The 55,879-nt window shown below is 68.0% G+C and carries 55 protein-coding genes, 2 tRNA genes and 1 other RNA gene (1 of these 58 cut by a window edge); 36 read left to right on the forward strand and 22 right to left on the reverse strand.

Annotated features, from left to right (window positions below):
- Window positions 1-182 precede the first annotated feature (182 nt).
- The gene (locus B0293_RS16595) at window positions 183-629 is read right to left on the reverse strand and encodes an Lrp/AsnC family transcriptional regulator (RefSeq protein ID WP_005167535.1); all 447 of its coding nucleotides are present in this window, start codon (window positions 627-629) and stop codon (window positions 183-185) included.
- Window positions 630-736: 107 nt separating this feature from the next.
- Between B0293_RS16595 and B0293_RS16600 the strand changes: the two genes are divergently transcribed.
- The 5 genes from B0293_RS16600 (at window position 737) to B0293_RS16620 (ending at window position 6,900) form a co-directional block, all read left to right on the forward strand.
- On the forward strand, window positions 737-1,189 hold the full coding sequence (locus B0293_RS16600) for a rhodanese-like domain-containing protein (protein ID WP_005167533.1): 453 nt from the start codon (window positions 737-739) through the stop codon (window positions 1,187-1,189).
- A gap of 85 nt (window positions 1,190-1,274) precedes the next feature.
- Window positions 1,275-2,030 (forward strand): type 1 glutamine amidotransferase, encoded by a 756-nt coding sequence (locus B0293_RS16605; protein WP_039919864.1) that lies wholly within the window; start codon window positions 1,275-1,277, stop codon window positions 2,028-2,030.
- 105 nt (window positions 2,031-2,135) lie between these two features.
- Entirely contained in the window at window positions 2,136-3,254 is a 1,119-nt protein-coding gene (locus tag B0293_RS16610) for an inorganic phosphate transporter (protein ID WP_005167530.1), read from the forward strand.
- Window positions 3,255-3,363: 109 nt separating this feature from the next.
- Window positions 3,364-6,336 (forward strand): bifunctional [glutamine synthetase] adenylyltransferase/[glutamine synthetase]-adenylyl-L-tyrosine phosphorylase, encoded by a 2,973-nt coding sequence (locus B0293_RS16615; protein WP_005167528.1) that lies wholly within the window; start codon window positions 3,364-3,366, stop codon window positions 6,334-6,336.
- Window positions 6,337-6,465: 129 nt separating this feature from the next.
- Entirely contained in the window at window positions 6,466-6,900 is a 435-nt protein-coding gene (locus B0293_RS16620) for an acyl-CoA thioesterase (RefSeq protein WP_020633826.1), read from the forward strand.
- An 87-nt stretch (window positions 6,901-6,987) separates the two neighbouring features.
- Here the strand turns inward: B0293_RS16620 and glnA are convergent, their stop codons facing one another.
- Entirely contained in the window at window positions 6,988-8,412 is a 1,425-nt protein-coding gene (glnA, locus tag B0293_RS16625; protein WP_005167524.1) for a type I glutamate--ammonia ligase, read from the reverse strand.
- Between the two features lie 172 nt (window positions 8,413-8,584).
- Here glnA and B0293_RS16630 point away from each other — a divergent pair, with 172 nt between their 5' ends.
- Window positions 8,585-9,070 carry an RDD family protein gene (locus B0293_RS16630; RefSeq protein WP_245192166.1) on the forward strand — a complete coding sequence of 162 codons (486 nt, stop codon included), beginning with the start codon at window positions 8,585-8,587 and terminating at the stop codon, window positions 9,068-9,070.
- Between the two features lie 64 nt (window positions 9,071-9,134).
- Here the strand turns inward: B0293_RS16630 and B0293_RS44300 are convergent, their stop codons facing one another.
- Together B0293_RS44300 and B0293_RS16640 are read right to left on the reverse strand one after the other, a co-directional pair.
- On the reverse strand, window positions 9,135-9,719 hold the full coding sequence (locus B0293_RS44300; protein ID WP_245192164.1) for a hypothetical protein: 585 nt from the start codon (window positions 9,717-9,719) through the stop codon (window positions 9,135-9,137).
- Between the two features lie 474 nt (window positions 9,720-10,193).
- Window positions 10,194-10,922, reverse strand: coding sequence for a DUF4191 domain-containing protein (locus tag B0293_RS16640; protein WP_005167517.1), 729 nt, complete (start codon window positions 10,920-10,922; stop codon window positions 10,194-10,196).
- Window positions 10,923-10,985: 63 nt separating this feature from the next.
- Here B0293_RS16640 and B0293_RS16645 point away from each other — a divergent pair, with 63 nt between their 5' ends.
- The 6 genes from B0293_RS16645 to B0293_RS16670 all read left to right on the forward strand — a co-directional run bounded on the left by B0293_RS16645 (window position 10,986) and on the right by B0293_RS16670 (window position 15,509).
- Window positions 10,986-13,073, forward strand: a complete 2,088-nt coding sequence (locus tag B0293_RS16645; protein ID WP_005167514.1) for an ATP-dependent DNA helicase UvrD2 — start codon at window positions 10,986-10,988, stop codon at window positions 13,071-13,073.
- Window positions 13,074-13,289: 216 nt separating this feature from the next.
- Entirely contained in the window at window positions 13,290-13,556 is a 267-nt protein-coding gene (locus tag B0293_RS16650) for a hypothetical protein (protein ID WP_039919858.1), read from the forward strand.
- A gap of 166 nt (window positions 13,557-13,722) precedes the next feature.
- On the forward strand, window positions 13,723-14,106 hold the full coding sequence (locus B0293_RS16655; RefSeq protein ID WP_005167509.1) for a WhiB family transcriptional regulator: 384 nt from the start codon (window positions 13,723-13,725) through the stop codon (window positions 14,104-14,106).
- Window positions 14,103-14,360 carry a hypothetical protein gene (locus B0293_RS16660; protein WP_039919857.1) on the forward strand — a complete coding sequence of 86 codons (258 nt, stop codon included), beginning with the start codon at window positions 14,103-14,105 and terminating at the stop codon, window positions 14,358-14,360. Before B0293_RS16655 ends, B0293_RS16660 begins: the two co-directional genes overlap by 4 nt.
- A 103-nt stretch (window positions 14,361-14,463) precedes the next feature.
- Window positions 14,464-15,333 carry a class I SAM-dependent methyltransferase gene (locus B0293_RS16665; RefSeq protein ID WP_005167507.1) on the forward strand — a complete coding sequence of 290 codons (870 nt, stop codon included), beginning with the start codon at window positions 14,464-14,466 and terminating at the stop codon, window positions 15,331-15,333.
- Entirely contained in the window at window positions 15,330-15,509 is a 180-nt protein-coding gene (locus B0293_RS16670) for a hypothetical protein (protein ID WP_005167506.1), read from the forward strand. Before B0293_RS16665 ends, B0293_RS16670 begins: the two co-directional genes overlap by 4 nt.
- Before the next feature lie 5 nt (window positions 15,510-15,514).
- On the opposite strand, the gene B0293_RS16675 is transcribed toward B0293_RS16670, so the two are convergent.
- From B0293_RS16675 to B0293_RS16685, 3 genes are all read right to left on the reverse strand, one after another.
- Complete coding sequence (locus B0293_RS16675; protein ID WP_005167504.1) at window positions 15,515-16,426, reverse strand: hypothetical protein; 912 nt, start codon at window positions 16,424-16,426, stop codon at window positions 15,515-15,517.
- Between the two features lie 142 nt (window positions 16,427-16,568).
- Entirely contained in the window at window positions 16,569-17,909 is a 1,341-nt protein-coding gene (locus B0293_RS16680) for an ABC1 kinase family protein (RefSeq protein ID WP_005167501.1), read from the reverse strand.
- 75 nt (window positions 17,910-17,984) lie between these two features.
- Complete coding sequence (locus tag B0293_RS16685) at window positions 17,985-19,019, reverse strand: hypothetical protein (RefSeq protein ID WP_039919863.1); 1,035 nt, start codon at window positions 19,017-19,019, stop codon at window positions 17,985-17,987.
- 163 nt (window positions 19,020-19,182) lie between these two features.
- On the opposite strand from B0293_RS16685, the gene B0293_RS16690 reads away from it, so the two are divergent.
- Entirely contained in the window at window positions 19,183-19,746 is a 564-nt protein-coding gene (locus tag B0293_RS16690) for a M48 metallopeptidase family protein (RefSeq protein ID WP_005167498.1), read from the forward strand.
- A gap of 6 nt (window positions 19,747-19,752) precedes the next feature.
- Here B0293_RS16690 and B0293_RS16695 read toward each other — a convergent pair whose 3' ends face one another.
- A complete protein-coding gene (locus tag B0293_RS16695) occupies window positions 19,753-21,102 on the reverse strand; it encodes a zinc-dependent metalloprotease (protein WP_005167496.1) in 1,350 nt (449 codons plus the stop codon).
- A gap of 203 nt (window positions 21,103-21,305) precedes the next feature.
- Between B0293_RS16695 and B0293_RS16700 the strand changes: the two genes are divergently transcribed.
- Complete coding sequence (locus tag B0293_RS16700) at window positions 21,306-22,310, forward strand: YlbL family protein (protein WP_005167493.1); 1,005 nt, start codon at window positions 21,306-21,308, stop codon at window positions 22,308-22,310.
- Between the two features lie 131 nt (window positions 22,311-22,441).
- Here B0293_RS16700 and B0293_RS16705 read toward each other — a convergent pair whose 3' ends face one another.
- A complete protein-coding gene (locus tag B0293_RS16705) occupies window positions 22,442-22,990 on the reverse strand; it encodes a PPA1309 family protein (protein ID WP_005167490.1) in 549 nt (182 codons plus the stop codon).
- A 156-nt stretch (window positions 22,991-23,146) separates the two neighbouring features.
- Here B0293_RS16705 and B0293_RS16710 point away from each other — a divergent pair, with 156 nt between their 5' ends.
- Both B0293_RS16710 and B0293_RS16715 read left to right on the forward strand, forming a co-directional pair.
- A complete protein-coding gene (locus B0293_RS16710; RefSeq protein ID WP_039919855.1) occupies window positions 23,147-26,137 on the forward strand; it encodes a UPF0182 family protein in 2,991 nt (996 codons plus the stop codon).
- Between the two features lie 67 nt (window positions 26,138-26,204).
- Window positions 26,205-26,278, forward strand: a tRNA-Met gene (locus B0293_RS16715).
- 234 nt (window positions 26,279-26,512) lie between these two features.
- Here the strand turns inward: B0293_RS16715 and B0293_RS16720 are convergent.
- A complete protein-coding gene (locus tag B0293_RS16720) occupies window positions 26,513-27,976 on the reverse strand; it encodes an FAD-dependent monooxygenase (protein WP_005168524.1) in 1,464 nt (487 codons plus the stop codon).
- 92 nt (window positions 27,977-28,068) lie between these two features.
- Between B0293_RS16720 and B0293_RS16725 the strand changes: the two genes are divergently transcribed.
- The 8 genes from B0293_RS16725 (at window position 28,069) to B0293_RS16760 (ending at window position 33,964) form a co-directional block, all read left to right on the forward strand.
- A complete protein-coding gene (locus tag B0293_RS16725; protein ID WP_005168526.1) occupies window positions 28,069-28,662 on the forward strand; it encodes a TetR/AcrR family transcriptional regulator C-terminal domain-containing protein in 594 nt (197 codons plus the stop codon).
- An 83-nt stretch (window positions 28,663-28,745) separates the two neighbouring features.
- Window positions 28,746-28,819: transfer RNA gene (locus tag B0293_RS16730), tRNA-Met, on the forward strand.
- A 277-nt stretch (window positions 28,820-29,096) separates the two neighbouring features.
- The gene (locus B0293_RS16735) at window positions 29,097-29,597 is read left to right on the forward strand and encodes a PadR family transcriptional regulator (RefSeq protein WP_039920095.1); all 501 of its coding nucleotides are present in this window, start codon (window positions 29,097-29,099) and stop codon (window positions 29,595-29,597) included.
- 66 nt (window positions 29,598-29,663) lie between these two features.
- Window positions 29,664-30,767 carry a peptide chain release factor 2 gene (gene prfB / locus B0293_RS16740; RefSeq protein ID WP_039920096.1) on the forward strand — a complete coding sequence of 368 codons (1,104 nt, stop codon included), beginning with the start codon at window positions 29,664-29,666 and terminating at the stop codon, window positions 30,765-30,767.
- 135 nt (window positions 30,768-30,902) lie between these two features.
- Window positions 30,903-31,592 (forward strand): cell division ATP-binding protein FtsE, encoded by a 690-nt coding sequence (ftsE, locus tag B0293_RS16745; protein WP_005168409.1) that lies wholly within the window; start codon window positions 30,903-30,905, stop codon window positions 31,590-31,592.
- Between the two features lie 51 nt (window positions 31,593-31,643).
- Window positions 31,644-32,537, forward strand: coding sequence for a permease-like cell division protein FtsX (ftsX, locus tag B0293_RS16750; RefSeq protein ID WP_005168411.1), 894 nt, complete (start codon window positions 31,644-31,646; stop codon window positions 32,535-32,537).
- A 51-nt stretch (window positions 32,538-32,588) separates the two neighbouring features.
- Window positions 32,589-33,071, forward strand: a complete 483-nt coding sequence (gene smpB / locus B0293_RS16755; protein ID WP_034322147.1) for an SsrA-binding protein SmpB — start codon at window positions 32,589-32,591, stop codon at window positions 33,069-33,071.
- Window positions 33,068-33,964: an amidohydrolase family protein gene (locus B0293_RS16760; protein WP_005168414.1), complete on the forward strand. Its 897-nt coding sequence runs from the start codon at window positions 33,068-33,070 to the stop codon at window positions 33,962-33,964. The genes smpB and B0293_RS16760 overlap by 4 nt, the downstream gene beginning before the upstream one ends.
- Here B0293_RS16760 and B0293_RS16765 read toward each other — a convergent pair.
- The 5 genes from B0293_RS16765 to B0293_RS16785 form a co-directional block, all read right to left on the reverse strand.
- Window positions 33,954-35,279 carry an acyltransferase family protein gene (locus B0293_RS16765; RefSeq protein ID WP_005168416.1) on the reverse strand — a complete coding sequence of 442 codons (1,326 nt, stop codon included), beginning with the start codon at window positions 35,277-35,279 and terminating at the stop codon, window positions 33,954-33,956. The genes B0293_RS16760 and B0293_RS16765 overlap by 11 nt on opposite strands.
- Window positions 35,280-35,372: 93 nt before the next feature.
- Window positions 35,373-35,624, reverse strand: coding sequence for a hypothetical protein (locus B0293_RS16770; protein WP_005168418.1), 252 nt, complete (start codon window positions 35,622-35,624; stop codon window positions 35,373-35,375).
- A gap of 81 nt (window positions 35,625-35,705) precedes the next feature.
- Window positions 35,706-36,347: a response regulator transcription factor gene (locus tag B0293_RS16775; RefSeq protein ID WP_005168420.1), complete on the reverse strand. Its 642-nt coding sequence runs from the start codon at window positions 36,345-36,347 to the stop codon at window positions 35,706-35,708.
- A 52-nt stretch (window positions 36,348-36,399) separates the two neighbouring features.
- Window positions 36,400-37,539: a sensor histidine kinase gene (locus tag B0293_RS16780; protein WP_005168422.1), complete on the reverse strand. Its 1,140-nt coding sequence runs from the start codon at window positions 37,537-37,539 to the stop codon at window positions 36,400-36,402.
- Complete coding sequence (locus B0293_RS16785; RefSeq protein WP_005168424.1) at window positions 37,536-38,231, reverse strand: sensor domain-containing protein; 696 nt, start codon at window positions 38,229-38,231, stop codon at window positions 37,536-37,538. Before B0293_RS16785 ends, B0293_RS16780 begins: the two co-directional genes overlap by 4 nt.
- A gap of 155 nt (window positions 38,232-38,386) precedes the next feature.
- Between B0293_RS16785 and ssrA the strand changes: the two genes are divergently transcribed.
- The 3 genes from ssrA to B0293_RS43085 all read left to right on the forward strand — a co-directional run bounded on the left by ssrA (window position 38,387) and on the right by B0293_RS43085 (window position 39,591).
- Window positions 38,387-38,759: a transfer-messenger RNA gene (gene ssrA / locus B0293_RS16790) on the forward strand.
- Window positions 38,760-38,829: 70 nt separating this feature from the next.
- Window positions 38,830-39,033: an alpha/beta fold hydrolase gene (locus B0293_RS16795; RefSeq protein ID WP_005168426.1), complete on the forward strand. Its 204-nt coding sequence runs from the start codon at window positions 38,830-38,832 to the stop codon at window positions 39,031-39,033.
- Between the two features lie 342 nt (window positions 39,034-39,375).
- Window positions 39,376-39,591, forward strand: a complete 216-nt coding sequence (locus tag B0293_RS43085; RefSeq protein ID WP_143254587.1) for a hypothetical protein — start codon at window positions 39,376-39,378, stop codon at window positions 39,589-39,591.
- On the opposite strand, the gene B0293_RS16800 is transcribed toward B0293_RS43085, so the two are convergent.
- Window positions 39,579-40,364, reverse strand: a complete 786-nt coding sequence (locus tag B0293_RS16800; RefSeq protein WP_005168428.1) for an IclR family transcriptional regulator — start codon at window positions 40,362-40,364, stop codon at window positions 39,579-39,581. The genes B0293_RS43085 and B0293_RS16800 overlap by 13 nt on opposite strands.
- Before the next feature lie 334 nt (window positions 40,365-40,698).
- Here B0293_RS16800 and hutH point away from each other — a divergent pair, with 334 nt between their 5' ends.
- Genes hutH through hutI form a run of 5 tightly spaced genes read left to right on the forward strand, consistent with a single transcriptional unit; the run spans window position 40,699 to window position 47,522 of the window.
- A complete protein-coding gene (gene hutH, locus B0293_RS16805; RefSeq protein WP_005168429.1) occupies window positions 40,699-42,225 on the forward strand; it encodes a histidine ammonia-lyase in 1,527 nt (508 codons plus the stop codon).
- A 5-nt stretch (window positions 42,226-42,230) separates the two neighbouring features.
- A complete protein-coding gene (gene hutU / locus B0293_RS16810; protein ID WP_005168430.1) occupies window positions 42,231-43,883 on the forward strand; it encodes a urocanate hydratase in 1,653 nt (550 codons plus the stop codon).
- Window positions 43,880-45,076, forward strand: coding sequence for an allantoate amidohydrolase (locus B0293_RS16815; protein WP_005168431.1), 1,197 nt, complete (start codon window positions 43,880-43,882; stop codon window positions 45,074-45,076). The genes hutU and B0293_RS16815 overlap by 4 nt, the downstream gene beginning before the upstream one ends.
- Window positions 45,073-46,368 carry a formimidoylglutamate deiminase gene (locus B0293_RS16820; RefSeq protein ID WP_005168435.1) on the forward strand — a complete coding sequence of 432 codons (1,296 nt, stop codon included), beginning with the start codon at window positions 45,073-45,075 and terminating at the stop codon, window positions 46,366-46,368. The genes B0293_RS16815 and B0293_RS16820 overlap by 4 nt, the downstream gene beginning before the upstream one ends.
- Window positions 46,356-47,522 (forward strand): imidazolonepropionase, encoded by a 1,167-nt coding sequence (hutI, locus tag B0293_RS16825; RefSeq protein WP_005168437.1) that lies wholly within the window; start codon window positions 46,356-46,358, stop codon window positions 47,520-47,522. Before B0293_RS16820 ends, hutI begins: the two co-directional genes overlap by 13 nt.
- 25 nt (window positions 47,523-47,547) lie before the next feature.
- On the opposite strand, the gene B0293_RS16830 is transcribed toward hutI, so the two are convergent.
- Window positions 47,548-48,306 carry a hypothetical protein gene (locus tag B0293_RS16830; protein WP_005168439.1) on the reverse strand — a complete coding sequence of 253 codons (759 nt, stop codon included), beginning with the start codon at window positions 48,304-48,306 and terminating at the stop codon, window positions 47,548-47,550.
- On the reverse strand, window positions 48,303-48,512 hold the full coding sequence (locus B0293_RS16835; RefSeq protein WP_005168441.1) for a hypothetical protein: 210 nt from the start codon (window positions 48,510-48,512) through the stop codon (window positions 48,303-48,305). Before B0293_RS16835 ends, B0293_RS16830 begins: the two co-directional genes overlap by 4 nt.
- A gap of 125 nt (window positions 48,513-48,637) precedes the next feature.
- Between B0293_RS16835 and B0293_RS16840 the strand changes: the two genes are divergently transcribed.
- Together B0293_RS16840 and B0293_RS16845 are read left to right on the forward strand one after the other, a co-directional pair.
- Window positions 48,638-50,242, forward strand: a complete 1,605-nt coding sequence (locus B0293_RS16840; protein ID WP_039920105.1) for a sensor histidine kinase — start codon at window positions 48,638-48,640, stop codon at window positions 50,240-50,242.
- Window positions 50,217-50,891 carry a response regulator transcription factor gene (locus B0293_RS16845; RefSeq protein ID WP_039920100.1) on the forward strand — a complete coding sequence of 225 codons (675 nt, stop codon included), beginning with the start codon at window positions 50,217-50,219 and terminating at the stop codon, window positions 50,889-50,891. Before B0293_RS16840 ends, B0293_RS16845 begins: the two co-directional genes overlap by 26 nt.
- On the opposite strand, the gene B0293_RS16850 is transcribed toward B0293_RS16845, so the two are convergent.
- Complete coding sequence (locus B0293_RS16850; protein WP_005168444.1) at window positions 50,836-51,957, reverse strand: FAD-dependent monooxygenase; 1,122 nt, start codon at window positions 51,955-51,957, stop codon at window positions 50,836-50,838. The two genes, B0293_RS16845 and B0293_RS16850, sit on opposite strands and share 56 nt — an antisense overlap.
- Window positions 51,958-52,000: 43 nt before the next feature.
- On the opposite strand from B0293_RS16850, the gene B0293_RS16855 reads away from it, so the two are divergent.
- Window positions 52,001-52,546, forward strand: coding sequence for a TetR/AcrR family transcriptional regulator (locus B0293_RS16855; protein WP_005168447.1), 546 nt, complete (start codon window positions 52,001-52,003; stop codon window positions 52,544-52,546).
- Between the two features lie 282 nt (window positions 52,547-52,828).
- On the opposite strand, the gene B0293_RS16860 is transcribed toward B0293_RS16855, so the two are convergent.
- Genes B0293_RS16860 through B0293_RS16870 form a run of 3 tightly spaced genes read right to left on the reverse strand, consistent with a single transcriptional unit; the run spans window position 52,829 to window position 55,520 of the window.
- Window positions 52,829-53,575, reverse strand: coding sequence for an ABC transporter integral membrane protein (locus tag B0293_RS16860; RefSeq protein ID WP_005168449.1), 747 nt, complete (start codon window positions 53,573-53,575; stop codon window positions 52,829-52,831).
- Complete coding sequence (locus tag B0293_RS16865) at window positions 53,572-54,606, reverse strand: alpha/beta hydrolase family protein (protein ID WP_039920102.1); 1,035 nt, start codon at window positions 54,604-54,606, stop codon at window positions 53,572-53,574. Before B0293_RS16865 ends, B0293_RS16860 begins: the two co-directional genes overlap by 4 nt.
- The gene (locus B0293_RS16870) at window positions 54,603-55,520 is read right to left on the reverse strand and encodes an ABC transporter ATP-binding protein (protein ID WP_005168451.1); all 918 of its coding nucleotides are present in this window, start codon (window positions 55,518-55,520) and stop codon (window positions 54,603-54,605) included. The genes B0293_RS16865 and B0293_RS16870 overlap by 4 nt, the downstream gene beginning before the upstream one ends.
- Window positions 55,521-55,655: 135 nt before the next feature.
- On the opposite strand from B0293_RS16870, the gene B0293_RS16875 reads away from it, so the two are divergent.
- On the forward strand, window positions 55,656-55,879 hold the 5' portion of the coding sequence (locus tag B0293_RS16875; protein WP_005168452.1) for an ion transporter. Its footprint extends 565 nt past the window's final position; 224 of the gene's 789 nt are visible here — the first part of the coding sequence; the start codon lies at window positions 55,656-55,658; the stop codon falls past the right edge of the window.

Genomic DNA, 55,879 nt, shown 5'->3' on the forward strand with positions numbered 1-55,879 from the left:
CCGCCGGACTAACATTAGAAAAAGAGGGCCGAGGGCCTGGTCGAGAACCGAGAGTTCTCCCAGGCCCTCGGCCCTTTTTTCATACCCACACACCCCGGCCGCAACTAGTCACCTACTTGCGCCGATAGCCGGCCCCGCGCGAGCGCGATAGCAAAGGTCCCTTGCTCGCCCCGCGGCGTCGCTCAGCAGCTCTGCCGACCGACCGCGCGCCGGCGGACAGGTGACGAGAAGACCAGCGAAGTCGTCGTCTCCCCATAGCGCTGCATCCGCTCTACGAGCTCTTCCAGCTCCGCTGTGTTCCGGCAGGCGACCCTCACCAGCCAGCACTCGTCTCCCGTGACGTGATCGGCGTCGAGCACCTGGGGAAGCGCGAGGATGGTTTCGCGGAAGCGAGGCGTGTCGAGGCTTCGCACCTTTGCCCGGACCATCGCCTCGATCGGGAGCCCGAGCTTGGTGAGATCGACGCTGGCCGAGTATCCGGTGATGATCCCCTTCTCCTCGAGCCGACGAACCCGCTCGGTCACAGCCGGCGCCGACAGCGATACCCGGCGGCCGAGCTCGGAGAAAGTCAGCCGGCCGTCTGACTGGAGTAGTTCGAGCAGCTGCCAGTCGAGATCATCGAGGTTCACAGAACTCCAGGTCGATCGTCATCTCCGCCAGGAATCTCCAGGCTAGTCGTCAGCGAGACCTGGAATCTCCGATGTTGTGGATGATCACCGATCAGCAGGATTGAGGCATGACGACCGAATCCCGCGTACTGACGTTCCCGGCCTTGGACAGCTTGACCGCGGCTGCGCTCCTGCGCGCCGAGCTCGCCCTCGACGTCGACCCCGATGATCTCGTTCGCGACCTCGACTCCGGTTCTCAGCAGGGCTACATGATCGTCGAGACCAGGGCGCCCGAGGCCTTCGCGACGGCCCGCATCCCCGGCGCGATCAATCTCCCGTACCGGGACATGACTCCCGAGTCGGTCAGCGAACTCGACCGCGATCTCGTCTACGTCTGCTACTGCGAGAGCATCCACTGCAACGCCGCGACCAAGGGCGCCCTGAAACTCGCGGAACTCGGCTTCAAGGTCAAGCGCCTGTCCGGCGGCATCACCGCCTGGCAAGCAGCCGGCTATCCCGTTGACCGGGACCTCCTCACTCCCGCCCTCACCTCCGCACCCTCCCCACGCTGCGCCTGCTGACCAAGGGAGCAAGGGACCTTTGCTGTCACCGCCCCCGAGCGATAGCAAAGGTCCCTTGCTCTCCTGGCGGTCGTAGGCTGGGGTGGTGACCGCTCCCAAGTTGCTCGTCATCCAGCCAGATGAATCAGATCCGATCGGCCCCCTCGGCGACTGGCTCACCGAGGCGGGAGCCGAGCTCGACATCAGGTTGCCACCCGAACAGGGCCTACCCGCCGATCTTGATGGGTACGCGGGCGTCGTCTGCCTCGGCGGAGGGATGGGCGCCAACGACGATGTCGCGCACCCGTGGCTCGCGGACGTGCGGAAGCTTCTTTCGAAGGCCGCGAGCGCGCGCATCCCAACACTCGCCATCTGCCTCGGTGGGCAGCTCCTGGCGGTGGCGCTGGGAGGTGGCGTCGCCACCGGCGATCAGGGACCTGAGGTCGGCCCAGGGCTTGTGTCCAAGAAGGACGCTGCCTGGACCGATCCGCTCTTCGCGGACCTGCCACTCATGCAGGACGTCCTCCAGTTCCACAACGACGCGATCACCAGGCTGCCCGCAGGTGCCGAGCTTCTCGCTTCCTCGCCGAGGTACGCCAACCAAGCTTTCCGATTCGACCGTTGTGCCTACGGTGTCCAGTTCCATATCGAGACGACGCCGGACGTGGTCCTCGACTGGGCGCGGCAGTCGCCGGAAATGGCGGAACTCACCCGGCCGGAGGTACTGACCCAGGAAAACCTCGCTCGGGTGCACGCCGATATCACCGAAACCTGGCGACCGTTCGCGCACCGCTTCGTCCGACTGGTGTCCGGCGACCTCGCTCCGGCTGCGGACCGTCAACGCACATTGCCGATGGCTTAACGACTTATGTCTCAAATGTGTATGGGTTATTAACACTCCGTCCTGACTGTCAGGTACCTTGCGAAGGGAGTTTCGAAGGGTTCGGAGGTCGGGGTGGAGCCCTCAGTGTTGGTCGTGCTCGTCGTCGTCACGGCCCTAATTTTCGATTTCACAAACGGTTTCCACGACACGGCCAACTCGATGGCGACGTCGATCGCCACCGGGGCGTTGCGACCCAAGGTCGCGGTGACGATCTCCGCGGTCCTGAACCTGGTCGGAGCCTTCCTGTCGGTCGAAGTGGCCAAGACCATCTCGAATGGACTGGTCGACGACACCAAGATCGGACCGGCGATCGTGTTCGGTGGTCTGGTCGGGGCGATCATGTGGAACCTGGTGACCTGGTTCGTCGGACTGCCTTCCAGCTCGTCCCACGCGTTGTTCGGCGGCCTGATCGGCGCCACATGGGTGTCCGCCGGAACGGACTCTGTCCATTTCGGAAAGATCGTCGAGAAGGTCCTGGTTCCGGCAGCGCTGTCGCCAGTCCTGGCTGGCCTCGTCGCGATGATCGTGACCTACTTCGTCTACCGGATCTTCGTCCGTCGCGGCCGCACCGCAGGCTTCCGGGTTGGACAGATCATCTCGGCTTCGCTGGTCTCGCTTGCCCATGGCACGAACGACGCGCAGAAGACGATGGGCATCATCACGCTGACGATGATCACCGCTGGAACCCTCCCCGCCGGGTCCGGCCCGCCGCTCTGGGTGATCGTCAGCGCGGCGTTGGCGTTGGCGCTCGGCACCTACCTGGGCGGCTGGCGTATCACCTACACGCTGGGTAAGGGCCTGACGGACATCGATGGCCCGCAAGGCTTCGCCGCTCAGACCAGTTCGGCGGCGGTCATCCTCGCTTCGACGAACTTCGGCTTTCCGCTCTCGACGACCCATGTCTGTTCCGGAGGCATCGTGGGCTCTGGCGTGGGCAGAAACGAGTCCCCGGTGCGCTGGCGCACAGCCGGTCGCATGGTGATCGCCTGGTTGTTCACGCTTCCGGCGGCGGCCATCGTCGGTGCTGCGGCCGGTCTCGTGACCTCGACGGGCACGGTGGGCACCATCGCCGTCGGCGTAGTCGGCCTGGCAGTCGGCATCGGGATCTACCTGCTTTCACGACGAAGCCCTGTCAACGCGGGCAGTTTCGCCGACCCCACCTCGACCGTTCCTGAACAGGAAGTCGGCAGGATCGCCGCCTAGAGAAGCAAGGGACCTTTGGTATCGCCGGGTGCCCGGCGATACCAAAGGTCCCTTGCTCCCTTGCGCGTCCGGCTGGTGCCTGGAGCAAGGGCGACTACGGTGGAAGCCGATGGTTGAGCGCGCCAGGCCGACCGCTTCCGTGGCGAGATACGGCTTCACCGACCCCCGTGCCGACGGGCAGCTGCGTGCTGCCGGTTGGTGGACCGAATCCGGCCCGGACGGCTCCGCCGCCGACGTCTTGTCAGCACTTTCCCGCGCGGCGGATCCCGATCTCGCCTTGAGCGGGCTCGACCGAATCAGGGAAGCGGACCCTGCCGCGTGGGATGAGCTCGACCAGGCACTTCGCACCAACCGCACCTTCCGCGGCCGGATGCTCGGTGTCCTGGGCACGTCGAGCGCGCTCGCCGACTTCCTGGTCGCGAACACCGACTGCTGGAAGACCCTCCAAGGCGACAAGAACACCGAGCCGGATCAGTATGTGAGCCGTCTCCTCGACCATTTGCGGTCAGAAGGCGAATTGCTCACCGGTCTCGAGTCGGAGCAGGCGCTTCGCGTCGGGTACAGAGAGCTGCTGCTCGGAATCGCAGCGGCCGACCTCGGCCACCTGGTCGAACCCGGCCTCCACCAGCCGCCTTATGCCGAGATCGGGGCCCAGCTCACCAAACTGGCCGAAGCCGCGCTGACCGCGGGACTTCTGGTCGCGGAGTCTGAGGTAGGTGCCGGCGTCGAAGGTCGGCTGGCCGTGATCGCCATGGGCAAGTGCGGCGGCCGAGAGCTGAACTACGTGAGCGACGTCGATGTCATCTTCGTCGGCGATGGGGATCTTTCGATCTCGACGCGGCTTGCCAGCACGATGATGCGCGTGGTCGGCAAGGCCTGCTTCGAGGTCGACGCGGCGTTGCGCCCGGAGGGCAAGGCGGGCGCTTTGGTCCGGACACTCGACGGGCACGCCGCCTACTACCAAAAGTGGGCCAAGACCTGGGAGTTCCAGGCTCTGCTCAAAGCGCGGCCGGTCGCGGGCGACGCGGAACTCGGGCGCCAGTACGCGGAGATGGTCGCACCCAAGGTGTGGGCGGCGGCCGATCGGGAGAATTTCGTCCCCGAGGTACAAAAGATGCGGCGCCGCGTCGAAGGCCACGTGCCCTCGGCGCACGCCGAGCGGGAGCTGAAGCTGGGACGCGGCGGCCTTCGCGATGTCGAGTTCGCTGTGCAGTTGCTGCAGCTGGTCCACGGTCGGATCGACGCTGAGTTGCGTTCTCCGTCCACCATGGACGCACTCGCCGCGCTGGGGGAAGGCGGGTACGTCGGTCGCAAGGATGCTGCGGAGCTCGGAGCTTCCTACGAGTTCCTCCGGACGATCGAGCACCGGCTCCAGCTCCGCCGACTCCGGCGCACGCACCTGTTCCCTGCCGCTTCGGACGCCGGCGAGCTGCGAACGATCGCCAGGGCCAGTGGAGTACGGCCCGCCCGGGGCAAAAGCGAAGGGGACGTGCTGCTGGCGGAGTTTCGCCGCCACCTGCAGAGCATCCGGCGTCTTCACGAGAAACTCTTCTACCGGCCTCTGTTGCAGTCGGTCGCGAATGTGCCGACCGAGGCGCTACGGCTGACGACGAAGCAAGCAGAGAGCCGCCTCGCCGCGCTTGGCTATGCCGCGCCGGACGGTGCCCTCCAGCACATCAAGGCGCTGACCGCGGGAATGTCACGCCGGGCGGCCATCCAGCAGGCTCTGCTGCCGGTCTTGCTGGATCTGCTCGCCGACACCCCGGACCCGGACCGTGGTCTTCTGTCCTACCGGAAGGTCTCGGAAGCACTCGAAGAAACGCCTTGGTACCTCAGGGTTCTTCGGGACGAGGGTGCCGTTGTCGAGCGGCTCGCCTTCTTGCTGGGCACGTCGCGGCTGGTGCCTGACCTGCTGGCGAGAGCGCCGGAAGTGCTGCAGCTGCTCGGTGATCCCACACGCTTGGCCGGTCGCACTCCAGCAGAAGTAGCCACCTCGCTGCGAGCCGCAGTGCGGCGTCAGCCGGGGTTGAACGCCGCGGTCGCGGCCGCGAGGTCGCTCCGTCGGCACGAGATGCTGCGGGTCGCCTCGGCGGACCTTCTGGGGTTGCTTGACGTCCCAGCGGTCTGCGAGGCGTTGTCGAGCGTGTGGGTCGCCGTGTTGCAGGGTGCCCTGGCCGCTGCTTTCCGCCAGCGCCAGGCAGAGCTCGGTCAGACGCCCGCGAAGATCGCCGTCATCGGCATGGGGCGTCTGGGCGGGGCCGAGCTCGGATATGGGTCCGATGCGGACGTGCTCTTCGTCTGCGAGCCGACAGAAGGTGTGTCGGACTCCGAAGCGGCGAAGTTCGCTTCGTCGGTCGCCGAGACGGTTCGAAAGATACTTGGGGCGCCGAGCCCCGATCCAGCGCTGGTCGTCGACGCCGATCTCCGTCCGGAGGGGCGGAGCGGCCCGCTCGTGCGGACACTCGAGTCCTACCGCAGCTACTACGGGCGATGGGCGGAGGTCTGGGAATCGCAGGCGCTGCTCCGGGCTCGGTTCATCGCCGGTGACGACGACCTCGGCGCACGGTTCATCGAGATGATCGACCCCATCCGCTACCCGCAGGCGGGCCTCGACGCGGTCCGGGTGCGGGAGATCAGGCGTATCAAGGCGAGGGTGGAGACGGAACGGATGCCGAAGGGCGCCGACCCGACACGACACACGAAGCTCGGGCGGGGAGGACTCGCCGACGTGGAGTGGACCGTGCAACTCATGCAACTGCGTCACGGACACGAAGTAGAGGGGCTTCGGACCACCTCCACGATCGAGGCGCTCAAGGCCGCGGTGGAGGCGAGGCTCGCCGAACCCGCCGAGATCGAATCCCTGACCGAGGCATGGCTCTTGGCGACGCGTGTCCGGAATGCCGGAATGCTGGTGCGAGGTAAGGCTGTCGACGAGATCCCCAGCTCCGGCCGAGATCTCGCCGCGGTCGCGCGGGTGCTCGGCTACTCGGCCGATGACGATCCAGGCGAGTTCCTCGACGCCTACCGTCGGACGACTCGACGTGCCCACGCGGTCGTGGAGACCCTCTTCTATCAGGGCTGACCCCGCTGACCTGCGGGAAGCAAGCAAGGGACCTTTGCTGTCGCGTCGTCCACGCGCGGCAGGCGACAGCAAAGGTCCCTTGCTCACACTTCGGCGTCGCGGACGAGGAGCGGCGCTTACAGTGGACCGGTGACTGTGCGCGAGCCATTTCGCACCCGGATCAAGGTGCGGCACTACGAGCTGGACACTCTTGGCCACCTCAACCACGCCGTTTACCACTCCTACGGCGAGGTCTCCAGACTCGAGCTGATGGAGCTCGCCGGGGGTCTCAACTCCGGCATGCGAGATGCGAATCTCGCCTTCGTGCTGCTTGAGTCCCACATCGTGTTCCGTCGCGAACTTCGGGCCGGCGACGTCGTGGACGTGACCTGTGACGCCAAGTTCGGTACCGGCAAGACGTTCCACATGGACTCGAACATCTACAAGGTCGACGGCACCCTCTCCGCGGAGATCACCTGCACCCTGGGATTGATGGATCTCGAGCGACGCAAGCTGGTGGATGACCCACGCGGCCGGATCGAGCGAGCGGGCGTCGATCTGAAGGTTCTCTCCACATCGGAGTAGCCGCTCTGTCAGCTCAAAAGAAACGCCGGTGGTGAGGGCGATTCCGCACCTCACCACCGGCGTGCTCTTGGTGTTCCTACCGCACGATCACACGTCGTAGTAGAGCGAGAACTCGTACGGGTGCGGGCGCAGCCGCAGCGGGTCGATCTCGTTCTCACGCTTGTAGGAGATCCACGTGTCGATCACGTCGGGGGTGAACACGCCACCCTCGAGCAGGTAGTCGTGGTCGGCCTCCAGCGTGTCGAGAACCGCGCCGAGGTCGCCAGGAACGAGCTTGACGTTCTGGGCCTCCTCCGGCGGGAGCTCGTAGAGGTCCTTGTCGATGGGCTCCGGCGGCTCGATCTTGTTCTTGATGCCGTCGAGACCGGCCATCATCATCGCCGAGAACGCCAGGTACGGGTTGCCGGACGAGTCCGGGCACCGGAACTCGGCACGCTTGGCCTTCGGGTTGTTGCCCGTGATGGGGATACGGACACAAGCCGATCGGTTCCGCTGCGAGTAAACCAGGCTGACCGGCGCCTCGAAGCCCGGCACGAGCCGGTGGTACGAGTTGACGGTCGGGTTGGTGAAGGCCAGCAGGCTCGGCGCGTGCTTGAGCAGACCGCCGATGTAGTGACGGGCGGTGTCGGACAGGCCCGCGTAACCCGACTCGTCGTGGAACAGCGGCGTGCCGTCCTTCCACAGCGACTGGTGGCAGTGCATGCCCGAGCCGTTGTCACCGGCGAGCGGCTTCGGCATGAAGGTCGCGGTCTTGCCGGCGGCGAACACGGTGTTCTTCACGATGTACTTGAACAGCTGCAGGTCATCGGCAGCGTGCAACAGCGTGTTGAACTTGTAGTTGATCTCGGTCTGGCCGGCGGTGCCCACCTCGTGGTGCGCACGCTCGATCTCGAAACCGGAGCCCTGGAGGTTGCGGACGATCTCGTCGCGCAGGTCGGCGAAGTGGTCGACCGGCGGGACGGGGAAGTAGCCGCCCTTGAACTTGGTCTTGTAACCCTGGTTGCCGCCCGGCACGTCGGCACCGGTGTTCCACCAGCCTTCGACCGAGTCGATCTCGTGGAACGAGGCGTGCTCGGCGGAGTCGAACCGGATCGAGTCGAAGATGTAGAACTCGGCCTCCGGGCCGAAGAACACGTTGTCGGCGACGCCGTACTCCGAGATGTACTGCTCGGCCTTACGCGCGATGTTGCGCGGGTCGCGGCTGTACGCCTCGCGGGTGAACGGGTCGTGCACGAAGAAGTTCAGCGAGAGCGTCTTCGCCTTGCGGAACGGGTCGATGCGCGCCGTCTCGGGGTCCGGGAGGAGCAGCATGTCGGATTCGTGGATCGACTGGAAACCACGCACCGAGGAGCCGTCGAAGGCCAGGCCTTCTTCGTAGGCTTCCTCGTTGAACGCCTTCGCCGGAACGGTGAAGTGCTGCATAACGCCGGGCAGGTCGCAGAACCTGACGTCGACGACCTCTACGTTCTCGTCGGCGATAAGGCGCTGAATGTCGTCTGGAGTAGTGGGCACCCTCGGTGACTCCTTCTCGTTCGTTGCCGGCGGCAGTACTCTCTTCGGCTCACGCTAAGAGCGCGGTGTTGCCCGACCGTCACCCGTATGTTTCGCCGGTGTTAACGGGGCGGCGATATCGGGTAGTCGACCAGGGCGAATGTGTCCCGCGCCACCGGCATACCCTGGATGGGTGGCGAGATGGACCGGAGAATGGCTACCCGGAACCGGGGACGGAACGACGGCCGGTGGCGAGGGTACGCAGCGATGGCGCGGTGAGCGACTCGGCTTGCCCCAATCGGGTGTCGGCTCGGTCGCAGGCGGCGGGGCACGTCTCCTCGGGCTGATCGTCGACCTGGTCCTGGCCTCGCTCGTCACCACTCTTTTCGTGACGCCCAGCCTTCAGGATCCCGCCGTCATGCAGACGTTCAACCTCTGGTCCGTGTGCGTCTGGGCGGCGATCACCGTCATCCCCGCCGCCTTCTTCGGGTTCACCCCCGGCATGGCAGTGGTCGGAGTCCGTGTCGCCAGGCTCGACGGCGCGCAAATGGTCGGAGTGTGGCGGGCGGTCGTACGGGCGGCACTGACCTTCCTGATCATTCCGGCCGCGATCCGCAATATCGACGGCCGAAGCTGGCTGGACCGGCTGACCGGGACCGTCGTGATCCGTATGCGATGACCTCGGAGAGGGAGCAAGGGACCTTTGCTTCCGCCGTGGGAAGCGGCCGCGGCACCGGCGATGTTCAGGCGGCCGGAGCCCCGGGAGCGCTGCCGAGTTCCGGAGGCGGTCGTTGCCGGGCGCGACGGTGAGCCGCTCGCAGTTCCTGGATCACCACCAGCGGCTCGTCGCGTAGCCGCGCTGGACTTACCTGGACGACGATGAGGCCGTCGGCGACCAACGAGGGCATCCCGGGCACCTTGACCGGCTCGAGAGCGACCTCGTCGTGTCGGATTTGTATCGCGACGCCGACCGTCGGCCACCAGGCGTCGGCGACACCGACGCTCTCTCCGTCCGCGGTCCGTAGCTCGGTTCGCCGCATCGGCCTGGGCAAACCGCTACGCTCGAGTACGGTCTCCAGCCACTGGTCGACGGCGGAGTCGACGCCATCTTGGAGGGCGCCGATGACGATCCGGGGGAGTGCCGAGCCGATCGTGCTGGCCTGCGCCAGCTCCTCACGAAGCTCTTCCGGGGTGCAAAGCCCCCGATGGACCGCGTCGTGGATCATCGCCCGCACGGCCTGGAGCTCGTCCATGCGCCGGGCCGCGTCGATCAAGGCCCGGGCGAGTGGCGCTACCGGCAACCCGTCGATCTCGACTGGTTCCGGCAAGTGGATCGTTCGTTCGACGACGGCGAATCCCCAGGTGGCGACCTTGCTCCGGTGAGGGATCAGGGTGTGGGCCCGTCTTTCCGGCGGAAGTCTTCGGACTCCGTACAGCCTGGCTGCCTGGACTCCGGTGAGCATTGCCTCAGGGCCCGCGTGAGTCAGCGCGACCTTCAGGAGTTGACGCCTGGTCGGTGTGGCGTTCGTCAGGAGGATGACGCCAGGAATCGGACGTCGCCACGGGCCGCCTTCGCGGCAACGGCGAGAGATCCAGGAATGGGAGTGTCCCAGGGCGACAAGTTTCGCCCGGGCGGCCACACCGTCCGGGAACATCGCTGCCAGCGCCTTCTGCAAGGCGCCTGAGGTTCCGTCCACACAGTGATCATGCGACCACCCACCGACAGTTTCTTATCCGGAAACGCATCAGGGGTCCTTTGCTACCCGCACTGCGGTAGCAAAGGACCCCTGATGCTCGTTCGGTCAGCGGCGACGGATGGTGCGCTGGACGTTGCGCATCTTCGCGCCGGCAGGCATCGGGCCCTTGGGCATCGCCGCGCCGCGGTTGCCGAGGGCGGCCAGCTTCGCTTCCAGCGCGTCGACCTGCGCGGGCTTGAGGTTGCGCGGGAGCTTCATGAGGTAGCCCTGAAGCTTCTTCAGCGGCACCTGCTCGTCTTCGTTGCCGATGATCACGTTGTAGATCGGGGTCTCACCGATCAAGCGGGACACCCGCTTCTTCTCCTGCGCGAGCAGGGACTTCACGCGGTGCGGCGCGCCTTCGGCGACGAGCACGACACCCGGGCCACCGAGAACTCGGTGCACGGCGTCGAGCTGGGTAGTGGCCGCCACGGTCGGCGTCACCTTCCAGCGACCTCGCATGTTCTCGAGTGCCCAGGCCGCGGCGCCCGGCTGCCCGTCGGCCTTCGAGTACACGGTCTTCTGGACCCGCCTGCCGAAGATGATCACAGCGGCGAGCGCGCCGAGCAGAACGCCCAGCGGCAGCACGACCCAGTGGACGTCGAAGATGAACCCGATGCCGAACACGACACCGGTGATGACCAGGAGCGATCCGACCATCCAGGGGATGAGCGCCTTGTCTTCCTTGCGCTGCATCTTGAAGGCCTCGAAGATCTGCCCGCGGCGAGCCTTGCTCGCGGCACGCTTCTCCTTCTTGGCCAGCTTCGCTGCTTCCTTGTCCTGCTTTCCCGCCATGTGACCAGGATACGGCCGCGTGCCCTGCGTCGATCCCGTCGGGCCCTCTGCGAGGATCGAGGCGTGGTTAGCGCATCGTCCCCGAAGAGTCGTCCAGGCCTGCTCGATGGGCTCGATCCCGAGCAACGCGCCGCCGCCTGCGCGCCGAGGGGGCCGGTCTGCGTCCTCGCGGGAGCGGGGACGGGCAAGACGCGGACGATCACACATCGCATCGCTCACCTGGTCCGTTCCGGGCACGTCGCCGCTGGTCAGGTCCTCGCGGTTACCTTCACGACCCGCGCGGCCGGCGAGATGCGCGCTCGCCTTCGGGGCCTGGGTGTCGACGCCGCCCAAGCCCTCACTTTCCACGCTGCCGCTCGCCGCCAGCTCCGGTACTTCTGGCCCCAGGTCGTCGGGGACCGGCCCTGGGAGCTGCTGGAGAACAAGTTCCGCTACGTCAGCCAAGCCGCCAATAAGGCCGGTCTCGGCACTGAGACGGAACTGCTGCGCGACCTCGCCAGTGAGATCGAGTGGAGCAAGGCCTCTTTGGTATCGCCGGACGACTATCCGGCCGTCGCCGCGCGGACGCAGCGGGACACGCCCGCGCCTGCGTCGCAGGTCGCGGAGGTCTACCGCAACTACGAGAAGGTGAAGAACGCCGCGCAGGTTCTCGACTTCGACGACTTGCTCCTGCACACCACCGCCGTCCTCGAGGAGCACACGGTGGTGGCCCAGGAGTTCCGCGAGCGCTACCGCTGCTTTGTCGTCGACGAGTACCAGGACGTCACCCCGCTGCAGCAACGGCTGCTCGACGCATGGCTCGGCGGCCGCGACGACTTGACCGTCGTCGGCGACGCCAACCAGACCATCTACTCGTTCGGTGGTGCCTCCCCCCGGCCACTGCTGGAGTTCACGCGGAGGTTTCCCGAGGCGACGGTCGTGAGGCTCGAGCGGGACTACCGCTCGACCCCGGAGGTCGTGGCCCTCGCCAACCAGGTCATCGGCGCCGCACGTGGCCGTCCTGCCGGGTCGAGGCTGAAGCTGGTCGGGCAGCGTCCGTCGGGGCCGGTCCCGCGCTTCGCCGAGTATGACGACGAGACCGCGGAGGCCGCCGCCGTCGCGCGCAGGATCCGTGACCTGCTCGACGGTGGGGTGGCGGCCAGCGAGATCGCGGTGCTCTACCGCGTCAACGCCCAGTCGGAGGCCTACGAGCAGGCGCTGGCGGAGGTGGGCATCCCGTACCTGGTCCGCGGCGGCGAGCGGTTCTTCGCGAGGACCGAGGTCCGGCAGGCGATGTCCGCGTTGCGGATGGCGTCGACCGACGCGGACACCGGCGAGCTGGTGACCAGGGTTCGCTCCGTGCTCGCGAAGGTCGGGCTCACCGACCAGCCTCCGGCCGGCGGTGCGGCCAAAGAACGGTGGGACGCGCTTCTTTCGATCGTCGAGCTGGCCGAGGAGCTGGCATCCACCGTCGATGACGCGGACCTGCCCCGATTCGTGGCGGAGCTCGAACAGCGGGCAAACGCGCAGCACCCGCCGACCGTCGAGGGCATCACGCTGGCCTCGCTTCACGCGGCGAAGGGGCTCGAATGGGACGCGGTGTTCCTCGTCGGGCTCGCTGAGGGAACGATGCCGATCCTCCACGCCGACGGTGACGACGCCGCCATCGAAGAAGAGCGCCGCCTCTTCTATGTCGGCGTCACGCGGGCACGAGAGCACCTCTCGCTGTCGTGGGCCTTGGCCAGGACATCGGGAAACCGCCGCAATCGGCGACGCAGCCGGTTCCTCTATGGCCTGATCCCCGAAGACCACCCGGCGGCGAGGGTCGCGCGAGCTCAGCAGCCGAAGCAGTCGGGCAACAAGGCGCGCTGCCGAGTGTGCGGCGGGCCGCTGCTGGAGACCCTGGACATCAAGCTGGGACGCTGCTCCCGCTGCCCGTCCAATGTGGATGAGCAGCTACTCGAAAAGCTGAAGTCCTGGCGTGGGGAACGTTCCCGTGAACTCAAGGTGCCGGCCTTCGTCGTCTTCACGGACGCGACCCTGGTCGCCATCGCCGAGCAGCGGCCGACCGATGACACAGCGTTATGTGCCATCTCCGGGATCGGCGCGACCAAGCTCGAACGCTTCGGGGCGGAGGTTCTCGATGTCGTGCGGGCCTCGGTGGAGTCTTGACCGCGTTCCAGGCGTGATCCACGCGGCGAACCCGCTGCTCAGAGCCGATCTTCGCAACTTCGACGGATTTTCTGGAAAATAAGTTGCCCCGGTGTGGTCGGGGGCAATAACCTGCAGGTACCGGGCTGGAAGAGCCCGGTCTGGGGAAGAACATCTACAACACAGCGTAGACCGCAGGGCGGTTCGCGCGCGACAGCGAAAGGTGGTGCCGGTGAAATGACGAACAAAATGATGCTCATGAACCCTGGCACCCGTCTGTCCTGCGTCGTGGAAGTCCCGCAGGCTCAGCGCCAGGGCACCTTTGTGCCCGTGAGCATCCTCGCCGCCCGCGGCACCCAGCGTCTCAACCTGAGCTGGATCGCCACCGACGAGACCTTCGCGCACGCTGCCACCTCGGGTGGGGCGTACGCGAAGGGCGGCGTCGATCTGCCGGTTATCAAGAAGTTCCGTGTTCCGTTGTCCATACGGGAGCGAAGTTCCTGACCTAGTCAGGACTAGAGGCTCACGAAGGCCGCGGAACCGGTTACCGGATCCGCGGCCTTCGTGTTTTTTGCTGCACAAACAAGTTGGCTGCACAACCTAATTGGGGTCAGCGTTGTCCAGTTCCACCGCCAGTACGAAATCCGTTACGGGACAGAGGAGTGCACTTATGTCATCGGCCATAGCTTTCGCGCCGGGGGAGGCTCTTCCCTTCGTCGACGCCGGCGTCGTCGACCTGCTCGACGCCATCGACTCGCCTGAGTCGATGCTTCCCTGCCGTTCGGGCGACGCGGACCTCTGGTTCGCCGAGTCCCCGGCAGAGCTTGAGCGTGCGAAGGCGTTCTGCGCGGACTGCCCGGTCCGTTCCGCCTGCCTCGCGGGTGCCCTTTCGCGGCGTGAGCCGTGGGGTGTCTGGGGTGGCGAAATCTTCGAGCGTGGCGTTGTCGTCGCGCGGAAGCGGCCCCGTGGCCGCCCCCGGAAGAACCCGGTCGTCGAGCCCGTCGCCGAGGCGCGTCCCGTTGCGCGCAAGGTCGAGCGGAGCGCCGCGGCATGACCGTCGAACTCGTCACCACCAGGGATTACGAGGCGCGGACGAGTCACCGGACTCTCGTGCCGACCAAGTCGAACGAAATCAAGGTCGAGGAGACCAGCGAAATGTTGCTTTATGAAGAACTGTCCAGGGCCCGAATACGAGACCTCGAGGAGGGAGTCCGCGCGCAGCGGGCTCGGAGCGGCCCACGCGCCGCACGCAGGTGGACCAAGGTAGCCCGCTGGGCGACCCGGCGAGCCGAACGCCATCAGGTCTGACCACTCGGGGGAGCAGGGGACCTTTGCTATCGCCAGGCGATAGCAAAGGTCCCCTGCTCCCCTTTGGGGCGTCGTGTGGCTCGGCGTGGTGTTCACTGGGGCAATGGCCGTACACACGCATGACGACATCGACTGGGCTGACAGGCTTCGATCGCTTCGCATGGCCGAAGCCCTCGACGCAGCGCCCATGCGGGAGGCCGCTCGCCGGCTGCTGGAAGGCATGCCGGACGGGCCGACCATCCTCGACGTCGGCTGCGGCGCGGGCGGGATGAGCGTGCTCTTCGCCGAGGAACTCGCCTCCGCCGGCGCCAAGATCGTGCTTGTCGACGCGACCGAGCACCTGCTGGCCGAGGCGCATCAGGTCGTCGCTGCGGCCGCGGGGGCCAACGCCGCCGTCGAGACGATCCACGCCGACGTGGCCGACGACGGGTTGCCCGCCAAGCTTCCTCCCGCCGACTTGGTCTGGGCTTCGCGCGTGGTCCATCACCTGCCCGATCAGCAGGCGGCAATCGACACCCTCGCCCGGCTCGCCCGCCCCGGCGGGTTGGTCGCCATCTCCGAAGGCGGCCTGGACTTCAACTGCCTCCCCTGGGATCTCGGCATCGGACGGCCCGGGTTGGAGGAGCGGCTGCTCGCCGCGCGAGGCGAGTGGTTCGCCGAGATGCGGACTGGCATCTCCGGCTCCGTCTCCATGCCCTACGGCTGGAACATCGCGCTTCAGCGAGCGGGCCTGACCGACGTCGATTCCTTCGGGGTGCTCATCCACCACCCGGCGCCCGGACCGGACCTGCTGCGCGAGTTCGTCATCGAGCGGGTGACCTGGCTGACCGAGGTGGCGGGCGACCTTCTGAGCAGCGAAGACCGTGAGACCGCGGCCGCTTTGCTGGATCCGGCGAGCCCGGCCTTCCTCGGCGCACGCCAGGATCTGTTCCTGCAAGGAGCGAAGACGATCCACTGTGGACGGCGGCCGTGAGCGACCCGGTCGGCTGCTCGCTGTGCGGCCGGATCCGCGGCGCCGACGAGGAGCCGGCGCAGACACTCGCCTGGGTTTCCACCCGTGAGAAGAACGCCGTGCGCTGGATGTGCCCGGCTTGCGCTCGCCGCCACACCCGCGACATCGAGGGAAAGCTGCCGGACGAGTACTGGTGAGCTCTTCAGGCGGCGTCGATCCGGCCGATCGTGCGGACTTTCGGCCGCGGTGTACGCGCCGCTTCGGCGAACGCCCTGACGAGTTCGGCCGCGACTTCCAGCGGAACTTTCTTCAGCTGATCGATGGTGCAGCGGACCAGCACCGTGCCGGTCGCGGTCAAGGCCAGCGGGTGGAAGTCCGCGGCACCCCGTTTCGGCGCACGGAACTGCCATGCCAGGCCGATGTCGTCCCACCAGGCGTCAGCAGAGCCGATGGGACGCCCCCTCCGGTCGCAGATCGTCGTGTTCCATGACGGCGCGGGCAGCGGGCAGCCGCTGAGGACCTTCTTCGCCAGCCCATGCGCGTAGGTCTCTTCGGGATCGACGCGTCGCAGAGCAGCACGGACCGCTGCGGAGCCTCGCCGGTTACCGGAGTCGAGCTCTTTCTTGAGCTCGTCGAGTGTGCACAGCCCCCAGTACAGGGGCAGCGAGATCAGTTCGTCGATCCGAGCGGGATCGAGCTCTAACCTGGCCAGATCGAGGGCCGCCCTGGCAGGCGGGGCGAACGGGACGCCGTCGATCAAGGTCGGCGGCGGCATCCGCGTGGTTCTTCGGGGCAGCATGCCGGGCTCCGCCGGCACGCGCCGATAGTCGGGGACGAGGAGATGGACATCCCGCGTCACCGGGCAGTCGACGCCTCGTGCGCGAAGCGCGTCCGCGCCTGTCACCACCACGTCCGGCCCGAACCGCGCGACAGCGGCTTGCAGCAGCTGAAGCCGGGTGGGCGCGGAGTCGCGCAACAGGATCACACCCGGCATCAGCCTTCGCCAAGGACCGCCCGGGCCGCAGAGCTTCGCGGCGTAACGCGCGGTGACGCCCGCCTTGCGCAGCTCGCGGCTGGTGATGATCCCGGATTCGCTGGTGTTACTGAGCGCCATGAGTCGGGCGCTTCGTGTAGTGGTCATGAATCGAGGATGGCCGCTGGGCCGTCCGGGTGGAACCGCTTCCGTGAAGTTGTGGACAACTCACCCGGACGACCCCGATTTCGGCTCAGCCGCACCGTTCCCTGTGGATAACTTCTTAGGCCGCGAAGCCAGGCTGCCACCGTTCGACGATCGCGCGGGCAGGGATCTCCGCGTCGAGCTGGCAGAGGATGCCGGTCGATCCCGCGGTCACCCGATGGATCATCAGGTACTCGGGCGGCAGGTTGAGTGACCGGCCGATCCGGAAATCCCGGCCGCGGGTGTCGCCGACCCGGCCCGCCTGCCGCTGCATCCAGCGGCGGGTGAAGTGGAACGTGTCGCCCGCCAGCGGTTCGGTGAACGGCGCCAGGTAGGCGAGCACGTCATCGGCTTGCAGATCCGCGTCGGGCCGGATGAACCCGGACTCCCTGAGCAGTCGCATGAGCTTCGAGGACTCGCCGTCGAGCGCCAGCCGGGTCATCTCACCGAGGTGCTGCGGAATCCCCTCGGGCAGCCTGGACACCCCGCCGAAGTCGATCACGCACAGCCTGCCGTCGGCGGTCAGCATGAAGTTGCCGGGATGCGGGTCCGAATGCAGGAGCCTGGCTCGCTCAGGCGATGAGTAGTGGAACTCGGTGAGGAGGCGACCAGCCCGGTCCCGGGCCTCCTTGTCGCCACCGGCGATGATCTTCGACAGCGGAGTGCCTGTCGCCCACTCCGTGACGACGACCTTCGGCGCGCTGGCGACCACACGGGGGATCAGGAACCCGGGGACGCCTTCGAACGCCTTCACGAAATCGCGCTGGTTCTGGGCTTCCGCCTGGTAGTCGAGCTCCTCGTTCATCCGCTCGGCGAGTTCCGCCAGGAGAGGTTTCACCTCGGTGCCCGGCACGAAGGCCTGGAACAACCTGCTGAAACGCTGGAGCTGCCGAAGGTCGCTCCGCAAGGCGTCGTCGGCTCCGGGGTACTGCACCTTGACGGCGACTTCGCGGCCGTCATGCCACGTCGCGCGGTGGACCTGGCCGATGCTCGCGGACGCGGCCGGTTCGTCGTCGAAGGTCGCGAACCGCTGCTTCCAGGTGCGTCCCAACTGCTCGGCGAGGACTCGATGGGTCTGCCGGGTGGGCATGGGCGGCGCCGCGGCCTGGAGCTTCGTCAGGGCCTCGCGATAGGGCTTCGCCATCTCGTCGGGCACCGCGGCTTCGAAGACGCTCAGCGCCTGGCCGAACTTCATCGCGCCGCCCTTGAGCGTGCCGAGAACCTCGAAGAGCTGCTCCGCCGCCTTGGCGGACAGCGTCGCGTTGACCTCTTCGGCGCTCTGCCCGGTCAGCCGCCTGCCCCAGCCGCCGACCGCGCGGCCCGCTATGCCGAGGGGAATGCTGGCCAGCTTCGCCGTTCGCGCTGCCCCGTTGCGGGGGATGGCGGATTCTCGGTCCTCGGCGTTGCGGGAGTCGGTCACCCTCGCGATTCTGCCTTGATTCACTCCGCTTGCGCAGCCTGTTGAGGGCGTGCGTGGGCTACGTCGCTCGCCGTATCACCGCGCGCCGCATCCACATCCGCTGTGCGGTGGCCAGTCGCGGTGACGGATCGCCCCGTCGAAGAAGTCGATCTCCAGCGTGGCGTTCCACGCGGGCGGTGCCTGGTCGCTGGGTGAGAGCAGTCGGAGCGCCTGTGCGGCGGCCAGCGCGGCGCACGCTTGAACGGCGCCCAGGTCCGGCCGTTGGACGCGTCCCGCGAGCTGGCTCGCCACCCGTGGCCAGGACTCGTCGCGGCCGGCGCGGTGCAGGTCGGCGCAGCGCAGGCAGCTGCTGCGGCCGGGCACCACCAGCGGTCCGACGATGCCGACCCCGTCCCGGACACGCACCGGCAGGTGGTTGATCCCGTCCCGGACGAGTCCCTCGACCACCTCGGGAGCGGGCACCACGGCATCGGTGAGCAGCACGAGCTCCGGCTGGCGGTCCGAATAGAGCCTGGTGGTCGACGTGTCCACCCCGACGCGGTGCACCACCTGCGCCATCGCCTCCCGGCGGGGCATGCCGATTTCCGCCTCGGTGTAGCCCGAGCCCAGATCGCGTTCGAGCACCGTGCCCGAGGCCCGGATGTCGATGTGCCCGACTCCGCCGTTGGCGAGCAGGACGGCGATGGCCACGGCCAGCCTGCCGTCGCCGTGGATCGCCACCGCGGTGCGTTTGCGCCGCGCTGTCATGGCCGCGTGATGGTGGCGTGCGCGGAGCGACCAGAGCCCTGTCTCCGGCTTCGGCACGGGATGCTGCTCAGGCTGTCCCGCGTCGGTCACGAGCCCCCGGGCCGCCAGGTCCGTCATCAGGTCCCGCAGCTGCTCGTCGTGTTCGCTCTGCGCGAGCACGATGTCGTCGGCGGCCCGTTTCCCGTCCAGCCCACGGAGTGCTTCGGCCACCTCCGTGGCGACTCCGGCGATCACCACGGCGTGTGCGGGGTCGAGGCCGACCTGGATCTCGCCGTTTCCGCGTTCCAGCACATCCAGGCCGGGAAGCAGGGTCGGGAAGGCGGGCAGGATGATCGATCTCAGGTCCGGTTCGCGCAGGTTCATGATCGCAGGATCGCATCGGCGCACCGCCCGCATGCCAAGGAAAACACGAGTTATCCACAGGTTGACCCCGTTGTGGACAACTTGAGGCTGTGACCTTTCGGCCCTCGGAGTTGTCGGTGACTGGCCTTACCGTGGTCGAGTGGTCGAAGCACGGACGCCCTCATTGAGGAGCCGGGACACGACGAATCCGTCGGACACTCCCGAACACAAGGTCGAGGTACGGCGTAGCCAACGCCGTCACCGGACCGTCACCGCGTACTGGGACGAGGACACCCTCGTCGTGCTGATCCCTGCCCGGATGACCCGGGCCGAGGAGAAGCACTGGGTAGCCGAGATGCAGCGCAAGCTGCTGCGCAAAGGGCCGCGGCAGGCCGCACCGCCGAAGGCGTCGGACGAGGCGCTCCTGGCGCGCTGCGCCGTGCTCTCGGCGAAGTATCTGGACGGAAAGGCGATACCCGCGAGCGTTCGCTGGGTGCCGCCGATGCGGACGAGGTGGGCGTCCTGCACGCCGGTCGACGCGACGATCAGGGTCAGTGATCGTCTGCGCCGGGTGCCGGCATGGGTGCTGGACTACGTCCTGGTGCACGAACTCGCGCATTTGAAAGAACCAGGGCACAACGCGGCGTTCTGGGAGCTCGTTCGCCGTTATCCCAAGACCGAGCGCGCCATCGGCTACCTGGAGGGCCTGTCCTCCGCCGCCGGATGGGGCATCGCGGCGGAGGACTGACGTGCCTCAGCTCTTGTCTTCGTCGTCCTTGGGCTTGTTCTTCTCGCGCTCGGTGCGTTCGATCTCGGCGATCGGGTCGATGCCTTCGAGGGTCGACTCACCGTCGCCGAGACGTTCGGCGAAGTCGAGCGGCTCGTCGAGGTCCTCGGCGGTCGGCATCAGGTCGGGGTGGGACCAGAGGCCGTCCCGCTTCTCGATGCCGTGCTGGTCGCCGACCAGCTTCCACAGCGCGGAAGCCGCCCGCATCCGCCTGGGCCGGAGCTCGAGCCCGACCAAGGTGGCGAAGGTCTGCTCGGCCGGGCCGCCCGTGGCCCGGCGGCGGCGCAGCGTCTCCCGGAGCGCGTCCGCGCCCGGGAGGCGGTCGCCGATGGCCTCGGCGACCACGACATCGACCCAGCCTTCGACCAGGGCGAGCAGGGTCTCCAGGCGGTTCAGTGCCGCCTTCTGCTCGGGCGAGGTCTGCGGCTCGAGCAGGCCGGAGGACATGGCCTCTTCGATGCTGGCCGGGTTCGACGGGTCGATCTGGCCCGCGAGCTGTTCCAGCGCCGAGGTGTCGACGGAAATACCGCTCGCGAACTCCTCGACGGTGGCCAGCAGTCGCTGCCGCAACCAGGGAACGTGCGCGAACAGCCGCTGGTGGGCGGCCTCGCGCGCGGCGATGAAGACCAGTACCTCGCTGGTCGGCAGCTCCAGGCCCTCGGTGAACTTCTCGATGTTCGCCGGCAGGAGCGCGGAGGTGGCCGCGGGGCCGAGCGGCAGGCCCACCTCGGTGGAGGTGAGCACTTCGGAAGCCAACTGAGCCAGGGCGTTGCCGAGCTGGGAGCCGAAGGCCATCCCGCCCATCTGCCCCATCATCGACAGCAGCGGGCCCGCGGCCTGCTTGGCCTCGTCAGGCAGGGCCTGGACCCAGGCACCCGAGACCTGCTGGGCTACGGGGTCGCAGAGACGCTGCCAGGTGGGCAGGGTCTTCTCGACCCACGTACGCGCGGACCAGGCGACGGTCGTCGTAGCCCCGGCGGGGAGGATCGTCGCGGCGTCGAGCCACAGCTCGGCCAGGTGGGCGGCGTCGCGGACGGCTGTGTTCGAGTCACCGCCGCTGGATGACGAAAAGCCGAGCTGGACGTCACCGCTTCCGCTGCTGCCGAGGTTCTGGAGCGCGATCTGTTTCGCCAGGTCGTAGTTGACCGGCCCGGTCGAGCTGCCGGCCTGGCTGAGCATCTGGCCCAGCTGGCTGAGCATCTGACCGAGCTGATTGAAGGCCTCGGCGCCGGAGGGCTGGCCGCCGGAATCCGACGGCTCGTTCTCGCCTCGTTTGTCGGGATCGGGCGGTCCGAAGCCGAACGGGGGTTTGCTCATGGCACCACCGTACGCGGGTCCTGGGACGCGGAGCTCGTCAAGTGGAGTGATGAGCGTGGCCTTCACCGAGAAGCGAACACCGTCACCGTACGCTGTCACGCGTGACAGAGCCCTCGGAGCAGACCACAGCAACGCGGACCCGCAAAGGCTCCGCGACTGACCAGGACCGCTCCGAGCGGCGGCTGACCCGGCGCGGCTGGACGTTGCTGGTCAGCGGCGCGCTGTTCGTCGCGTTCGCGCTGGTCGGGTTCTTCATCCCGGTGCCGTATGTGGCCATCAGTCCCGGTCCGACCTACGACACCCTGGGCAAGGACGCCGCCGGACAATCGGTGATCCAGGTCAACGGGCACGAGATCTTCCAGACCTCCGGCGAGCTGCGGATGACGACCGTCTCCCTGCGCGATGGCGGCATCACGCTGTTCAACGCGCTCGGGCTCTGGGCGAGTGGCCGGTACGCGCTGGCTCCGCGCGAGGAGTACTTCAAGCCGGGCGAGACCAACGAGCAGGTCCGCCAGGAGAACATCCAGCAGCTGCAGGACTCGCAGACCGCTGCGCAGGTCGCCGCGCTGCGCCGCAAGTTCCCGGTGAAGGTGCTCGCGAAGACGATCGTCTCCGGCAGCCCTGCGGACAAGGTGCTCGCCCCGGGTGACCGGCTTCTGGTGGTCAACGGGCAGACGGTCAAGGAAGCGACTGACGTGCGGGCCGCGCTGAACGGGACGAAGCCCGGGCAGACCGTCCAGATCACGTTCAAATCCGACGGGCAGGCCGAGCGCACCGTGCCGCTCACCCTCGCGCAGCGGCCCGATGGCCCGGAAGGCTTCATGGGCCTGACCGCGGTGGACCGCGCAGACGTTCCCTTCGACGTGAAAATCTCGCTGCAGGACGTCGGTGGCCCGTCGGCGGGCCTGATGTTCGCGCTCGCGATCGTCGACAAGATGGAGCCCGGCGACCTCGCCGGTGGCAGGCACATCGCCGGGACGGGTGAGATCTCGGAGAAGGGCGTCGTCGGCGCGATCGGCGGCATCTCGTTCAAGGTGGTCGGCGCACGCGAGGCCGGTGCCACCGACTTCCTCGTGCCCGCGCACAACTGCGCCGAGGCGAAGACCGCCGCCCCCGATGGCCTGAACCTGATCAAGGTGTCCACGCTGGACGAGGCGATCGCGCAGCTCGAGAACCTCAAGGCGGGGCGGCCGACCGCCTCCTGCTGACCGCAGAGGGAGCAAGGGACCTTTGCTATCGCCCGCCGGTCTGTATGTAGAGAGAGCAAGGGACCTTTGGTATCGCCCAGCGTGCGTCTGGGGCTGGCGATAGCAAAGGTCCCTTGCTCTCTTTTCGCAGGTCAGGGGAGCAGGGTCGCCTTCAGGGCTTCCAGCAGGTTCGGGGCCAGCTCCGGGTTCTCGATGATCTCGTCGACGGGGACGTCACCGGGTTCCTCGGGCTTCCCGGCACCGCGAAGCCGCATGACGCACGCGCCGGCACCGTCCCGCAGCACAGCGGCCACGAGCCGCGCTTCGGTCCGGCGCGGGTGGTCGGCGGCCGCTTGACGCAGACGTTCGGCATCGGTCTCGGGCACGACCGGAAGCTCGGCTTCGGCGTCCGGCGGCAGCACGATGATCTCCTGCGCGAGCGCGCAGCCCAGCACCAGATCCGGCCACGCGATCTGCGCCAGCGCTTCGCCCAGATCGCCGTCTGGCAGCGACTCCTGGGCGACCGGGGTCAGCGGGGCGGACGGGTCGAGCTGCCCGGCCAGTTCGGGCTGTTCGTCCAGCAGTGCCGCGGTCGGGACCAGCGCGAACAACTGCGGCGGCTGGTCCCATCCTCCGGAGGCGACGAACTCCTCGACTTCGCGGGCCAGGCCGGCCACGCCCTGCTGCTCACTCGGTGCCATTGGCACATCGTTCCAGGCGGTCGGGCAGGCGGCCTTCCGAGTCCGGTTTGGGCGGGTTCCGGGAACTTCTGACGGCATCCGTAGAGTTAGAGCATCAGGGGCCGCACGCGGTACGCGCGCCCCTGCGAAAAGTTCACCAAACCAGGAGCGTGTGCAGTGGCCACTCGGCCCCCCGTGAGCCTGCCGAAGCTGTCCCGGCGCAGCCGGATACTGCTCATCATCGCCGCCGTAGTCATTCTGGCCCTGCTGTTGGGCGCGAGACTGCTGGACACCTACGTCGACTGGTTGTGGTTCGGCGAGGTCGGCGCCCGCACGGTGTTCAGCACGGTGCTGATCACCCGCGTCGTCTTGTTCTTCGCCGTAGGGCTCTTGGTGGGCGGGTCGCTCGCGGTCAGCCTGATGATCGCGTACCGGTCCAGGCCCGTCTTCGTGCCGGTTTCCGGCAACGACGACCCGCTCGCGCGCTACCGGTCCGCGATCGTCGGCCGCATCCGGCTGTTCGGTATCGGCATCCCGGTGCTCACCGGGCTCATCGCCGGCGCGTCCGCGCAGAGCGACTGGCAGGTCGTGCAGCTGTTCCTGAACGGCACGCCGTTCGGCCAGACCGATCCCGAGTTCGGCAACGACGTCGGTTTCTACGCCTTCGATCTGCCGTTCTACAACTGGCTCCTGGGCTGGCTGTTCATCTCGGTCGTCATCGCGTTCTTCGGCGCGCTGATCGCGCACTACGTCTTCGGCGGCATCCGGCTCGCGGGCAAGGGCGGCCAGCTCGCCGGCCCGACCCGTGCCCAGCTCGCCATCACCATCGGCATCTTCGTGCTCCTGAAGGCGGTCGAGTACTTCTTCGACCGCTACAACCTGCTGCTCTCCGATCGGGGAGCGCCGCTGTTCGTCGGTGCGACCTACACCGACCTGAACGCGGTCCTGCCCGCGAAGCTCATCCTTCTGTGCATCTCGGTGATCTGTGCCGTCGCGTTCTTCGCCGGAGCGTTCCTGCGCAACCTGCAGCTGCCCGCGATCGCGCTGGTGCTGCTGATCCTGTCGAACGTGCTCGTCGGCGTCGCATGGCCCGCGGTGCTCGACCAGTTCTCGGTGAAGCCCAACGCCAACGAGAAGGAATCGGCGTCGATCCAGCGCAACATGGACGCGACACGTCAGGCGTTCGGCCTGACCAATGTCGAGTACAAGGACTACACCGGCAAGTCCGAGGCGACCTCCGCGGAGATCAAAGCGGACAAGGGGACCGTCCCGAACATCCGGCTCCTCGACCCGAACATCCTCAGCGACACCTTCACCCAGCGCGTCGGCCGTGAGAACTTCTACGGCTTCCCGTCCAAGCTGGACATCGACCGCTACACCCTCAACGGTGTCACGCAGGACTACATCGTCGCGGCCAAGGAGATCAAGACCGAAGGCCTCACCGGCAACCAGACGAACTGGATCAACAAGCACCTCGTCTACACGCACGGAAACGGCTTCGTCGCCGCGCCCGCCAACACGATCGACCGCGCGCTGAAGGACGCGAACTCCGACGGCGGCTACCCGATCGCCACCACCAGCGACACCCAGAACCAGTCGGGTGCCGGATCATCCGACCCGAACAAGCCGGGCATCAAGGTGGACGAGCCCCGTATCTATTACGGCGAGCTCGCGACCGACGCCGCGTACGCGATCGTCGGCGGCAAGGCGGGACAGGCGCCCGGCGAGTACGACACCGCTGTCGACCGCGGCTACATCTACAAGGGTTCCGGCGGCGTGCCGATCGACAACTGGTTCAACCGGCTGGTCTTCGCCGCCGAGTACGGCGAGCGGAACATCCTCTTCTCCGACGCCATCGGCGACGGATCCAAGATCATGTTCAACCGCGAGCCGCGTGAGCGCGTCGCGAAGGCCGCACCGTGGCTGACCCTCGACGGTGACCCGTACCCGGCGGTCGTCAACGGCAAGATCATCTGGATCGTCGACGGCTACACGACGATGAACAACTTCCCGTACGCCCAGCAGACCCAGCTCGGCCAGGCGACCAACGACTCGCTCAGCGGCACCACCCGCCAGGCGAACTCTTCGATCAACTACATCCGCAACTCGGTCAAGGCCACCGTCGACGCGTTCGACGGCACCGTGACCCTGTACGGGGTCGAGGACAACGAGCCGGTGCTCAACGCCTGGAAGAAGGTCTTCCCGGGGCTGGTCAAGCCGAGCAGCGAGATCTCCCCGGACCTGCGGTCGCACTTCCGCTACCCCGAAGACCTCTTCAAGGTGCAGCGGGAACTCCTGTCGAAGTACCACGTGAACAACCCCGCCGAGTTCTATGCGCAGCAGGCCTTCTGGAGTGTTCCGCAGGACCCGACGCAGGAAGGCGGCGTGAACGCGTCGGCCTCCGGTATCGCCAATCAGCCCGGCTACTACGTCCTGGCCACCGCGCCGGGCGACAGCAAGTCGCGGTTCCAGCTCACGAGTTCACTGACCGGTCTCCAACGGCAATACCTCGCGGCATGGATGTCGGTGTCTTCAGATCCCGAAGACTACGGACGAATGCAGGTCCTGAGACTGCCGACAGGAGCGAGCGGCGCGACCCAGGTGGACGGACCCGTCCAGGTTCAGAACAGATTCCAAAGTGACCCGCGGGTCGCGCAGGACCGGACACTGTTCAACAACCCGAACGTCACGGTCACCTACGGAAACCTGATCACCCTGCCCGTCGCCAACGGCTTCCTCTACGTGGAACCGGTCTACATCCGGCAACGGAACCAGCTGAGCTATCCGCAGCTGGCCCGGGTCCTGGTCTCCTACGGCACCAAGATCGGCTTCGCGCCGACGCTGAACGAAGCGCTCGACCAGGTCTTCGGTGCGGGCACCGGATCCGGGGTCACACCACCCCAGACCGGCGGCACCCCAGGACCTACGACACCGCCGCCGGGCACTACGACGCCGCCGCCCACCAGCAGCGGTAACCCGGCGCTCGAGAAGGCCGCGGGCGACATGCACGACGCCTGGACCAAGTACAAGGCGGCCCAGCAGACGGGCAACTACGCGGATCAAGGTGCCGCCCTCGCCGCACTCGACGCCGCGTACCGGGCCTACGAGGCGGCCAAGGCCAGCCCGCCGGCGACCAGCGCGCCGCCCACCAGCAAGCCCGGAGGGTGACGTCGCTTACCTAAAGGCCCCCTGCTTTGCGCCTGCTCGAAACGCAGGCGTAAGGTAGGGGACACAACGCGGGGTGGAGCAGCTCGGTAGCTCGCTGGGCTCATAACCCAGAGGTCGCAGGTTCAAATCCTGTCCCCGCTACAGAGGTAGGAGGCCCGTGTCTGCGAATTGCGCAGACCGGGCCTCCTTCGCATTTGTCCCGGGGGTCGAACCCCCGGACCCCCGCCAGGGAGGGCTCCGCCCCCTGGACCCCCCCGAAGCGTTCGGTGGCGAATGCGTGTGAGTGCGGGAGTGAGCAAGGGACCTTTGCTATCGCGCCGGGGTGGCGGCGGTAGCGGGGGACCTTGGTATCGCCGGGGGAGCGGGGGACCTTTGCTATCGCGCGGGGGTGGGGGTGGGGGCGACCCAGCTGGCATAGCCGTCGGGGCGGTAAAGGACGGCGTCCGTGGAGGGCCAAGGCGGAGACGTGACGAGCTGGGTCGTCAGGCGCGGCGAGCGGGCGTGGGCCCGGGCGGCGTCGAAGTGGGCCGAGCTGGTCGTCAGGAGTACGAAGCCGCCGTCGTGAAAGAGTGTGCTCGGGCGAAGCGGGCCGGCTTCGGTTGCGAGTTCCTGGTCGTTCAGCCGCGAGCCCAGCGCCGGGTGCGACGTCCCGTGGGTCGTATAGCGGATCCCGAGACCGGAGACCATGCCGCCCAAGTGCCGGTTCACGTCGGGCAACGTGACCAGGTCGGCGAATAAGTCGCGAAGCGCGCGAGACTCGTGCGACCGCGGAGTCAGCCCCAGCTGAGCCGCGACGTTGTGCAGCACCTGAGCGCCGACAGGGTGCCGTTCGGCCTCGTAGGTGTCCAGCAGGTCGTCACCGGCCCAACCACGAACGTTCGCGGCGAGCTTCCAGCCCAGGTTCATGGCGTCCTGCACGCCCAGGTTCAACCCCTGGCCGCCCGCCGGGAAATGGATGTGCGCCGCGTCGCCCGCCAGCAGCACTCGCCCGACGCGATAGTGCTCCGCCTGCCGCGCGGCGTCCGAGAACTGCGACGCCCACCGGATTTCCGACACCGTCGCTGTCTCACCGTACGAATCGAGCAGCGCCTGACGGACTTCCTCGTGCGAGATGGCGGACCGGATGTCTTTGGGCCGCGAGGCCCTGTCGCCGTAGACGAACCGGTAGAGACCCGGTTCGCCCAACGGAATCAGGCCTTTGAACGTGGTCGCGCCGGTCGGCTCGCCGACGTTCCGCATCGTTCGCCACTGTTTTTGCGCACCGTCAGGGATTTTGTCGAACAGGACGTCCGCGACCACGCCGAAACCTTGACCGTCCACGCCGGGAAAGTCCACGTTCAGTCCTTTGCGTACAACACTTCGAGAGCCGTCGCAGCCGACGAGGTACTTCGCGCGCAGCCGGGTTTCGCCACCGTCTGTTCGGTGCCGGACAGAGACAGAGTCTTTGTCCTGAACGAAATCGATTACTTCGGCTCCTCGCACCACCTTCGTTCCTTGTGCGGCAAGCCGTTCTTCCAGGTACTCCTCGACCTGTGCCTGCGGAATCCCCATCTGGAAGGGAAAACGGGTGTCCCAGCAGTGGTAGTCGACCGGGATCATCGCGAAATGTCCGTCCTGCACTGTCGTGAACGAACGCTCTTCGGCACCGTCCAGAAGTCCGCGCAGCTCCAGTATTTCCGCGGTCCGCGGTTGCAGGTTCAGCGCTTTCGACAATCCCGTGCGCTCGGGAAGCCGTTCCAGCACCACGACATCGACGCCGGCGAGCGCGAGTTCGTGGGCCAGCATCAGCCCGGTCGGCCCCGCCCCGGCCACGACCACGTCCGTCCCCAGGTTGTCCATACCACTCCTTAACAACGTTAAATTGACCTGCGACCAGAGTGCCCTTAACATCGTTAAATTGTCAAGGCGCTACCGCCGGAAAGAAGGTAAAAGTGGGTCTGACCAGGCAGGACATCGTCCGCGCCGGGCTGCGGCTGCTCAACGACGTCGGGCTCAACGGGCTGACGCTCCGCCTGATCGCGCAGGAACTCGATGTCAAAGCGCCGGCGCTGTACTGGCACGTGAAGAACAAACAAGAGCTGCTCGACGAGATGGCGACGCAGATGTACGCCGACGCGATGCCGGGCCGGGTGCCGGAAGGCCTGGGGGAACGGGAAACCCTCGAGGTGGCGTCACGGGGTATGCGCCGGATGATGCTCGCTTACCGTGACGGGGCAAAGGTCTTCTCCGGGACCTTCATGACGGACGACGACCTGCTCGGTGACAATCCGCTTCAAGGGCGCGTCGACGCGGGGCTCGAACCGTACCTGGCTGGACGAGCGTTGTTCACCGTTTACAGCTACGTCGTCGGCTTCACCATCGAAGAACAGGCCGTTTATCCCGTTCCGGGCGAACGGGACCCGCGCTACGACATCTTGCCCACCGCGTGGGTCTTCGATGAGGACGTCGAGGGCAGATTCGGCGACGGGCTGACCATGGTGCTCGACGGCGTCTTCGCCTGGCTGGATGACAAAGTCTTGCCATAAAGGCAGGTCAAAGGCACTTCGGGAAGTTAAGGGCACCCGCCTGAAACCCGGTTTCGCCCCCGTGTAATCTACTAACACAACGACGCGGGGTGGAGCAGCTCGGTAGCTCGCTGGGCTCATAACCCAGAGGTCGCAGGTTCAAATCCTGTCCCCGCTACAGAGAAAACGAAGCGCGGATCTGCGGAAATCGCAGATCCGCGCTTCTTCTTTTTCCGGTTCCGCGGTGCGTGCCCTCCGGGGCGATCATCCGCCGTCGTTGGTCGGAGCGGGGGACGTGTGCCGCTGTCCGTGGCGAAGGCCGGTTGCGCAGCGTATTCGGTCCATTGTGGACAGGCGTAGTGCGTTGGGCCGAATGAGCGCATATCACTAGCCACAATGGACAGATGTGCTGACCACAGTGGACACAGGTTCCGAAAAGTGGGACCGTAGAGGATGTGTCCGAATTGAATGCAACAGCCGCCGCACTGCTCGGTCTTCTCCACGACGGTCCCGCCACGGGCGGGCAACTGGTCGCGGGGGCGGGTGAGCGTTTCGGCGCCTTCTTCAGCGTGACCCGCAGCCAGGTGTACCGGGAGCTCCCCGCCTTGTCGAAGGAGGGCCTCGTCCGCCTCGGCAAGCAGGGCCCGCGGTCGAGCCAGCAGTACCTCATCACCGCGGCGGGCAAGAAGGCGTTCAAGACGTGGCTGTCCTCCGAAGCCGGTCCTGACCACCTCCGCAGCCCGCTGATCCTGCGTCTCGTGCACGCCGGCTCGCTGACGGTGAAGCAGCGCTCGACTCTCCTCGAGTCGGCGCGCGCCAGCTACACCCAGCAGCTCGACGAAGCCAAGGCGGCCACCAAGGCGGCCGACGGTCCCTACGCCAAGGCGGTCGCCGAGTTCGCTCAGGCGCAGGCGAAAGCGGCACTGAAACTGCTGGATTCCATCCCCCAGTCCTGACCCGGACAGGTGCCCACGACCGGTTCCCCGCAACCGGTCGTGGGTTTTGCCGTAACCTTGGCCGACGTGAGTGATGAGTTCGATGCAGCACTGAAGGACCTGGCCGGCAAGCTGACGCAGATCGAGTCGGTGATGGACCTGGATGCGCTGCGTGCCCAGGTGGCCGAGCTGGAGGAACAGGCGTCCAGCCCGAACCTCTGGGACGACCCCGAAGCGGCGCAGAAGGTCACCAGCCAGTTGTCCCACCGGCAGAGTGAGCTGCGACGCATCTCCGAGCTGCGGCAGCGGCTCGACGACCTGGGCGTCCTCTACGAACTGGCCGAGGCGGAGGGCGACTCCGCCAGTGTGGCCGAGTCCGAGACCGAGCTCACGGCCCTCACCAAGGACATCGACGGGCTCGAGGTCCGCACCCTGCTGTCGGGTGAGTACGACCCGCGGAACGCCGTGGTCACCATCCGGTCCGAAGCGGGCGGCGTCGACGCGGCCGACTGGGCCGAGATGCTGCTCCGGATGTACCTGCGGTGGGCGGAGCGGCACAACTACCCGACGGACGTCTACGACATCTCCTACGCGGAAGAGGCGGGCATCAAGTCCGCCACGTTCAAGGTGAGCGCTCCCTACGTCTACGGCACGCTCTCGGTCGAGCAGGGCACGCACCGGCTGGTGCGCATCTCGCCGTTCGACAATCAGAGCCGCCGCCAGACCTCCTTCGCGCACGTCGAGGTGATGCCCGAGGTCGAGGAGGTCGACCACGTCGACATCCCTGAGAAGGACATCCGCGTCGACGTCTACCGCTCGTCCGGCCCCGGCGGCCAGAGCGTCAACACGACGGACTCGGCGGTGCGGATCACGCACATCCCGACCGGCGTCGTCGTTTCGTGTCAGAACGAAAAGTCGCAGCTGCAGAACAAGGCGGCCGCGATGAAGGTGCTCCAGGCGCGGCTGCTGCAGCGGAAGAAGGAAGAGGAGCGCGCCGAGATGGACGCGCTCAAGGACGGAGGCTCCAGCTGGGGCAACCAGATGCGTTCCTACGTGCTGCACCCGTACCAGATGGTCAAGGACCTGCGGACCGAGTTCGAGGTCGGCAACCCGTCGTCCGTGCTCGACGGCGAGATCGACGGCTTCTTGGAGGCGGGCATCCGCTGGCGCAAGCAGTCCGGAGCCGCGTAACAACCCTGCGTGAGAGACCAAGGGACCTTTGCTGTCACTCTCCGGGAGAGAGTGACAGCAAAGGTCCCTTGCTCGCTTGGCCGCCGGGACCGGGCTACCCGGGCTTAACGACGGGCATGGGTAGTATGCCGAACCGTGATCCGGCTCGAAGAGGTTTCCAAGGTCTACAAGACCTCGACCCGTCCCGCCCTCGAAAGGGTGTCGGTCGAGATCGACAAAGGGGAGTTCGTCTTCCTGATCGGTCCCTCGGGGTCCGGGAAGTCGACCTTCCTGCGTCTCCTGCTGCGCGAAGAGGTGCCGAGCAAGGGTCGCGTCATGGTCTCCAACTTCGACGTCGCCAAGCTCGCCCGTCGCCGGGTGCCGCGGCTGCGGCAGACCATCGGCTGCGTCTTCCAGGACTTCCGTCTGCTGTCGAACAAGACCGTCGCCGAGAACGTCGCCTTCGCGCTCGAAGTCATCGGCAAGCCGCGCCCCACGATCCGCAAGGTCGTCCCCGAGGTCCTCGAACTCGTCGGGCTCGACGGCAAGGCCGACCGCCTCCCCAACGAACTCTCCGGTGGTGAGCAGCAGCGTGTCGCGATCGCCCGCGCGTTCGTGAACCGCCCGCTCGTGCTGCTCGCCGACGAACCGACCGGGAACCTGGACCCCGACACCAGCCAGGACATCATGTTGCTGCTGGAGCGGATCAACCGCACCGGCACGACGGTGCTGATGGCCACCCACGACCATTCGATCGTGGACTCGATGCGGCGAAGGGTCGTCGAGCTTCAGCTCGGCAAGGTCATCCGTGACGACGCCCGAGGCGTCTACGGCATCGGCCGCTGACCGGCCCCGCCCTCCTCCGTAACCCACGACTTCCAAGGGACATCAACCCCGATGCGCGCCAGTTTCGTCTTCAGCGAGGTAGTCACCGGCTTGCGCCGGAACGTCACGATGACCATCGCGATGGTCCTCACCACCGCGGTCTCCCTCGCCATGCTCGGCTTCGGTCTGCTGGCCGTCGGAACGATCGACAAGATGAAGGCCAACTTCCTCGCCGACGTCGAGGTTTCGGTCTATCTGGTCAACGACATCAGCTCGGGTGACCCCAACTGCTCGCAGTCCGCCTGCCAGGCGCTGCGCCAGGACCTCCAAGGCAACGACGGCGTCGAATCGGTCGTGTTCGAGAACCGCGAGCAGTCCTACGAGCGGTTCAAGAAGATGTTCGAGAGCCAGCCGGAACTGCTCGCGCTCACCGGGCCGGAGGCGCTGCCCGCATCGCTCCACGTCAAGCTGAAGAACCCCGAGCGCAGCCAGGCGATCATCCAGGAGTACACCGGCAAACCGGGCGTCAGCAAGGTCGACGACCAGCAGAAGGCACTGGACCGCGTGTTCAACGCGCTCAACGGTGTGCGGAACCTGGCGTTCGGCGCCGCGCTGATCATGGCCATCGCCGCGCTGCTGCTGATCGCCAACACGATCCAGGTGTCGGCGTTCACCCGGCGCACCGAGGTCGGCATCATGCGACTGGTCGGCGCGACCCGCTGGTACACGCAGCTGCCGTTCCTCCTGGAGGCGGTGGTCGCCGGCCTTGTCGGCGCGATCATCGGTATCGTCTTCCTGGTACTCACCAAGGTGCTGTTGCTCGACCTGGTGCTCACCGGTGACGTGTTCCCCGCGGTCGGCATGCTCGAATTGCTGTTCCCGGTGGCGCCGATCCTGCTCGCCGTCTCGATCGTCATTTCGGCGATCACCGGCTACGTGACGCTGCGTCTGTACGTGCGCCACTAGCCGCCCGATAACCACCTGCCCGAACACAGAAACTCACGTAGAGTCGCCGCTATGCCCAAGGAACGTGGACACAAGGTGATCGTGTCGAACCGCAAGGCTCGCCACGATTACTCCATCCTCGACACCTACGAAGCCGGTCTCGTGCTCGTCGGTACCGAGGTGAAGAGCCTGCGTGAAGGACGGGCATCACTCGCGGACGCGTTCGCCACGGTGGACGACGGCGAGGTCTGGCTGCGCAACGTGCACATCCCGGAGTACGTGCAGGGCACCTGGACGAACCACACGCCGCGCCGCACCCGGAAACTGCTGCTGCACCGCCAGGAGATCGAGAAGCTCATCGGCAAGACCAAGGAGAGCGGCCTTTCGCTGGTCCCGCTGTCGATGTACTTCAAGGACGGCAAGGTCAAGGTCGAGATCGCGTTGGCGAAGGGCAAGAAGTCCTACGACAAGCGGCAGGACATCGCCAAGCGGGACGCGGACCGCACCATCAGCCGGGCCATGGGCCGGGCGCTGAAGGGCCGGTACAACGATTGATCCACGGACCCGCCTCGGACGCCGAGATCCCTGAGTGGATCGCTGCGCTGGGCATCGACGGGCTCGTGGACATCCACCTGCACTTCCTGCCGAAGCCGGTCATGGACAAGGTGTGGGCCTACTTCGACCAGGCCGAGGAGCACTACGGCGTTGCCTGGCCGGTGTACTACCGCACGCCTGAGGAAGAGCGGATCGAAACCCTGCGCTCGTTCGGCGTGCGCAGGTTCGCGCCGCTGGTCTATCCGCACAAGCCGGGGATGGCCGAATGGCTGACGTCCTGGGCGCTGGAGTTCGCCGAACGCGTCCCGGAAGCCGTGCCGACGGGCACGTTCTACCCCGAACCGGGTGCACTGTCCGTTGTGGACGGTGCGCTGCGCGCCGGTGCCCGATGTTTCAAGGCACATGTCCAGGTCGGCGCCTACGACCCGCGTGACGAGCTGCTGGACGGCGTCTGGGGCGCGCTGGCAGATGCCGGTGTCCCGGTGGTCGTCCACTGTGGACACGGTCCGTTGAAGGGCGCCTACACCGGGCTACGGTTGTTCGAAGAGATCCTGGTACGGCATCCGAACCTGACACTGGTGCTCGCGCACGCCGGCATGCCGGAGATCGCTTTCGCGTTCGAGCTGGCCCGGAAGTATCCGCGCGTGTACCTCGACACCACGATGGTCGGGGTCGAGTTCACCCTGCGCGGCAACCCGCTCCCGCCGGACTGGGCGGATCTGCTGGCGGAGTTCCCGGATCGCGTTGTGCTCGGCACCGACTTCCCCAACATCCCGTACTCCTACGCCACACAGCTGCAGGCGATCGTCGGCTGGGCCGCCGACGATCGCCTGGGTGAGCCTTTCCTGCGGGCGGTGCTGCACGACACCCCCGCGAAACTGCTCAGCGTTTGAGCTGTGCCACCTCGGTGGCCGAGACCGCGCGGCCGAGCAGCCGCGTTCCCAGCTCCGTGATCGGGATCTGCTTGCCCGCCAGGAGGAATCCGCCCGTCGCCAGCGCCACCCACGGCGCCGGGCCTTGGGCGAGACCGTCGCTCAGCGGGGCGAAACCGCGCGCGGCCAGCCCGAGCAGGCCACCGGCGATCGCGAGTCCGGCCAGGACGAGCTGAGGCGTCTGCGCGGTCGAGGCAGGGCCGGAACCCTGGGTTTCGAAGCGGGCGAACAGCCGCAGGAGACCGAGGAGCACGAGCCCGCAGGCACCGAGCCAGGCCGGGACCATCGTCAGCCACAGCACGGAACCCGGTTCGGGGGTTTCGTATCCCAGGCCGTAGACCGCGACACCGGAGACGACGATCAGCGCCGGCATGTGCCACAAGTAGACACTCATGAACCGCGGGCCGATCCACTTCAGGGCGGCGTCGAGGTTCGGACGGGCGGCCAAGGCGTTCAGCTGCGGTTTGAAGGCCAGCAGGAGACCGATCTGGCCGATCGCGAGGAACGCCAGCAGCACGGTCGGCGGGCTCATGTTCGAAACCGGCGCACCCGGCATGCCGATCATGCTGGCCGGGTACGGGCCGAAGGCGACCATCAGCGCGGTGATGCCGAACCCGATACTTGCCATGCCCAGCGCGGCGTTGCGGCCGATCGAGCCGAGCCGGCCCCGCGTGTAGTGGAAACCGAGCTGGTGCACGGCCATCCAGACGAAGACGGCGTTCGCGAAACCGATCAGGCCGAGGTCGTTGAAGCGGGCGACGTCGACGAGCACGGCGGCGGCGAGCATCACGAGCGGGACCTTCAGGCCCCAGCGGCGATGCGCCGCGGCCAGCATCGGGGTGAGGAGCACAGTGAGCACGTACACGGCCAGGAACCACAGCAGCTGGGCGGCGATCGCGCCGCCGACCTGCAGCGGCTGTTCCGGAACGCCGATCCCGCGCAGGATGTCCGGAACGAACAGCCAGACGGCCACCAGCGGCAGCACCGGGATCATCAGCCGCTTGAGGCGGGCCGCGAGCCAGGAACGGGAACTTTCCGCGCGGCCCAAGGAGATCAGGTTCGCCGCGCCACCGGCGAAGAAGACGAGCGGCATGACCTGGGACAGCCAGGTGACGACCCACCAGCCAGGTGTCGCGAGGGCGTTCCCGGTGGACAGATGACCGTCGGCGTAGGAGAGCACCGGCATACCCCAGTGCTGGACGACGACCGCGAGGATCGCGACCGCCCGGACGATGTCCAGGAACCTGTCCCGGCCCTGTTTCTGGCTTGTGTGCATGGAAAAGAGCCTGGTACGTCAGGGCTTCGAAAACAGCGGTGCGGGCCGCCGTATCGGTCTTCCTGTTTTCGCCCGTCGAAGGTGGAGTTTTCCCTACCCCACACCGTCGGGTTCGGGCTCGGGCCGCGGCGCGGGCTCCGGGACCGGCGCCGCGCACAGCCGGAATTCCCAGCAGTCGTCCTCGGCGCGGCCGAGTTCGTAGCGGGTTTCGATCTTCGGCCCGTCATGCAGATGGACGTGCTTGAGGACGGTGCCCGCGATCGGTTCGGTGTCACCGAGTTCCTGGACGCGTCCGTCGAGCGGACCGCCGAAGAACCGGGCGCGGTGGGAGGGCCGGTCGGTCATGGGTCCTCCTTGGTTCGGCTCGTCTCTCACCATCAGTCTGCCCATGTTAGGTGAGTGACGGCGTCGCCACCAAGAGCTACTTCAGCGTCCTAAGTAAGTGAGCACCGCGCGGACCCGGCGGTGTTCCACCGAACTCGCTTCGAGGCCGAGCTTCGAGAAGATGTTGCCGATGTGCTTCTCGACGGCGCCGTGCGAAACGACGAGCGAGTTCGCGATCGCGGTGTTCGACAGACCCTGCGCCATCAGCCCCAGCACTTCAGATTCGCGGGCGGTGAGCGCGTCGAGCGGGTTCTTGCGGCCCCGCGCCATCAGCTGCGCGATGACGTCCGGATCGATGGCCGTGCCGCCGCCGGCGACCCGCTTGACCGCGTCGAGGAAGTCGCCGACGTCGGCGACGCGTTCCTTGAGCAGGTAACCGACTCCGCCCGCGCCGCCGGACAGCAACTCGACGGCGTAGCTCTCCTCGACGTACTGGGACAGCACGAGAACGGGCAGGCCGGGGACGGCTTCACGGGCTCCCAGCGCCGCGCGCAGGCCTTCGTCGGTGAACGTGGGCGGCATCCGCACGTCGACGATCGCGAGATCCGGCCGGTGCTCCTTGACCGCGCCGAGCAGGTCGTCGCCGTTGTCCACGGCGGCGACCGTCTCGATGTTCTCGTCGGCGAGCAGGCGGATCACCCCCGCGCGCAACAGCACTGCGTCTTCGGCGATGACGACCCGCATCCTGCCCCCAGGTTCGTGAGTGAACGGCAGGGCCTATTCACTCACGAACGGGTCACCACTGGCACGGCAGGTCCGCGCGAATCACCGTCGGGCCGCCGGGCGGGCTGACGACGGTGATCACGCCGTCGATCGTGGCCGCGCGGTCGGCGAGGCCGGCGAGCCCGCCACCTGGCCGGACTTCGGCGCCACCGTGCCCGTTGTCGGTGATCTCGACGATCACCATCGAGTCGGTGCGCCACACCTTCACACCGGCTTCGGTCGCGCCCGAGTGCTTCGCGATGTTCGTCAGCGTCTCGCCGACGATGAAGTACGCCGTCGTCTCGACCGCGGCGGGCGGACGCGGCTCGACGTCCACTTCCACGTCGACGTGGATCGGGGATTTCGCGGCCTGCGCGGACAACGCCGCGTCGAGACCGCGGTCGCCGAGCACGGCCGGGTAGATGCCCCGGGCGAGATCGCGCAGTTCCGACACCGCCAGCTTGGCGTCGAGATGCGCCTCGTCGATCAGTTCGCGCACGGCGTTCGGGTCCTGGTCGAACTTCGACTTCGCACGGCCCAGGCTCATCGCGACCGCGACCAGGCGCTGCTGGGCGCCGTCGTGCAGGTCGCGTTCGATGCGGCGGCGTTCGGCCTCGGCGGCGTCGACACCGCGGGCCCGCGACGCTTGCAGCCGCTCGGCCTTCTGCTCCAGCCGCTGAGTGCGGTTCGGGCCGAGCAGGGAGAACGCGAGGTTGCCGTGCAGCCAGCCGATCCACGGGGTCACCCAGATCGCCATCGGCAGCAGCACGATCGACGCGATCGCGATCGGGAGTTCCACGCAGGCGATGGGGAGCGCCACCATCAAGTAGGCGAAGTCGCGCCATGTCGTCGGGTCGGTCAGCCGGGTCAGCCAGCGCTTGACCAGCGAAAGTCCCTCGACGGGGAGACGTTCCACCGGCTCCAGCGGGGTTTCGAGCATCTTCCGCGCCCAGCCGCGCTCCCGGTCGCCGGACCAGCGGATGAAGTTGGTCGTGGCCATGAGGATCGGGAAGCCGATCCACACCACCGCCGTCCCGATGCCGACCGCCAGGCCGACGATGATCAAGATGAACTGGAGCAGCCGGAACAGGAAGCTGACGAGCATGTAGACGATCGACCTCAACGGCCGGGGCCGCGGGATGTCGACTTGCTTGATCTGCTGGTCGATCGTCATCCGTTCACCGTGCTCATCGTCGGAACCTCGCCCCATGAATCCTCCAGACGGCGGCGCTGGGCCTGAGTGGGCCCGAGCAGCGCCGTCGCCAGCCGGGCGTGCAGCCCGGCCAGCGCCTTCGTCAACGCTACCGACAGGGCGACGCACAAGACGCCGAGAGCCGCCCAAGGCAGCGCCGAGACCGTCGAGTCGACGGTGAACCACGCGTTTTCCCAGGTCGGGAAGCGATACTCGCCGCCAGGAAGGAAGCGGTAGTAGATCGGCAGGCCCGCGAGGCCGAGACTGGTCGACCAGAACGCCGTGACCAGCACGAACTCGATGATCCCGACCGGGAAGAGCAGGAAGAAGTAGCCGAGGTCGCGCCAGGTCGAGCCGTCCTTCAGCCGCGCCTTCCACCGCACGGACTGGCCGCCGGTGGGCAGCGGGAGGTACGGCAGGTCGATGTAGCGGTCGAGCAGCGCGTACACCCTGGCGCGCTCCATCCGGGCCGCGCCGCGGACCGTCAGGATCACCAGCGCGAGGATGGGCAGCCCGATCCAGACGATCGCCGTGCCGATCCCCGCCCAGATGAACGCCATCAGGAGCGCGAAGGCCAGGACGCCCATCGGCAGGTTCATCAGCAGGTAGACCAGCGAACCGCCGAACGACGGATCGGACCTGCTCAGCTCCCGCTCGGCCGCCAGCGAACTCATGGTCGTGCTCCTCTCCTGGTCGAGGAGACAAGCATCGCGCTCGCGGGCGCCCGCTGACATGGTGCCCACGGGCATCTCCCAGGTGGGGCTAGCCCCACCTGCGGGATTAACCCGGTTGCCGACCGCGTTATGCTGTACAGGTTGTGTCCCACCAAGGGGGTGAACGGTTTCGACTTTGGACGTTGAATCAGGAGAAGCGTGCCGGTGCAGGCGAGAGACCACCGCAAGCGTCATCGCAAACCAATAAGCGCCGAGCCTAAGAGCCAGCGCGAGTTCGCTCTTGCTGCCTAAGCAGTAGAGCAACTCTGTCGGTCCGGGGTCGCCTCCGACCCGGTCACCGGCATCAGCTAGGAGGCTTACCGCCACACTCGGCTACGGGGTGTGGTTGGGAATCAAACAGTGGCTGGGCTCGTCACTTCAGCTTGTTCGCGTGACTGAAGGGGCCAAGTAGAGACATAGCGGACTGCGCACGGAGAAGTCCTGGTGATACGCCAGAGGACCCGGGTTCAATTCCCGGCACCTCCACCTCGCGGATGGCGAGCGTTCCTTGGGAGCGCTCGCCATCCGTCATTTCAGGGTGTCTTTTGGAGCGGGTGGTGTGAAGGTCGACGTCGAGTTGATCGCGGAGCTGGTGCTCGACGAGCCCGCTCATCTGGTCGGGCTGTCGTATGGCGCCATCGTCGCGCTGCTCGCCGCCGCGCGACGGCCGGAGACGGTGAGGTCTTCTTCCCGCTCGCAGGCGTGCCGTTGCCCATCCCGGATCCGGTGCCTGAAACCTTGCGGCGCGGGGCTCGCGCCTTGATCGGGATGCGGCCTCCGGGAGACGCGGAATTACCACTCGACGTGCTGGCCGCGGCGGATTTCCCGACGCTGGTGATCACCGGTGACGCGATCGCGGACGGAACCGGTGCGCGCCGCGAGATCGTGCGAGGAATGGGGCCATTTGGTTCCGGATACGGGCGGGCCGTTCACCGAGCTTTTGGAAGATTTTCTGAATCACGGAGGGTAGCTAAATCAGGGTCGATTTCATCTCGATTCACCCTCAATGGTGATCTTGTTCGGGTGGGGTGTCATGCTGAGTGTCCGACCATGGCCCTCTAACGAAACGACCCCGTGTCGCCGGAGGGCCGGAAGAAGGTGGCAGATGACCTGGGCTAGGCATTCCAGTCGTCCCGATCCCGCAGAAGACCAGAGCCGGATGGCCGGTGTGCGCGCGGAGGAAGAAGTCCGCCTCACCCTGCAGAACGGCAGAGCCGCCAGGACTGTCGCCGGGCATGCCTCGGACGCCATCGACTGTGCGGAACTACTGGCCATGCTCGGTCTTGAGGGAGTCCAGAAGAAGCACGCTCAGCGCATCTGACCCCCGATCCGGGTGGTCAGTTCGGCCGCGGTCAGACGGACCTCCTCGGCGAGGTCAGGCCAAGTTTCCTCGCAACCCTCACTGCCTGGGCAGAGGTGGCGGAGGGTCACGCTGATCGCCGCCATCGGCCGGCCGCCGTGGTCGAAGACGGGGCAGGCCACCGAGGCGAATCCCTCGGTGACGTGGCCGTCTTCGACCGCCCAGCCGAGCCTGCCTTCCGCGTTCAGCGTGCGGCGCAGTTCGGCGAGCGTGCGTGGACCGCGGCCGGTGCGCAGGACGAACGCCGACACGGCCGGGAAGAGCGCGCGTACGTGGGGCGACGGCAGGTTGCGGAGGATCGCCCTGCCTGATGCCGTGAGCTGACCCGGGAGCCGGACGCCGACCTCGGTGACCAGGGTTTCCGGGCGCGTGGGGCGCTCTTTGACCAGGTAGAGCGACTCGTTGCCGTGCAGCACGCCGAGATGCGCCGTGTGGCCCACTCGATCAGCGAGTTTGCGCAGCAGCGGGGCGGCGAGCCGTTCCAGCGGATCGTGCCGCAGGTAGGCCGAGCCGAGTTCGAACGCGGCGATGCCGAGGCCGTACCGGCGCTCGGCGGGCAGGTGCGTCACGAAACCGGCGGCCTCCAGTTCGGCGAGCAGGTGATACGTCGTCGAGCGGGGAAGGCCGAGCTCGCGCGCGATCGCGGCCGCCGACACCGGGCCGGGGCGGGCGGCGAGAGCACGGAGGATACCCAGGCCGCGTCTCAGCGCCGGTACCTCGCTGCTGTCACCCATGCCGACCTCCTGCTCGTCCGACCCGGGGGAGCAAGGGGCCTTTGCTATCGCTTCTCTCAACGTCGAGAGAAGCGATAGCAAAGGTCCCTTGCTCTCCTTGATGGCGACTGTGTGGATTTCGGTGCATCCAACGCAACAAAATCCACACGGTCAGTACGCGTGGTCACCCAGCGTGTGTGGTGTGTGGATTTAGGGACACTCAACGTCCCTAAATCCACACACCCCCCCTCGTGATAGCAAGGGACCCTTGCTATCGCCGAGTGTGTCTTGGATACCAGACACAACCACCGGTTGGGGTCGCCTGCCAGCGGGCATGGCGTTGTCCAATGGGGCTATGCCGGAAACCGTCCTTCTGGGGTCCGAATCGCTTCGGCCCGAACAGGTCGTCGCGGTCGCCCGTGACCACTCGCCCGTCGCGGTCAGCGAAGCCGCCGAGAAGAACCTCGCCGCGACGCGTCAGCACATCGACAACCTCGCCCACGCCGAGACGCCGACGTACGGCGTTTCGACGGGCTTCGGTGCGCTCGCCACCAGGCACATCCCGCTCGAGAGCCGCACCGCCCTGCAGCGGTCGCTGATCCGGTCGCACGCGGCGGGCGCGGGGCCGGTCGTGGAGACCGAGGTCGTGCGCGCGCTGATGCTGCTGCGCCTCCGCACCCTCACCAGCGGCTACACCGGCATCCGCCCGCAGACCGCGCAAGCGCTTGCGGCCCTCCTCAACGCCGGGATCACCCCGCTCGTCCACGAATACGGCTCCCTCGGCTGCTCCGGCGACCTCGCGCCCCTGGCCGCCGTCGCACTCGCGCTGATGGGAGAGGGCGAAGTCGAGTACAACGGCGAAGTCGTCCAGGCCGCCGTCGCGCTGAAGCACGCCGGGATCGAGCCGGTCGTTCTCGCGGAGAAGGAGGGCCTCGCCCTCACGAACGGGACCGACGGCATGCTCGGCATGCTCCTCCTGGCCGCTGCCGACCTGCGCAAGCTCCTCGACACGGCCGACATCACCGCGGCGATGAGCGTCGAAGCGCTCCTCGGCACCGACCGCGCCTTCGCCGCCGACCTCCAGGCTCTGCGGCCGCACCCCGGACAGGCCCGGAGCGCCCAGCGGATGTGGACGGCGCTTCAGGACTCGAAGATCGTCGAGAGCCACCGCGGCCCGGACTGCAACCGCGTCCAGGACGCGTACTCGCTCCGCTGCGCGCCCCAGGTGCACGGAGGCGCACGCGACAGCCTCACGCACGCCGAACTCGTCGCCGAGCGTGAACTCCACTCCGCGGTCGACAACCCGGTCGTGCTGTCCGACGGCCGCGTCGAGTCCAACGGCAACTTCCACGGTGCCCCGATCGCGTACGTGCTCGACTTCCTCGCCATCCCGCTCACGGACGTCGCCAGCATCGCCGAGCGCCGCACCGACCGGATGCTCGACAAGGCCCGCTCGCACGGCCTGCCGCCCTTCCTCGCGTTCGATCCCGGCGTCGACTCCGGCCACATGATCGCCCAGTACACACAGGCCGCCGTCGTCAGCGAACTCAAGCGGCTCGCGGTGCCGGCGTCGGTCGACTCGATCCCGAGCAGCGCCATGCAGGAGGACCACGTCTCGATGGGCTGGTCCGCCGCGCGCAAGCTGCGCAAGGCCGTCGAGGGCCTCAACACCGTCCTCGCCATCGAACTGCTCACCGCCGCGCGGGCACTCGACATGCGCGCGCCCCTGGTCCCGTCGCCGGTCACCGGCCGCGTCCGGGATCTCGTCCGTACCAAGGTCGAGGGCCCCGGCCCCGACCGTCATCTGGCGCCGGAGATCGCCGCCGCCGAAGAACTCGTCGCGTCGGGTGCCGTCCTCGCCGCGGCCCAACTGGAGGTCTGAGCCCCATGACCCGCACGGTCCGTGCCGCCCGAGGCACCACGCTCACCGCGAAGAACTGGCAGACCGAAGCCGCGTTGCGGATGTTCCACAACAACCTCGACCCCGACGTCGCCGAGCGCCCGGAGGACCTGGTCGTCTACGGCGGCACCGGCAAGGCCGCCCGCAACTGGGCCAGCTTCGACGCGATCACCCGCGAACTGACCACTTTGGACAGTGACGAGACGCTGCTCGTCCAGTCCGGCAAGCCGGTCGGCGTCTTCCGCACGCACGAGTGGGCGCCGCGGGTGCTCATCGCGAACTCCAACCTCGTCGGCGACTGGGCGACGTGGCCGGAATTCCGCCGCCTGGAAGCACAGGGCCTGACCATGTACGGCCAGATGACCGCGGGTTCCTGGATCTACATCGGCACGCAGGGAATCCTGCAAGGCACCTACGAAACTTTCGCCGCCGTCGCCAAGAAGCGGTTCGGAGGCAGCCTCAAGGGCACGCTCACCGTCACCGCCGGTCTCGGTGGCATGGGTGGCGCCCAGCCGCTGGCCGTCACGATGAACGACGGCGTCGCGCTCGTCATCGAATGCGACCCGCAGCGGGCCCACCGCCGCGTCGAGACCCGCTACCTCGACGAGGTCGCCGACGATCTCGACGACGCGATCCGCCGCGTGGAGGCCGCCAAGAAGGAGAAGCGCGCGCTGTCGGTCGGTGTCGTCGGCAACGCCGCCGAGGTGCTCCCCGAACTGCTGCGCCGCGGCGTCGAGGTCGACATCGTCACCGACCAGACCTCCGCGCACGACCCGCTTTCCTATCTCCCCAAGGGCATCGGCGTCGACGAGTGGCAGGACTACGCGGACAAGAAGCCCGACGAGTTCACCGAACGCGCCCGCGAGTCGATGGCGGAGCACGTCGAGGCGATGCTCGGCTTCCTCGACAAGGGCGCCGAGGTCTTCGACTACGGCAACTCGTTGCGCGGTGAGGCGAAACTCGGCGGCTGCGAGCGCGCGTTCGACTTCCCGGGGTTCGTGCCCGCCTACATCCGCCCGCTGTTCTGCGAGGGCAACGGCCCGTTCCGCTGGGCGGCGCTGTCGGGTGACCCCGAGGACATCGCGGCCACCGACCGCGCGATGCTGGAACTGTTCCCGGAGAACGAATCCCTCGCGCGCTGGATCCGCCTCGCCGGTGAACGCGTCGCCTTCCAGGGACTTCCGTCGCGGATCTGCTGGCTCGGCTACGGCGAGCGACACCTCGCTGGTCTGCGCTTCAACGAGATGGTCGCCAGTGGCGAGCTGAAGGCGCCGGTCGTCATCGGCCGCGACCACCTCGACTCGGGCAGCGTCGCCTCGCCGTATCGCGAGACCGAGGGCATGGCCGACGGTTCCGACGCGATCGCCGACTGGCCGCTGCTGAACGCGCTGGTCAACACCTCCTCGGGGGCCAGTTGGGTGTCGATCCACCACGGCGGCGGCGTCGGCATGGGCCGCTCCATCCACGCGGGCCAGGTCAGCGTGGCCGACGGAACCCCGCTGGCCGCGCAGAAACTCGAGCGCGTGCTCACCAACGACCCGGGCATGGGCGTCATCCGGCACGTCGACGCCGGTTACGACCGCGCCGCCGAGGTCGCCGACGAGCGTGGCGTGCGCGTGCCGATGCGGGACGCCGAGTGACCGCGTCCTCACTGCTGGCGGAGATCTCGGACGTCGGCCGCGACCCGAAGCGCGGCGGCTACTCCCGCCACGCCTTCGACGCGGCCGAAACCGAGCTCCGCGCGTGGTTCGTCGAGCGTGCCGGACGGCTGGGGCTCGGCATCGAGACCGACCGCAACGGCAACATCTGGGCCTGGTGGGGCACCCCGGGCCCGGACGCGGTCGTCACCGGGAGCCATCTCGACTCGGTTCCCGGCGGCGGCGCCTTCGACGGCCCGCTCGGCGTCGCGAGCGCGCTCGACGCGGTGGAGATCTTGCAGGCCAAGGGAATCCGGCCCGCCAAGCCGTTCGCCGTCGTGGTCTTCGCCGAGGAAGAAGGCGGCCGGTTCGGGGTGCCCTGCCTCGGCTCGCGGCTGCTGACCGGGACCATCGACGCGGACAAGGCGCGCGGGCTGCGCGATCCCGACGGAGTCACGTTCGCGGAAGCGGCGGCGAAGTCCGGGCTGGATCCCGAGCGGGTCGGCAAGGACTCCGAGCGCCTCGGCCTGATCGGGCGGTTCCTCGAACTGCACGTCGAGCAGGGACGCGGGCTGATCGACCTCGGCTCGCCGGTCGCGGTCGGCAACACGGTGATCGCGCACGGGCGATGGCGGTTCTCCTTCCAGGGACAGGGAAACCACGCCGGTGCGACGCTGATCGGTGATCGTCGCGATCCGATGATCCCGGCGGCCGAGACCGTCCTCGCCGTGCGGAAACTCGCGAAGGCGACGTCCGACGCCAGGGCCACGGTCGGCAGGCTCGTGCCGGTTCCCGGCGGGACCAACGTCATCGCGTCCACTGTGGACTTGTGGCTGGACGCGCGGGTGCCGGGCACGGCTACGCCCGAATTGGTCGCGGAGATCGCGAAGCTGGCCGAAGAAGCCGCCGGTCAGGAGGGCTGCCGGGTCGAGGTCACCAGGGAGTCGTACTCGGACGACGTGATCTTCGACGACGCGCTGCGCCGTGACCTGGGCACCTGGCTCGGTGGGCCGCCGGAGCTGCCGACCGGGGCCGGGCACGACGCGGCGATCCTCGCCGGATTCGTCCCGTCCGGAATGCTCTACGTGCGCAATCCGACCGGCATCAGCCATTCCCCGGAGGAGTTCTCCGAGGCGGAGGACGTCGACCACGGTGCCCGCGCGCTCGCGGACGTCCTGGAAAAACTGTCGACATGACGACATATTGGTGTGAGCGGGCCTGGTTGCCGGACGGGATCGCCGACGCCGTCCGGATCGAGGTCGACGGCGGGAAGATCGCCTCCGTGACGGCGAATGCGCCTCGAGAGGGATCCGTCCTGAATGGACTGACCTTGCCGGGCTTCGCCAACGGGCACTCGCACGCGTTCCACCGTGCGCTGCGCGGCCGGACGCACCACGATCGCGGGACGTTCTGGACGTGGCGCGAGCGGATGTACTCGCTCGCGTCCCGGCTGGAGCCGGATTCGTACTATCGCTTGGCGCGCGGGGTCTACGCCGAGATGGTGCTGGCCGGGTACACGAGTGTCGGCGAGTTCCACTACCTGCACCACGCGCCGGGTGGAAAGCCTTACGCCGAGCCGAACGCGATGGGCGAGGCGCTGCGGCAGGCGGCCGCGGACGCCGGGATCCGGCTCACCCTCCTCGACACGTGTTACCTGGCCGGTGGTATCGATGTGGAACCCGACGAGGTGCAGCAGCGATTCTCCGACGGGTCGGCTGCGAAGTGGGCGCAACGGGTCGGCGACTTGCGTGCGGGGGAGACGTTCCGGGTGGGCGGCGCGATCCATTCGGTGCGCGCCGTTCCCGAAGATCAACTGTCCGAAGTGGATCGAGGGACTGGGCCGCTGCACATCCACCTTTCCGAGCAACGGGCCGAAAACGAGCAATGCCTGGCGGCGTATGGCAGGACGCCGACGGGGTTGCTCCACGACCACGGAGTGCTCGGCGAGCGGCTCACCGCGGTGCACGCGACCCACCTGACCGCGGGCGACATCAAATGGCTCGGTGAGGCGCGAAGCCGTGCGTGCTTCTGCCCGACGACCGAGCGGGATCTCGGCGACGGCATCGGCCCGGCGCGGACGCTGCTGGACGCGGGGGTGCGGTTGTGCGTCGGCAGCGACAGCAACGCGGTCGTCGACGCGTTCGAAGAGGCCAGGGCGCTGGAGCTGAACGAGCGGCTCGCGAGCGAGCGGCGCGGCCGGTTCTCCGCGGGGGAACTCCTCGCGGCGGCGACGGATCATGGCGCCGTCGGCTGGGACGAGGTCGGCAGGCTGGCTCCGGGCGCGGGCGCCGACCTGGTCACGGTCGGCCTCGGATCGGTGCGGACCGCCGGGATCGAGCCGTCCGGGGTGGTCTTCGCCGCGTCCGGCGCGGATGTCCGGAATGTCGTCGTCGCCGGGCGCGAGGTCGTCCGCGATGGCGTACACCAGCTGATCGACCGGCCGGAAACGGTCTTGGCCAAGGAGATCGAGGCACTGTGGCAGTCCTGATCACGGGTATCGGCGAGCTCACCACGAACGACGCCGAACTGGGCAAGCTCCGCGACGCGGCGGTCGTCGTCGACGGCGAAGTGATCGCCTGGGTCGGCTCGGCGGCGGACGCGCCGGAAGCGGACGAGCGGATCGACGTCGACGGCCGTGCGGTGCTGCCCGGCTGGGTGGACAGCCACACGCACCTCGTGTTCGCCGGCGACCGGACGGCCGAGTTCGAGGCGCGGATGGCCGGGAAGGCGTACAGCGCCGGGGGTATCGCGGTCACTGTCAATGCGACGCGATCGGCTTCCGACGAGCAGCTGGCGGCGAATCTGCGGCGTCACGTCGATGAAGCGGCGAAGCAGGGGACGACCTGCCTGGAGACGAAGACCGGGTACGGGCTCAACGTCGAGGATGAAGTGCGTTCCGCGCGGATCGCCGCCGAGGTGGCCGACGAGGTCACCTTCCTCGGCGCGCACCTGGTGCCGCCGGGCGCCGACGCGGAGTCCTACGTGGACCTCGTCTGCGGCGACATGCTCGACGCCGTGGCGCCGCTCGTGCGGTGGGCGGACGTGTTCTGCGAGACCGGCGCGTTCGACGAGGCGCAGTCCGGGCGGGTGCTGAAGGCGGCGCGGGAACGCGGTCTCGGGCTGCGGGTGCACGGGAACCAGCTGGGGGAGGGGCCCGGGGTGCGGCTCGCCGTCGAGCTGGGGGCGGCGAGTGTCGACCACTGCACGTACCTGAGCGAAGCGGACGTCGAGGCTCTTGCCGCTTCGGACACCGTCGCGACCCTGTTGCCGGCGTGCGACCTGTCGACCCGGCAGCCGTTGGCGCCGGCGCGACGGCTGCTGGACGCGGGGGCGACGGTCGCGCTGGCGAGCAACGCGAATCCGGGCAGTTCGTACACGACGTCGATGGCGTTCTGCGTCACGACCGCGGTGCTGCAGATGCGGATGACGATCGACGAGGCGGTGTGGGCGGCGACGGCGGGTGGCGCTCGCGCGCTTCGGCGTGACGACGTGGGCTTCGTGCGGCCTGGGGCGCGCGCCGACCTTCAGGTGCTGGAGGCGCCTTCGACGACGCACCTGGCGTACCGGCCCGGGGTGCCGCTGACGGCGGCCGTGTGGCGCCGCGGGGAGCTGCTGACCAGCGGTTTCGCGTCAAAGCGATAGCAAAGGTCCCTTGCTCCCCCGGCGGTCAGGAGGCCTGGTCGAGGGTCTCCTGGACCCGCTCACGCAGCGCGGGCGGGAGTTCGTCGAGCAGGTGGGACCACTGCTCGACGCGCTTCTCGCTCAGATGGGTGAGCAGGTCGAGCACCGGCGCCCACAGGTCCTCGTCGGCGGCCGCGACCCGCAGGAGGCCGCGGAACCGGGTTTCGGAGAGCAGCCCGAGGACGTGATCGATCCGGCTCTTGTCGTCGAGGACGAACGCGATGCGGATCAGGGCCTCGTCGCCGATGACGCCGAGGGCCCTGCGCACCGTCGGGTCGGGCAGGTGGCCGACGAAGCGGCCGACGGTGATCCAGTCCTCGCGGCGCACCAGCTCCCCGGCGACCGCGACGACGGTGTCGAGCGGGATGCGCGCGATGATCGCGCTCGCCCGGCGCGGGTCCAACTCGGCCGCGACGTCGGACAGGAACTGCGGCTTCAGGCGCTTCGCGACGTCGACGCCTCGGGAGACGTCTACGAGCCCGGCGATCCGCGCGCACAGAAGCGGGCCGAAGACCTTCTCGGCGATCTTCGCGAGGATCGGGCTCGGTACGAGCTTGCTCGCCATCGCCATCCGTTCGAGGGCGGCGAGGTTGGCGTCGAACAGCGTGTCCGTGACCTGCTCGCGGAACGCCTGAAGCTCGGCCGCGTCCACGTTTTCCAGGTAGGACAGTCGCTCGGGGGCGGTGCCGAGGACGCGGGCGAGTTTGAGGATCTCCGCCTGCGCGGCGAAGTTTTCGGTGGTCACAGGCCCACCACCTTGCGGATGGTGCCGCGCAGAAGGGCGGGTACGTACTTCAGGCCCTCTTCGCCCGCCTCGGCCAAGGCCTTGGCCTGGCGGTGGCGCGCGTCGCGCAACGCGTCGGAGAGGTCTTGCTTTTCGTTGTCGGCCAGCGCTTCGATGCCTGCCGGGACAGGACCGCCTAGCTGGCCGGTGAGTGTGCGCTCGGCCATGGTCGATCATCATGCCTCATGAATCCGGCGGAGACCGGATGATCGGGGGACCTTTACTTTCGTCCATGGCGGACGGCTCGGCGCGACTTGTAGCGTCCAAGCCTGTGAAGGACGCGGAAGAGCCGGTGCGGCGCGGGCGACGGCTGATCATGGACGTCGCCCTGTGGCTCGGGCTCTGCGGCTGGGTGGTCATCGACGCCGGATCCAGCACGAGGCACTGGGAACTGCTCGCCGGGCTCACCGCGACCACCGCCGCGATCGCGTTGTCACGCCGATATCCACTGGTCTCGCTCGGGATCGCGATGGTCGCCAGTTTCGTCGTCATGGGCAGCTTCGGCGGCCGGGTGCCGATCTGGGAAGGGTTCGTCCTGGTCGCGGTGAGCTACCTCGCCGGCTACCGGCAGCCGGTCGCGAAGCCGATGCTGCGTCTCTTCACCGTCGTTTCCCTGGTCGCGGTCCCCGTCGCGCTGGTGTGGAGCAGGGACGGATTCGCGTCCTGGGGCGCCCTGCTCGGCGTCTTGGTCTTCGCGTCGGTGACGCCGTGGCTGATGGGCCGCTACGTCCGGCAGCGTGAGGACATGGCGCGCGACGGCTGGCGCCGCGCCGAGGAGATGGAGAGCCGGCAGCGGCTCGTCGCCGACCGCGCGCGGCTGCGCGAGCGCACCCGGATCGCCAGCGACATGCACGACTCGCTGGGTCACGAGCTGAGTCTCATCGCGGTGCGCGCGGCGGCGCTGGAGGTCGCGGGCGGGCTCGACGAGCCGCAGCGGCAGGCCGCGGGTGAGCTGCGGCAGAGCGCCGCGACGGCGACCGAGCGGCTGCGCGAGATCATCGGGGTCCTTCGCGAGGACGACGCGCCCACCGAACCGGTGGACGAGAGCATCGACGACCTGCTCGACCGCGCCAGGGCGTCGGGCGTGCTGATCGTGTCCTCCGTGGACGGCCCGGTGGACGGTGAGCCGCGGATGGTCGACCGCGCCGCGTATCGCGTGGTCCAGGAATCGGTCACGAACGTGGTGAAACACGCGCCGGGTGCGGCTGTCACCGTCCGGGTCGCGCGTTCGGCGGGACGGACGGACGTCGTGGTCACCAACGCCGCGCCACCCGCGGGGCCACTGCCGGGCAGGACTTCGGGAAAACGGGGGCTGATCGGCCTGCGCGAGCGGGTCCGGCTGGTCGGCGGGACCTTGCGGGCCGGACCCCATGACGGCGGATTCGAGGTCGGCGCGACCTTGCCGCACGACGCGGCGCCGTCGGAGGAGACGCCGGAGAGTCAGGCAGCGATGGACGCCGAGGTGGGGCAGTCGGTTTCGGCCAGGGAACTGGAACGCGCCCGGCGGGACGTCCGGCGCAGCCTGATCCAGGCGATCGTCGTGCCGATCGGGCTCTTCGGCGTGGTGGTCGCGATCAGCGGCTCCGTGTTCCTCGTCCAGTGGTACCGCTCCGTACTGCCCGGCGGCGACTACGACCGCATCCGGCTGGGCCAGACGCGGGCGGAGCTCGCGTCCGTCCTGCCCGCCGGCCAGCGGATCGCGCGGCCACGCGTGGTGGAACCGACGGCGCCCGCCGGAGCGACATGCGAGTACTACGGCACCGAGCGCACCGTGTTCAACTTGAACTACGAGGCCTACCGGCTGTGTTTCGCCGATGGGAAGCTCGTGGCGAAGGACATGATCACCGAGGACGAGCAAAGGGGGAACCCGGATGATCCGGGTGGTGCTGGCCGATGACGAGGCGATGATCCGCGCCGGGGTGTCGGCGATCCTGGCGGCGGACGCCGGGATCGAAGTGGTCGCGGAGGCCGAGAACGGCAGCGCCGCCGTCGAGCAGGCACGCGCGACCAGGCCGGACGTCGTGCTGCTGGACATCCGGATGCCGGTCATGGACGGGCTCAAGGCCGCCGAGGAGATCCGGCGGCTGCTGCCGGAGATCGGCGTGATCATGCTGACCACGTTCGGCGAAGACGCCTACATCGAGCGCGCGCTGGGGCTCGGCGCGAGCGGCTTCCTGTTGAAATCCGGTGATCCCCGCGAACTGCTCGCGGGGATCCACGCTGTCGCCGGTGGCGCGGCCTTCCTCTCGCCGAAGGTCGCGCAGCGGGTCATCGCCCGCTTCTCCGGCAACCAGGTTTCCCGGGTCGAAGAGGCGAAGGAGATGGTCGGCAAACTGACGCCGCGCGAGCAGGAAGTGCTGGCGCTGCTGGGTTCCGGACTGTCCAATGCGGACATCGCGGCGAAGCTGTTCGTCGTCGAGGGCACCGTGAAAGCTTATGTGAGCACGATCCTCAACCGGCTCGGCGCCCGGAACCGGGTGCAGGCGGCGATCACGGCGTACGAGGCGGGACTGGTCGGCGGGGAACGGGAGGAATCCAGCCGCTGACGCCGGCGCCGATGCGGGCGGTGAGCGCACCGGGGAGCAGGCGGAACACGCCGTTGCGGACGGCGACGGCGAGCGGGTTGCGCAGCTGCGGCCCGATTTTCCCGGCCTGGACCGAGGCTTTGACGACGCCTTGGCTGCGTGGCCGCCTTTGCTCGTCGTAGCTCTTCAGTGCCGTGTCGATGTCTTCGGTGGTGCTGAGCGCGGCGGCGAGCACGACGGCGTCTTCGATCGCCTGACAGCCGCCTTGGCCGAGGAAGGGCGGCATCGCGTGGGCCGCGTCGCCGAGAAGGGCGACGCGGCCTTTCACGTATGCGGGCAGGGGAGTGCCGAGCAGGTAGAGATCGTGGTGGAGCAGCGTCTCCGGCTCTGTCGCGTCGATGAGTTCGGGAATGGGCTCGTGCCAGCCGCCGAAGCGGTTCTTCAGGTACGACTTCGGGTCTTCGTAACGGATTCCCGCTTCGGCGACGTAGCTCGCCCACCAGTAGACGCGGCCGTCGTGCAAGGGGATGACGCCGATCTCGGCGCCGTCGTCCCAGCTCGTGCTGAGCTCGACCGGGCGGGGAGGGGTGGCCACCGCGCGGAAGGCGGTGCTGCCGCTGTAGACCGGTTCGGGATGTCCCGGCCAGAGTCGTGCGCGTGCTGTGCTGTGGATGCCGTCGGCGGCGACGATGAGGTCCGCGTCGAGATCGTCGAGGACGGTGACCTCGGTGCCGGTGCGGACGCAGCCGGCGGGCAGCGCGTCGCGGAGTGCGCCGATGAGGTCGGCGCGGTGGATGGCGGCGAGCGGACGTCCGTGGTGACGGCGGAACGCCTCGGCGTCCCATCGGGTGATGCGTCGGCCTTCGCGGTCGTGGAGGCCGCCCGACGACTGTTCCCGCAGGCTGTCGAGGTGGACGTCCAGCGTTTCGAGTGAGCGCAGGGCGTTCGGCCACAGGGAGATGCCCGCGCCGACGGCGGTGAGTTCCGGGGCGCGTTCCAGGACGGTGACCTCCCAGCCGATGCCGCGCAGCCCGATGGCCGCCGTCAGTCCGCCGATTCCTCCGCCGACCACGATCGCTTTGCGCATGTCGACCTCCTCTACATGTGTAGAGTACTACTACACTTGTAGAGTGCGAAAGGCGACGATCGGGGACGCGGCCATCGAGGTGATCGCGGCCGAAGGGATGCGGGGGCTGACGCACCGCGCGGTCGACCGGTTCGCCGGGCTGCCGTCGGGCTCGACGTCGTACTACGCGCGGACGCGGGCGGCGCTGCTGGAGCTGGCGATCTCGCGGATGGTCGAACTCGACGAGGTCACCCTCGACCCGCCGCCCGGCGGGCTGGCCGAGTACGTGGCGGGGTTCGCGCACGCGGCTATCACGGACGGGCGGACGCGGATGCTCGCGCGGTACGAGTTCGCGCTGGAGGCGACGCGGCGGCCGGAGCTGCGGGAGGCCTACGACCGGGGCGGGCTGATGATCCGGCGGCGGTGTGCCGAGGTGCTGGCCGCCCGCGGCTCGGCGGAGCCGGAGCGGCACGCGCGGGTGCTCGTCGCGTGGCTGGACGGGACGATCTTCGACGCGCTGGCCGGGACCGGCTCGCTGGCGCCGCCGGATCTCGCGGAGCTGACGGCGGGGGCGCGGGAGGTGCTGGCGGGGCTCGGGGTGGCGGGATAGCAGGGGACCTTTGCTATCGCCGGGGGCGCTGACCTGCGGTTTTGAGTGCTGAGGGGAGCAAGGGACCTTTGCTGTCGCGAGGGGGTGTGTGGAAATAGGGACGTTGAGTGTCCCTATTTCCACACACCCCTCGATGGCCGGTGACTGTGTGGATTTTGGTGCGTTGGATGACCAGAAATCCACACAGTCCCGGCGCCCACCTGCGCGAAGAGAGCAAGGGACCTTTGCTACCACTTGTCTCAACATCGAGAGAAGTGATAGCAAAGGTCCCTTGCTTCCCCGTCAGGCGTCGCGGCGCCGCAGGACGGTGGAACCGGCGGCCAGACCGGCTGCCGCCCAAGCCGTGCAGAGCGCGATGCCGACCCAGCGCGCGTAGGGCGCGACGCCGCCGAAGATCGGGTTCGGCTCTCCTGAAGCGAGCATCGCGTTGACGCCCGCGAAGCCGGGGAAGTAGTTCACGGCGTCTTCGCCGCCCAGCGACCCGGCGAACATCGGGATCATCACCAGCAGCACGAACACCGTCACGATCGTCCCCGCCGTGCTCCGCAGCGCCGTCCCCAGACCGAGACACAGCAGCCCCAGCAGTGCGAAGTAGCCGCCCATACTCGCCGAAGTCGCGAGAACTTCGCCCACCGACGAATCCTGCGCCGGGATCAGCGGCGCCGAGATCGCCACGCCGACGAGCGTGTTCAGGACGCCGTAGCAGAACAAGACCGGCACCAGGACCGCTGATTTCGCCGCGAGGACCCGGTTCCGCACGGGGACCCATTGCAGGGTCGAGCGGATGCTGCCGCTGGCGTACTCGCTCGTGATGAACAGTGTCGCCAGCGCGACCACGGCGAACTGCGTGAGGTAGAAAGCCGCTCCGATCACCACGGCGTGCGGGGCCATCGAGCGTTCGACGCCCGCGTTCGCGGCCAGGCCCACCGCGCCGGAGTAGGCGAGCATCAGCAGGACGCCGCTGATCAGGCACCACCAGGTCGACCGCACCGACCAGAACTTCGTCCATTCCGACGAGGCCGCGTTCATCGGGCGCTCCACTTCTTGAAGAAGCCGGTCAGCTCGCCGCGGAAGAACTCCAGCGCCTCCCACGAGTCGATCGAGCCGTACTGGTTCTCCACCTCGGCCGGAGGCAGGTGCTTTCGCAGGCCCAGCTGGTCGATCAGGATCGCCGCGTCCGTCACCGACGAATGGCCGCTGTCCTTGACCAGGAAGTCCCTCTTCGGTCCGGTCAGCCGAGGCCAGGTCTCGTCCCAGGACTCGCGGAAGTGCTTCTCGCCGGTCGGGCTGGTCAGCAGCAGGAACGGCCGATCGAGGGAAACGGTGCCGAAGAACGGGCCGTCGACGTTCACGCCCGCCTTGATCCGCCGGTCGGCGGCCATCGCGGCGGCGGTCGCCGAACCGCCCGCCGAGTGACCGGCCATCCCGATCTTCCCGGCGTCGATCGACCAGCGACGGTCCTTCACCAGGGTGTCGACGACGAACGTCGTGTCGATCGCGCGGTTCGCGATCGCGGCGGGCCACGGGTCAGGCTGCTGTCCACAAGCGACACACTGGCGCAGCCCGTCGGGGAACTCCGTCGCCCAAGCTTCGTAGGCGTGGTCGATCCCGGCGACCACGAAACCCTGCGAAGCGAGGTGTTCCGCGACCGAGGTCAGGGTGATCCGGTTGTTGCCCGCACCCGGCGACAGCACCACCAGCGGACGCCGCCCGGGCAGGGAAGGCGCGTTCTCCTTCGAGTGGACCCGGATCTTGCTCAGCGCGTCCGGCGGCAGATCGAGTTTCCGCCCGGCGACCGCCGCCGCGGACTCCGCTTCGGTCATGTACGGCGACATACGCCCGATCGGGACGGCCGGGTACCAGACGTTGACCATCAGCTCCCGTCGCTTCTCGGGCACCCACGGGTCTGCTCGCTTCTGATCGGTGAGATGCAGCGTGCGCAACCCGATCGGCAGGGGGCCACCCGGCGCGGGCAGTGACAAAGCCGGTGCCGCCGACGCGGCCGCCGGCACCCCCAGCAGGCCGGCGATCACCGCCACCATGACCACGAGTGACTTCATGCCGCTACTCCCGTTCCGTATTCGACCGACGACGCGGTCAGTTCCATGTAGGCCTGTTCGAGTGACGCCGTCCGCTCGGCCAGCTCGTGCACGCGGATGCCCAGTTCGTGCACGGTGTCGCCGACGCGGTGCACGGGCAGGTCGTGCACGAGAAGTTCGTCCCGGTCGATTTCCGTGGTCGCGCCGAGGGCGCGCAGCCGCTGTTCGAGCGCTCGCAATTCGCCGGGAACGGGCACCCGCACCGCGACCGAGGTCCGCGAATTGCCCGCGATGAATTCGTCGACCGGGGCGTCGGCGAGCAGTTTTCCCTTGCCGATGATGACCAGCCGGTCCGCGGTCAGCTGCATTTCGCTCATCAGGTGGCTCGACACGAACACCGTGCGGCCCTCCGCCGCGAGCGACCGCATCAGCTGCCGCACCCAGCGGACGCCGTCGGGGTCGAGGCCGTTGACCGGCTCGTCGAACATCAGCACCCGCGGGTCGCCCAGCAGCGCGCCGGCGATGCCGAGCCGTTGCCCCATGCCGAGGGAGAACGTCCCGGCCCGCTTACCCGCGACGTCGGTGAGCCCGACCGTCGCGAGCACCTCGTCCACCCGGGCATCCGGGATCCCGTTGCTGCGCGCCATCGCCAGCAGGTGCTTGCCCGCGCTCCGGCCCGGGTGCAGTGCCTTGGCTTCCAGCAGCGCGCCGACTTCGCGCAGCGGGTGCGGCAGGTCCGCGTACCGCTTGCCGTCGATGTGGACCTCGCCCGCGCTCGGCGTGTCGAGGCCGAGCGTCATCCGCATGGTCGTCGACTTGCCCGCACCGTTGGGACCGAGGAAACCGGTCACCTTGCCCGGCTCGACGGCGAAGGTCAGCCCGTCGACCACCGTCTTCTCGCCATAGCGCTTCGTGAGTCCTCGAAGCGTGATCATCCGCGCCCTCCTTCGTGTTGTGCAAGTCTTCTGCGCGGAGGCACCCGAGGACATTGACCCGAAGTCATCGGTCACCCCTTACTTTCGGCAGGTGCCGCTCGGCACGAGTCACGGCGGAAAGGCAGAATCGGCGCCATGACCACCCGCGAACAACGGCGCGTGAATCCGCTCGACCTGGTGATGCTCGCCCTCGCCGTGTTCTCCGTCGGGCTGCTCGTCTACGTGACGTTCTTCCCGCATTCGGAGGAGACGGCGCACACCGTCTTCGTCATCGACACGACGGTGTGCGGGATCTTCGCGCTGGAATTCCTGTGGCGGTGGCGGCGCCACGGCTGGGAGAAGTGGTTCCCGCTGCGCAA

This window comes from Amycolatopsis azurea DSM 43854 (assembly GCF_001995215.1).
GTDB classification, from domain to species: domain Bacteria; phylum Actinomycetota; class Actinomycetes; order Mycobacteriales; family Pseudonocardiaceae; genus Amycolatopsis; species Amycolatopsis azurea.

What these genes read in the sequence shown, in the direction of transcription:
- B0293_RS16600 (WP_005167533.1), top strand. Translation starts at nt 737, where the DNA reads ATGACGACCGAATCCCGCGTACTGACGTTCCCGGCCTTGGACAGCTTG.
- B0293_RS16615 (WP_005167528.1), top strand. Translation starts at nt 3,364, where the DNA reads ATGGTTGAGCGCGCCAGGCCGACCGCTTCCGTGGCGAGATACGGCTTC.
- B0293_RS16640 (WP_005167517.1), bottom strand. Translation starts at nt 10,922, where the DNA reads ATGGCGGGAAAGCAGGACAAGGAAGCAGCGAAGCTGGCCAAGAAGGAG.
- B0293_RS16650 (WP_039919858.1), top strand. Translation starts at nt 13,290, where the DNA reads ATGACGAACAAAATGATGCTCATGAACCCTGGCACCCGTCTGTCCTGC.
- B0293_RS16655 (WP_005167509.1), top strand. Translation starts at nt 13,723, where the DNA reads ATGTCATCGGCCATAGCTTTCGCGCCGGGGGAGGCTCTTCCCTTCGTC.
- B0293_RS16660 (WP_039919857.1), top strand. Translation starts at nt 14,103, where the DNA reads ATGACCGTCGAACTCGTCACCACCAGGGATTACGAGGCGCGGACGAGT.
- B0293_RS16665 (WP_005167507.1), top strand. Translation starts at nt 14,464, where the DNA reads ATGGCCGTACACACGCATGACGACATCGACTGGGCTGACAGGCTTCGA.
- B0293_RS16675 (WP_005167504.1), bottom strand. Translation starts at nt 16,426, where the DNA reads ATGGCGCTCAGTAACACCAGCGAATCCGGGATCATCACCAGCCGCGAG.
- B0293_RS16685 (WP_039919863.1), bottom strand. Translation starts at nt 19,019, where the DNA reads ATGAACCTGCGCGAACCGGACCTGAGATCGATCATCCTGCCCGCCTTC.
- B0293_RS16695 (WP_005167496.1), bottom strand. Translation starts at nt 21,102, where the DNA reads ATGAGCAAACCCCCGTTCGGCTTCGGACCGCCCGATCCCGACAAACGA.
- B0293_RS16705 (WP_005167490.1), bottom strand. Translation starts at nt 22,990, where the DNA reads ATGGCACCGAGTGAGCAGCAGGGCGTGGCCGGCCTGGCCCGCGAAGTC.
- B0293_RS16720 (WP_005168524.1), bottom strand. Translation starts at nt 27,976, where the DNA reads ATGGACAACCTGGGGACGGACGTGGTCGTGGCCGGGGCGGGGCCGACC.
- ftsX (WP_005168411.1), top strand. Translation starts at nt 31,644, where the DNA reads ATGCGCGCCAGTTTCGTCTTCAGCGAGGTAGTCACCGGCTTGCGCCGG.
- smpB (WP_034322147.1), top strand. Translation starts at nt 32,589, where the DNA reads ATGCCCAAGGAACGTGGACACAAGGTGATCGTGTCGAACCGCAAGGCT.
- B0293_RS16765 (WP_005168416.1), bottom strand. Translation starts at nt 35,279, where the DNA reads ATGCACACAAGCCAGAAACAGGGCCGGGACAGGTTCCTGGACATCGTC.
- B0293_RS16770 (WP_005168418.1), bottom strand. Translation starts at nt 35,624, where the DNA reads ATGACCGACCGGCCCTCCCACCGCGCCCGGTTCTTCGGCGGTCCGCTC.
- B0293_RS16775 (WP_005168420.1), bottom strand. Translation starts at nt 36,347, where the DNA reads ATGCGGGTCGTCATCGCCGAAGACGCAGTGCTGTTGCGCGCGGGGGTG.
- B0293_RS16780 (WP_005168422.1), bottom strand. Translation starts at nt 37,539, where the DNA reads ATGACGATCGACCAGCAGATCAAGCAAGTCGACATCCCGCGGCCCCGG.
- B0293_RS16785 (WP_005168424.1), bottom strand. Translation starts at nt 38,231, where the DNA reads ATGAGTTCGCTGGCGGCCGAGCGGGAGCTGAGCAGGTCCGATCCGTCG.
- B0293_RS43085 (WP_143254587.1), top strand. Translation starts at nt 39,376, where the DNA reads ATGACCTGGGCTAGGCATTCCAGTCGTCCCGATCCCGCAGAAGACCAG.
- B0293_RS16800 (WP_005168428.1), bottom strand. Translation starts at nt 40,364, where the DNA reads ATGGGTGACAGCAGCGAGGTACCGGCGCTGAGACGCGGCCTGGGTATC.
- hutH (WP_005168429.1), top strand. Translation starts at nt 40,699, where the DNA reads ATGCCGGAAACCGTCCTTCTGGGGTCCGAATCGCTTCGGCCCGAACAG.
- hutU (WP_005168430.1), top strand. Translation starts at nt 42,231, where the DNA reads ATGACCCGCACGGTCCGTGCCGCCCGAGGCACCACGCTCACCGCGAAG.
- B0293_RS16820 (WP_005168435.1), top strand. Translation starts at nt 45,073, where the DNA reads ATGACGACATATTGGTGTGAGCGGGCCTGGTTGCCGGACGGGATCGCC.
- B0293_RS16835 (WP_005168441.1), bottom strand. Translation starts at nt 48,512, where the DNA reads ATGGCCGAGCGCACACTCACCGGCCAGCTAGGCGGTCCTGTCCCGGCA.
- B0293_RS16845 (WP_039920100.1), top strand. Translation starts at nt 50,217, where the DNA reads ATGATCCGGGTGGTGCTGGCCGATGACGAGGCGATGATCCGCGCCGGG.
- B0293_RS16850 (WP_005168444.1), bottom strand. Translation starts at nt 51,957, where the DNA reads ATGCGCAAAGCGATCGTGGTCGGCGGAGGAATCGGCGGACTGACGGCG.
- B0293_RS16860 (WP_005168449.1), bottom strand. Translation starts at nt 53,575, where the DNA reads ATGAACGCGGCCTCGTCGGAATGGACGAAGTTCTGGTCGGTGCGGTCG.
- B0293_RS16865 (WP_039920102.1), bottom strand. Translation starts at nt 54,606, where the DNA reads ATGAAGTCACTCGTGGTCATGGTGGCGGTGATCGCCGGCCTGCTGGGG.
- B0293_RS16870 (WP_005168451.1), bottom strand. Translation starts at nt 55,520, where the DNA reads ATGATCACGCTTCGAGGACTCACGAAGCGCTATGGCGAGAAGACGGTG.